This is a genomic window from Paenarthrobacter sp. NPDC089675 (assembly GCF_044749185.1).
In the GTDB taxonomy this organism is placed as follows: Bacteria; Actinomycetota; Actinomycetes; order Actinomycetales; family Micrococcaceae; genus Arthrobacter.
This window is the reverse complement of sequence record NZ_JBIVHM010000003.1, coordinates 399,171-455,898: the sequence shown is the minus strand read 5'-3', so window position 1 is coordinate 455,898 and position 56,728 is coordinate 399,171. Positions and strand designations below refer to the sequence as shown.

50 protein-coding genes and 2 pseudogenes (1 of these 52 running past the window's edge) are annotated in these 56,728 nt (G+C 63.0%); 19 read left to right on the top strand and 33 right to left on the bottom strand.

Translation table 11 applies throughout. The features are described from left to right. Positions 1–272: 272 nt before the first annotated feature. Positions 273–872, top strand: a complete 600-nt coding sequence (locus ACIPY2_RS09735; RefSeq protein ID WP_400266230.1) for a TetR/AcrR family transcriptional regulator — start codon at positions 273–275, stop codon at positions 870–872. 72 nt (positions 873–944) lie between these two features. Further along, entirely contained in the window at positions 945–1,340 is a 396-nt protein-coding gene (locus ACIPY2_RS09730; protein WP_400266159.1) for a VOC family protein, read from the top strand. A gap of 84 nt (positions 1,341–1,424) precedes the next feature. Here ACIPY2_RS09730 and ACIPY2_RS09725 read toward each other — a convergent pair whose 3' ends face one another. The 5 genes from ACIPY2_RS09725 to ACIPY2_RS09705 form a co-directional block, all read right to left on the bottom strand. Further along, entirely contained in the window at positions 1,425–3,254 is a 1,830-nt protein-coding gene (locus ACIPY2_RS09725) for an ABC-F family ATP-binding cassette domain-containing protein (protein ID WP_400266158.1), read from the bottom strand. A 31-nt stretch (positions 3,255–3,285) separates the two neighbouring features. Continuing rightward, a complete protein-coding gene (locus ACIPY2_RS09720; RefSeq protein WP_400266157.1) occupies positions 3,286–4,269 on the bottom strand; it encodes a 4-(cytidine 5'-diphospho)-2-C-methyl-D-erythritol kinase in 984 nt (327 codons plus the stop codon). After that, positions 4,266–5,147: a 16S rRNA (adenine(1518)-N(6)/adenine(1519)-N(6))-dimethyltransferase RsmA gene (rsmA, locus tag ACIPY2_RS09715; RefSeq protein WP_400266156.1), complete on the bottom strand. Its 882-nt coding sequence runs from the start codon at positions 5,145–5,147 to the stop codon at positions 4,266–4,268. Before rsmA ends, ACIPY2_RS09720 begins: the two co-directional genes overlap by 4 nt. Before the next feature lie 26 nt (positions 5,148–5,173). After that, entirely contained in the window at positions 5,174–6,319 is a 1,146-nt protein-coding gene (locus ACIPY2_RS09710; protein ID WP_400266155.1) for a transglycosylase family protein, read from the bottom strand. Between the two features lie 294 nt (positions 6,320–6,613). Continuing rightward, positions 6,614–7,510: a TatD family hydrolase gene (locus tag ACIPY2_RS09705; protein WP_400266154.1), complete on the bottom strand. Its 897-nt coding sequence runs from the start codon at positions 7,508–7,510 to the stop codon at positions 6,614–6,616. A gap of 187 nt (positions 7,511–7,697) precedes the next feature. Between ACIPY2_RS09705 and ACIPY2_RS09700 the strand changes: the two genes are divergently transcribed. The 3 genes from ACIPY2_RS09700 to ACIPY2_RS09690 are packed head-to-tail and all read left to right on the top strand — an operon-like array spanning position 7,698 to position 12,756. After that, positions 7,698–8,783 carry an AAA family ATPase gene (locus ACIPY2_RS09700; RefSeq protein ID WP_400266153.1) on the top strand — a complete coding sequence of 362 codons (1,086 nt, stop codon included), beginning with the start codon at positions 7,698–7,700 and terminating at the stop codon, positions 8,781–8,783. Between the two features lie 11 nt (positions 8,784–8,794). Continuing rightward, complete coding sequence (locus ACIPY2_RS09695; RefSeq protein WP_400266152.1) at positions 8,795–10,273, top strand: DUF58 domain-containing protein; 1,479 nt, start codon at positions 8,795–8,797, stop codon at positions 10,271–10,273. After that, positions 10,270–12,756, top strand: coding sequence for a DUF3488 and DUF4129 domain-containing transglutaminase family protein (locus ACIPY2_RS09690; protein WP_400266151.1), 2,487 nt, complete (start codon positions 10,270–10,272; stop codon positions 12,754–12,756). Before ACIPY2_RS09695 ends, ACIPY2_RS09690 begins: the two co-directional genes overlap by 4 nt. A 752-nt stretch (positions 12,757–13,508) precedes the next feature. Here ACIPY2_RS09690 and ACIPY2_RS09685 read toward each other — a convergent pair. Then, a complete protein-coding gene (locus ACIPY2_RS09685; RefSeq protein WP_400266150.1) occupies positions 13,509–13,982 on the bottom strand; it encodes a DUF3592 domain-containing protein in 474 nt (157 codons plus the stop codon). 438 nt (positions 13,983–14,420) lie between these two features. Beyond that, positions 14,421–15,176: a hypothetical protein gene (locus ACIPY2_RS09680; protein WP_400266149.1), complete on the bottom strand. Its 756-nt coding sequence runs from the start codon at positions 15,174–15,176 to the stop codon at positions 14,421–14,423. Between the two features lie 412 nt (positions 15,177–15,588). On the opposite strand from ACIPY2_RS09680, the gene ACIPY2_RS09675 reads away from it, so the two are divergent. Further along, a complete protein-coding gene (locus ACIPY2_RS09675; protein WP_400266148.1) occupies positions 15,589–15,969 on the top strand; it encodes a hypothetical protein in 381 nt (126 codons plus the stop codon). Positions 15,970–16,081: 112 nt separating this feature from the next. After that, positions 16,082–16,459, top strand: a complete 378-nt coding sequence (locus ACIPY2_RS09670; protein ID WP_400266147.1) for a hypothetical protein — start codon at positions 16,082–16,084, stop codon at positions 16,457–16,459. A gap of 89 nt (positions 16,460–16,548) precedes the next feature. Here the strand turns inward: ACIPY2_RS09670 and ACIPY2_RS09665 are convergent, their stop codons facing one another. Together ACIPY2_RS09665 and ACIPY2_RS09660 are read right to left on the bottom strand one after the other, a co-directional pair. Beyond that, positions 16,549–17,706 carry an XdhC family protein gene (locus ACIPY2_RS09665; protein ID WP_400266146.1) on the bottom strand — a complete coding sequence of 386 codons (1,158 nt, stop codon included), beginning with the start codon at positions 17,704–17,706 and terminating at the stop codon, positions 16,549–16,551. Positions 17,707–17,780: 74 nt separating this feature from the next. Continuing rightward, on the bottom strand, positions 17,781–18,236 hold the full coding sequence (locus ACIPY2_RS09660; protein ID WP_400266145.1) for an ester cyclase: 456 nt from the start codon (positions 18,234–18,236) through the stop codon (positions 17,781–17,783). 148 nt (positions 18,237–18,384) lie between these two features. On the opposite strand from ACIPY2_RS09660, the gene ACIPY2_RS09655 reads away from it, so the two are divergent. Beyond that, on the top strand, positions 18,385–19,119 hold the full coding sequence (locus tag ACIPY2_RS09655; RefSeq protein WP_400266229.1) for a 4'-phosphopantetheinyl transferase family protein: 735 nt from the start codon (positions 18,385–18,387) through the stop codon (positions 19,117–19,119). Here ACIPY2_RS09655 and ACIPY2_RS09650 read toward each other — a convergent pair. From ACIPY2_RS09650 to ACIPY2_RS09635, 4 genes are read right to left on the bottom strand one after another with little or no spacing between them, the layout of a single operon-like run. Continuing rightward, positions 19,052–21,412 carry a xanthine dehydrogenase family protein molybdopterin-binding subunit gene (locus ACIPY2_RS09650; protein ID WP_400266144.1) on the bottom strand — a complete coding sequence of 787 codons (2,361 nt, stop codon included), beginning with the start codon at positions 21,410–21,412 and terminating at the stop codon, positions 19,052–19,054. The genes ACIPY2_RS09655 and ACIPY2_RS09650 overlap by 68 nt on opposite strands. Next, positions 21,409–21,888, bottom strand: coding sequence for a (2Fe-2S)-binding protein (locus ACIPY2_RS09645; protein WP_400266143.1), 480 nt, complete (start codon positions 21,886–21,888; stop codon positions 21,409–21,411). The genes ACIPY2_RS09650 and ACIPY2_RS09645 overlap by 4 nt, the downstream gene beginning before the upstream one ends. Next, positions 21,848–22,732 carry an FAD binding domain-containing protein gene (locus ACIPY2_RS09640; protein WP_400266142.1) on the bottom strand — a complete coding sequence of 295 codons (885 nt, stop codon included), beginning with the start codon at positions 22,730–22,732 and terminating at the stop codon, positions 21,848–21,850. Before ACIPY2_RS09640 ends, ACIPY2_RS09645 begins: the two co-directional genes overlap by 41 nt. A 52-nt stretch (positions 22,733–22,784) precedes the next feature. After that, entirely contained in the window at positions 22,785–24,248 is a 1,464-nt protein-coding gene (locus tag ACIPY2_RS09635; protein WP_400266141.1) for an MFS transporter, read from the bottom strand. Between the two features lie 18 nt (positions 24,249–24,266). On the opposite strand from ACIPY2_RS09635, the gene ACIPY2_RS09630 reads away from it, so the two are divergent. Next, on the top strand, positions 24,267–24,680 hold the full coding sequence (locus ACIPY2_RS09630; protein ID WP_400266140.1) for an ArsR/SmtB family transcription factor: 414 nt from the start codon (positions 24,267–24,269) through the stop codon (positions 24,678–24,680). Here ACIPY2_RS09630 and ACIPY2_RS09625 read toward each other — a convergent pair. The 6 genes from ACIPY2_RS09625 to ACIPY2_RS09600 are packed head-to-tail and all read right to left on the bottom strand — an operon-like array spanning position 24,669 to position 29,257. After that, positions 24,669–25,415, bottom strand: a complete 747-nt coding sequence (locus ACIPY2_RS09625) for a thioesterase II family protein (protein ID WP_400266139.1) — start codon at positions 25,413–25,415, stop codon at positions 24,669–24,671. The genes ACIPY2_RS09630 and ACIPY2_RS09625 overlap by 12 nt on opposite strands. Further along, on the bottom strand, positions 25,416–26,126 hold the full coding sequence (locus ACIPY2_RS09620; RefSeq protein ID WP_400266138.1) for an AAA family ATPase: 711 nt from the start codon (positions 26,124–26,126) through the stop codon (positions 25,416–25,418). It lies immediately after the preceding gene. 35 nt (positions 26,127–26,161) lie between these two features. Continuing rightward, complete coding sequence (locus ACIPY2_RS09615) at positions 26,162–27,145, bottom strand: AvrD family protein (RefSeq protein ID WP_400266137.1); 984 nt, start codon at positions 27,143–27,145, stop codon at positions 26,162–26,164. Between the two features lie 2 nt (positions 27,146–27,147). Next, entirely contained in the window at positions 27,148–27,420 is a 273-nt protein-coding gene (locus ACIPY2_RS09610) for an acyl carrier protein (RefSeq protein ID WP_400266136.1), read from the bottom strand. Then, positions 27,414–28,136 carry an SDR family NAD(P)-dependent oxidoreductase gene (locus tag ACIPY2_RS09605; protein WP_400266135.1) on the bottom strand — a complete coding sequence of 241 codons (723 nt, stop codon included), beginning with the start codon at positions 28,134–28,136 and terminating at the stop codon, positions 27,414–27,416. The genes ACIPY2_RS09610 and ACIPY2_RS09605 overlap by 7 nt, the downstream gene beginning before the upstream one ends. Further along, positions 28,133–29,257 carry a fatty acid--CoA ligase family protein gene (locus ACIPY2_RS09600; RefSeq protein ID WP_400266134.1) on the bottom strand — a complete coding sequence of 375 codons (1,125 nt, stop codon included), beginning with the start codon at positions 29,255–29,257 and terminating at the stop codon, positions 28,133–28,135. The genes ACIPY2_RS09605 and ACIPY2_RS09600 overlap by 4 nt, the downstream gene beginning before the upstream one ends. 1,651 nt (positions 29,258–30,908) lie before the next feature. Here ACIPY2_RS09600 and ACIPY2_RS09595 point away from each other — a divergent pair. From ACIPY2_RS09595 to ACIPY2_RS09585, 3 genes and pseudogenes are all read left to right on the top strand, one after another. Then, positions 30,909–31,193 carry a hypothetical protein gene (locus ACIPY2_RS09595; RefSeq protein WP_400266133.1) on the top strand — a complete coding sequence of 95 codons (285 nt, stop codon included), beginning with the start codon at positions 30,909–30,911 and terminating at the stop codon, positions 31,191–31,193. Continuing rightward, a complete protein-coding gene (locus tag ACIPY2_RS09590) occupies positions 31,180–31,959 on the top strand; it encodes an RNA-guided endonuclease InsQ/TnpB family protein (protein WP_400266132.1) in 780 nt (259 codons plus the stop codon). Before ACIPY2_RS09595 ends, ACIPY2_RS09590 begins: the two co-directional genes overlap by 14 nt. 154 nt (positions 31,960–32,113) lie before the next feature. Continuing rightward, a pseudogene (locus tag ACIPY2_RS09585) lies at positions 32,114–32,253 on the top strand (leucine zipper domain-containing protein); the annotation flags it as partial. Between the two features lie 387 nt (positions 32,254–32,640). Here ACIPY2_RS09585 and ACIPY2_RS09580 read toward each other — a convergent pair. Continuing rightward, positions 32,641–33,027, bottom strand: a complete 387-nt coding sequence (locus ACIPY2_RS09580) for a hypothetical protein (RefSeq protein WP_400266131.1) — start codon at positions 33,025–33,027, stop codon at positions 32,641–32,643. Between the two features lie 292 nt (positions 33,028–33,319). Between ACIPY2_RS09580 and ACIPY2_RS09575 the strand changes: the two are divergent. Continuing rightward, positions 33,320–33,443: pseudogene (locus tag ACIPY2_RS09575) on the top strand (leucine zipper domain-containing protein); the annotation flags it as partial. Positions 33,444–34,020: 577 nt separating this feature from the next. Here the strand turns inward: ACIPY2_RS09575 and ACIPY2_RS09570 are convergent. Together ACIPY2_RS09570 and rsmI are read right to left on the bottom strand one after the other, a co-directional pair. Next, complete coding sequence (locus tag ACIPY2_RS09570; protein WP_400266130.1) at positions 34,021–35,502, bottom strand: NAD-dependent succinate-semialdehyde dehydrogenase; 1,482 nt, start codon at positions 35,500–35,502, stop codon at positions 34,021–34,023. Positions 35,503–35,663: 161 nt separating this feature from the next. Next, the gene (rsmI, locus tag ACIPY2_RS09565) at positions 35,664–36,494 is read right to left on the bottom strand and encodes a 16S rRNA (cytidine(1402)-2'-O)-methyltransferase (RefSeq protein ID WP_400266228.1); all 831 of its coding nucleotides are present in this window, start codon (positions 36,492–36,494) and stop codon (positions 35,664–35,666) included. Positions 36,495–36,781: 287 nt separating this feature from the next. On the opposite strand from rsmI, the gene ACIPY2_RS09560 reads away from it, so the two are divergent. Together ACIPY2_RS09560 and ACIPY2_RS09555 are read left to right on the top strand one after the other, a co-directional pair. Then, positions 36,782–38,473, top strand: coding sequence for a dolichyl-phosphate-mannose--protein mannosyltransferase (locus tag ACIPY2_RS09560; protein WP_400266227.1), 1,692 nt, complete (start codon positions 36,782–36,784; stop codon positions 38,471–38,473). Positions 38,474–38,539: 66 nt separating this feature from the next. After that, positions 38,540–40,372: an AMP-dependent synthetase/ligase gene (locus tag ACIPY2_RS09555; RefSeq protein WP_400266129.1), complete on the top strand. Its 1,833-nt coding sequence runs from the start codon at positions 38,540–38,542 to the stop codon at positions 40,370–40,372. Between the two features lie 95 nt (positions 40,373–40,467). On the opposite strand, the gene ACIPY2_RS09550 is transcribed toward ACIPY2_RS09555, so the two are convergent. Together ACIPY2_RS09550 and ACIPY2_RS09545 are read right to left on the bottom strand one after the other, a co-directional pair. Beyond that, positions 40,468–41,664, bottom strand: coding sequence for a TIGR01906 family membrane protein (locus ACIPY2_RS09550; RefSeq protein ID WP_400266128.1), 1,197 nt, complete (start codon positions 41,662–41,664; stop codon positions 40,468–40,470). Between the two features lie 100 nt (positions 41,665–41,764). Continuing rightward, on the bottom strand, positions 41,765–42,760 hold the full coding sequence (locus tag ACIPY2_RS09545) for a stage II sporulation protein M (RefSeq protein WP_400266127.1): 996 nt from the start codon (positions 42,758–42,760) through the stop codon (positions 41,765–41,767). 102 nt (positions 42,761–42,862) lie between these two features. On the opposite strand from ACIPY2_RS09545, the gene ACIPY2_RS09540 reads away from it, so the two are divergent. After that, the gene (locus tag ACIPY2_RS09540) at positions 42,863–43,666 is read left to right on the top strand and encodes an RDD family protein (RefSeq protein ID WP_400266126.1); all 804 of its coding nucleotides are present in this window, start codon (positions 42,863–42,865) and stop codon (positions 43,664–43,666) included. Between the two features lie 3 nt (positions 43,667–43,669). Here ACIPY2_RS09540 and ACIPY2_RS09535 read toward each other — a convergent pair whose 3' ends face one another. From ACIPY2_RS09535 to ACIPY2_RS09515, 5 genes are all read right to left on the bottom strand, one after another. Further along, a complete protein-coding gene (locus ACIPY2_RS09535) occupies positions 43,670–44,491 on the bottom strand; it encodes a pentapeptide repeat-containing protein (protein ID WP_400266125.1) in 822 nt (273 codons plus the stop codon). A gap of 187 nt (positions 44,492–44,678) precedes the next feature. Further along, on the bottom strand, positions 44,679–45,899 hold the full coding sequence (locus ACIPY2_RS09530; protein WP_400266124.1) for an Ig-like domain-containing protein: 1,221 nt from the start codon (positions 45,897–45,899) through the stop codon (positions 44,679–44,681). Positions 45,900–46,010: 111 nt separating this feature from the next. After that, complete coding sequence (gene ahcY, locus ACIPY2_RS09525; RefSeq protein ID WP_400266123.1) at positions 46,011–47,489, bottom strand: adenosylhomocysteinase; 1,479 nt, start codon at positions 47,487–47,489, stop codon at positions 46,011–46,013. A 43-nt stretch (positions 47,490–47,532) separates the two neighbouring features. Next, complete coding sequence (locus ACIPY2_RS09520) at positions 47,533–47,748, bottom strand: Trm112 family protein (protein ID WP_400266122.1); 216 nt, start codon at positions 47,746–47,748, stop codon at positions 47,533–47,535. 131 nt (positions 47,749–47,879) lie between these two features. Next, positions 47,880–48,260, bottom strand: a complete 381-nt coding sequence (locus ACIPY2_RS09515; RefSeq protein ID WP_400266121.1) for a DUF3499 domain-containing protein — start codon at positions 48,258–48,260, stop codon at positions 47,880–47,882. Positions 48,261–48,402: 142 nt separating this feature from the next. On the opposite strand from ACIPY2_RS09515, the gene ACIPY2_RS09510 reads away from it, so the two are divergent. After that, on the top strand, positions 48,403–48,921 hold the full coding sequence (locus ACIPY2_RS09510; protein ID WP_400266120.1) for a metallopeptidase family protein: 519 nt from the start codon (positions 48,403–48,405) through the stop codon (positions 48,919–48,921). Between the two features lie 15 nt (positions 48,922–48,936). Here ACIPY2_RS09510 and ACIPY2_RS09505 read toward each other — a convergent pair whose 3' ends face one another. The 3 genes from ACIPY2_RS09505 to ACIPY2_RS09495 are packed head-to-tail and all read right to left on the bottom strand — an operon-like array spanning position 48,937 to position 54,534. Further along, the gene (locus tag ACIPY2_RS09505; RefSeq protein ID WP_400266119.1) at positions 48,937–50,619 is read right to left on the bottom strand and encodes a DUF5719 family protein; all 1,683 of its coding nucleotides are present in this window, start codon (positions 50,617–50,619) and stop codon (positions 48,937–48,939) included. Further along, the gene (locus ACIPY2_RS09500; RefSeq protein ID WP_400266226.1) at positions 50,612–53,959 is read right to left on the bottom strand and encodes a glycosyltransferase family 2 protein; all 3,348 of its coding nucleotides are present in this window, start codon (positions 53,957–53,959) and stop codon (positions 50,612–50,614) included. Before ACIPY2_RS09500 ends, ACIPY2_RS09505 begins: the two co-directional genes overlap by 8 nt. Before the next feature lie 29 nt (positions 53,960–53,988). Then, entirely contained in the window at positions 53,989–54,534 is a 546-nt protein-coding gene (locus ACIPY2_RS09495) for a WhiB family transcriptional regulator (protein WP_400266118.1), read from the bottom strand. Positions 54,535–54,920: 386 nt separating this feature from the next. Here ACIPY2_RS09495 and ACIPY2_RS09490 point away from each other — a divergent pair, with 386 nt between their 5' ends. Then, positions 54,921–55,616, top strand: a complete 696-nt coding sequence (locus ACIPY2_RS09490) for a TIGR03089 family protein (protein WP_400266117.1) — start codon at positions 54,921–54,923, stop codon at positions 55,614–55,616. On the opposite strand, the gene ACIPY2_RS09485 is transcribed toward ACIPY2_RS09490, so the two are convergent. Then, positions 55,603–56,175 carry a GtrA family protein gene (locus ACIPY2_RS09485; RefSeq protein WP_400266116.1) on the bottom strand — a complete coding sequence of 191 codons (573 nt, stop codon included), beginning with the start codon at positions 56,173–56,175 and terminating at the stop codon, positions 55,603–55,605. The two genes, ACIPY2_RS09490 and ACIPY2_RS09485, sit on opposite strands and share 14 nt — an antisense overlap. A gap of 191 nt (positions 56,176–56,366) precedes the next feature. Between ACIPY2_RS09485 and ACIPY2_RS09480 the strand changes: the two genes are divergently transcribed. After that, a protein-coding gene (locus tag ACIPY2_RS09480; RefSeq protein ID WP_400266115.1) for a 5-(carboxyamino)imidazole ribonucleotide synthase crosses the window boundary here: on the top strand, positions 56,367–56,728 show its 5' end (the start). Its footprint extends 826 nt past the window's final position; only the first 362 of its 1,188 coding nucleotides appear in the window; the start codon lies at positions 56,367–56,369; the stop codon falls past the right edge of the window.

The window sequence follows — 56,728 nt, the reverse complement described above, 5'->3', positions numbered from 1 at the left end:
GCAGGTCCGGAGGCCTTCCCGGATCACCGGGATGCACACACAAGAAACTAGTTTGCCATGACCATTGCGTGCTTCGCGACTTGACCGATGTTTACCGGCCGGCCGAAGCGCCGCAGACGCCTGTCGGGGAGCTTGTCCGGGGCGGACATGGCTGCTTGGTGCATGATGGACACGTGAGCAAGCGCACTGAACTTCCCCGGCCGTTGGCTGTTCCCGGGCCTCCCGGACATGGACAGGAGCCGCGTCCCAACGGTCCTGCAGTCCGGGCCAGGATGACCGGGCCGCAGCGGCGCGCACAACTCATCGGGATCGGCAGGGCCCTGTTCGCTTCCCGGGGCCTCGACGGCACCACCATCGAGGAAGTCGCTGCCACTGCAGGCGTTTCCAAACCGGTGATCTACGAGCACTTCGGCTCCAAGGAGGGCCTTTACCGGCAAGTGGTCGAGACTGAATTCCGGATCCTCCTGGACTCCATCACGGAGGCCCTCAGTACAGATGCCAAACCCCGCGTCCTTGTGGAGCGGGCAGCACTGGCCCTCCTTGGCTACATCGAGGAACGCACCGACGGTTTCCGCATCCTCATGCGGGACGCCCCGCCCTCACAGCCCGAGGGCGCGTTCTCCACCCTCCTCTCGCACGTTACTGCCCGCGTTGAGCATCTACTTTCCGACGAATTCGCCCGCCGCGGCTTCAGCGCTGCCGACGGTGGCATGTACGCCCAGATGCTCGTCGGCATGGTGGCCATGACCGGGCAGTGGTGGCTGGACAGCCGGGAGCCGGACAAGCGGGCGGTGGCAGCACACCTGGTGAATTTGGCCTGGAACGGACTGACCGGCCTGCAAAAGGAACCCGAACTCCGTTCCGAAGGCTGACCCTCTCTCACAACCCACCCCCCATTCACCGCTTGCTCTCTCACAACCCACCCCGCCCGCTAGGATCGGGGCATGGCCGCATTGCAGATTTACGCCCTCTTCCCCGGAACTGCCCGCGAAGCCTTGGGGTTTTATGCGGAAGTTTTTGGCGGAGAACTATCCCTCCACACATACAAGGACTTCGGCCGGACGGACGGCCCGGCAGACGCCGTCGCTCATGGCGTCCTCCACGGTCCAGTGTCATTGGCGGGAGCAGACGCAGCAGGGGGCGAGACGAGCGTCAGGACGGAAGGGCTCATGCTTTCGCTGCTGGGGGCAGCCGAGCCGGACGTTCTGCACGAATGGTTCGGCAAGCTTGCCGACGGCGGCAAAGTCGTTGACCCGCTGACTTCTAAGCCCTGGGGCGCCAGCGACGGACAAGTCGTGGACCGTCACGGTCTCCATTGGCTCGTGGGCTACGAGCATTGAGAGAGGAAACCCCGGAACCTCGCGGGATCTGAGCGAGCATCCCGAAAAAGGCAGCGGGACGTGAGAGAGGAAGCGAGGCGGCGGTTACTCGCCCAGGATCTCGGCGGCTTCCAACCACTCGAGCTCCAGGCCTTCCTTCTCCTCCAGCAGCTCCTGCAGCTTCGCGTTGAGCTCACCCAGGGCATCAAAGTCACCTGATTCGGACTTTGCGGCCATCTGGGTGTGCAGCTTCTCCTCCTGCTGGGCGAGTTTGCCGAGCTGGCGATCGATCCGGTTCAGGTCCTTCCGGGCTTCGCGCTTCTCGGCCTCAGTCGGCCCCGATGCATCAGTGGACGCCGGGGAACCCGAGTCGGCGGCGGTGGGTGCAGTTGAACCGCCGAGGGTGCCGGCTGCCAGGGCTGCCTCACGCAGTTCGAGGTATTGGTCCACACCTCCGGGAAGTCCACGGAGTTTGCCGTCGCCCAACAATGCCATCTGGTGATCGGTGACGCGTTCCAGGAGGTATCGGTCGTGGCTGACCACAACGAGCGTTCCCGGCCAGCCATCCAAAACGTCTTCCACGGCAGCAAGGGTGTCGGTATCGAGGTCGTTGGTGGGCTCATCGAGCATCAGGACGTTGGGCTCCCCCACCAACAAGCGAAGCAGCTGGAGCCGGCGTCGTTCACCGCCGGAAAGGTCCGGAACCGGCGTCCACTGCTTTTCCTTTGTAAACCCGAGTTGCTCCACGAGCTGCCCGGCAGTGAATTCCCGGCCGCCAACGTTGAAGGAGCGCTTCTCACGTTCGATGACTTCGATCACGCGCAGGTCCGAGACTTCGTCCAGTTCCTTGACGTCCTGGGTCAGCACCGCGGTCACCACGGTCTTGCCGCGCTTGAGCTTGCCCGCGGTTGGCTGAATGTCCCCGTTGAGCAGCTTTAGCAGTGTGGATTTGCCGGCACCGTTGACACCCACCAGTCCAAGCCGTTCGCCCGGCGCCAGGCGCAGGGTGATGTTGTTGAAAAGTTTCTGTCCGGCCTCGCCGCCTTCAAAGTCGAGCGAGACGTTTTCCAGGTCCAGGACGTCCTTGCCGAGACGCGCCGTGGCCATCTTGTTGAGGGCAACGGAGTCACGCGGTTCAGGAACATCGGAGATCAGTTCGTTGGCCGCTTCGATCCGGAACTTCGGCTTGGAGGTGCGGGCAGGGGCGCCACGCCGCAGCCACGCGAGTTCCTTCTTGACGAGTTGCTGGCGCTTGTTTTCGACGACGGCGGCCATGCGGTCACGCTCCGCGCGCGCCAGGACGTAGGCGGCGTAACCGCCGTCGAACATGTCCACCATGGCGTCGTGGACTTCCCAGGTGTAGTTACAGACTTCGTCGAGGAACCAACGGTCGTGGGTAACCACCAGGAACGCACCCTGGTTGGCGCGCCAGCGGGACTTCAGGTGCCGGGCAAGCCATGCCACGCCCTCCACGTCGAGGTGGTTGGTGGGCTCGTCCAGCATGATGACGTCGTGGTCCTCGATAAGGAGCTTGGCCAGGGCCACGCGCCGCTTCTGGCCGCCTGACAGCGAGTGGACGTTGGCGTTCCAGTCGACGTCGCTCACCAGGCCGCCCATGATTTCGCGGATCTTGGGGTTGGCCGCCCATTCGTAATCCGCGCGGTCGCCTACGATCGCAGCACCGACTGTCAGGTCGCCGTCGAGCACGTCGCCCTGGTCCAGGTATCCCACGTTGACGTCGCCGCGCTTGGTGACGCGGCCCGAATCCGGCGTTGAGCGCAGGGCGAGCAACCGCATGAGCGTGGACTTGCCGTCACCGTTGCGGCCCACCATGCCGATGCGGTCGCCGTCCTCCAGTCCGAGGGTGACGCCGTCCAGGACAGTGCGGGTCGCGTAGGAAACGGTCAGGTTTTCGCCGCCGAGCAGGTGGGCCAATTGGTACTACTTTCTACAGCTGGTGTGCGTACTAAAGGAGCGTATCGGAGATGATCCGCGCGCCCGGAACCGGGCCGTGCACCGCAAGTGCCGTGTGGCCGCGATGGGTCAGCTCTTCGGCGAGGACGCCGGCGGAGATGTTGTCCCGGGCAAGGAGGGCGATGGTGGGGCCCGAACCGGAAACCATCCCCGCGAGGGCACCCCGGGCCTCCCCCAAGCCGATGGTGTCCCGCAGTTGCGGTGCCAGGGCGATCGAGGCCCGTTGGAGGTCGTTGATCAGCACCCTGCTGAGCGTTTCCGGATCGCCGTTCCGGAGGGCCTGCAGGATGGTCGGGTCCACGTCCACGGGCTCGGCGATCTCGGCACCTTCGGAGTCGCGAAGACCGTCCAGGGTCCGGAAGACCTCCGGCGTGGAAAGTCCGTAGTCCGCGAAAACCAAGACCCAGTCCATCTGCGCCTTGGCCAGGGCGGGCGAAAGCTTGTCCCCCACACCGAGCCCCACCGCCGTGCCGCCCAGGAGCGAGAAGGGCACGTCGGCACCGAGTTCAGCCGCGACGTGCGCCAGCTCCTCCCGCGATAGCCCGCTGTCCCAGAGCGCATCGCAGGCCAGCAGTGTTGCCGCCGCATCCGCAGATCCGCCGCCCATTCCCCCGGCCACCGGGACGCGCTTGGTGATCTCCAGGTGGACGCCGGTGGGCTTTTCGGACATCTCCGCCATGATCGCCGCAGCTTTATAGGCAAGGTTCCGCTCGTCCAGCGGGATCTCGACGCCGTCCAGGTCCAGGGTGCTGTCCGGGCCGATGCTGACGGTGATTCCCGGGGCCTCGGTGCTGGTAGCGGCGACTTCCTCGTACAGTGACACCGCCAGGTAGACACTGGCCACCGAGTGATAACCATCCGGCCGTAAGGGTCCGACGTTCAGCGAAACGTTCACCTTGCCCGGCGCCTTGACCCGGACGGTCCGTGCGTGGAAGCGACCTCCCCCGAGGGGCAAGCCGCGGGTACCGGCACTCATGCGCCTGCCGGGTGGCGGGCTTCGGCAATCCGGACGTAAGCCGTGATGTCCAGGACTTCGCCCCGGGCGGTGGGGTCGACACCGGCGGCAACCAGGCAGCGCTCGGCCTCGGCCGCACCGCCGGCCCAACCGGCCAGGGCCGCCCTGAGCGTTTTGCGACGCTGCGCGAAGGCGGCGTCAATGACAGCGAAGACTTGGTCCCTTGTCACATGGGTGGCAGGCGGCTCGTGGCGGGTGAACTCCACCAGGCCCGAATGGATCTTGGGGGCAGGCCAGAATACGTTCATGCCGATCACGCCGGCCTTTCGCATCTGCCCGTACCAAGCGGCCTTGACCGAGGGCACGCCGTAGATTTTGGACCCTGGCGCGGCCGCGAGGCGGTCGGCAACTTCGTCCTGGACCATCACCAAGCCGTGGCGCAGGCTCGGGAAGTGCTGGAGGAGATGCAGGACCACAGGTACGGCCACGTTGTACGGCAGGTTCGCTACAAGCGCGGTGGGTTCCGCCGGAAGTTCAGTAACCTTCATGGCGTCGGATAGAACCAGATGGAAGTTCCCTTCGCGCTGCGGCCGCCAGGAGTGGACGGTTTCCGGAAGCTTTTTGGCCAGCACCGGATCGATCTCGACGGCGACAACCTCCCGCGCCGCGTCCAGAAGCCCCAACGTGAGCGATCCCAGTCCGGGACCCACCTCAAGCACGGTTTCCGTGGGGTCGATATTTGCCGCGGAAACAATCCGGCGGATGGTGTTGCCATCGATCACGAAGTTCTGCCCCAAGGTCTTGGTGGGGCGGACACCGATTTCCTCGGCTAACCGTCGGATGTCTGTTGCACCCAGCAAGGGCGCGACGGCGGCGGGTTCGGAATTCGGTTCAGTCACCTAGGTATCGTATCGCCTGCGCAGGATCAGGCAGCGCCGGCGCAGCCCCAGTCACGGAGGCCGTTCTTGGCGTAGAGCCGGTTGGCGATCTCGATCTGCTGGGCCTTGGAGGCCAGGTTGGCGGTCGGTGCATATGCGCCGCCACCGTTGGCGAGCCAGGTAGGTGCGGAGAACTGCAGGCCGCCGTAGTACCCGTTGCCGCTGTTGATGGCCCAGTTTCCGCCGGACTCGCACTGCGCGATCCGGTCCCACATGGCTTCGTTCGGTGCGCCGGTAGGTCCGCTGGAGATAGCCTTGGCCGGGGTGGCTGCGGGACGGGCTTTGGTGCCAACGGCAATCTTTTCAGTGACCGGCTGGGTTGTGACATTGCTGGAGACCAGGGTCCGGGAGGCTTCGCGGCCGTCCACCAGGACCAACTTGAAAGTCTTGACCACGGAACCAGCCACGCCCTTCTGGGTTACCTTCTCTTCGCCCTTGTAGAGGTCGTCGCTGTCGGTGCGCACGCTCTCGAAGGGGACATCCTCAGTGGCGTCGGCAGTCTTGCTGGTGTCCACGCGGGAGACCTTGATCACCATGTCCTGGATGATCGGGGCGTTGCTGGGCTGGGAAACACGGTCGCTGGCGCCCACAGTAATTCCGGCGTCCTTGAGGACTTCGGCCACATCGGATGCGGTGGTGGTGGTGCTCGTGTCCTTGCCGTCGGCCACCAGGCTGATGGTCTTCGGCGTCGAGATGGAGACGAAGGAACCCTGGACCTCGAGGGAGGCATCCTTCGGCTGGGAAATTTCGGAGGAGCTGGCAACGCCGAGCTCACTGACGAGGCCTGCGACGTCGGGCGCGTTGGTGTTGACCGTCCTGCGTGCGCCATCCAGTTCGATGGACACCGCTTTGGCCAGGTTGATGTTGACCACCGAACCGTTTTCCACGCGCGAGTCCAGCGCCGGCGTTACGCGGTCATCGTTCTTCAACTCCACCTTGGCCGCCTTGACCACTTGATCAACGGTACCGCCGAAGGTCTGGATGGAGCTCACTTTGCCGTCCACATTGAGCGTGACTGTCTTGTTGTTGCCCACGAAAGCAACCACGCCGGCCACCAGGGCCACAAGAACCAGCACCTGCGCGCCAACTTTAACGAAGCTGAACTTGCCATCCGTTGTGAAGAACTTGATCACGTTTGCCCATAACTCTCAGACCATCCGGGCACGGGGATAAGCACAGAACAAAACAGGCCCGGCCGCAAAGGGAAGGGCCAGGGAGAGATCCTGGTCCCATCGTCTGCAGCAGGGCATCTGCGCCGCCAAAACATTCAACTGGGTGGTCCGGAGCATGCCGAACCAGTTGTCCGGAGGCCTTCCCCGACCCCGGCTATTTCTTGTACACAGTAACCGATCTGTTATAAACGGGCCAAGAAATGTGCATACCGGGTATTCAGCGCCACAACGCCGAGGGCCTTGGCCCGGAGCCGATCAGCCCCATGATCCGTAGGCCGAGAGGGTGTTTTCCGCCAGCCGCGAACAAAGCTCTGACAGGTCATCTCCTGTCACATCGGCCATGGAACGGACCGTGTACGGGACCATGTAGCTTGCGTTGGGGCGCCCCCTGTAAGGGTGCGGTGTCAGGAACGGCGAATCGGTCTCCACCAGGATCCTGTCAGGCTCGGCGATGGCCAGCGCGTCCCGCAGATTTTCTGCGTTCTTGAAAGTCATGGTCCCGGCGAAGGACATATACCAGCCGTTCCGGTTGCAGATCCGGGCCAGTTCTTCACCGCCGGAGAAGCAGTGGAAAACCACGGTTTCCGGTGCGCCTTCCTCCTGTAGCACCTGCACCACGTCGTCGTGCGCATCGCGGTCATGGATCTGCAGGGTCAGTCCCAATCGCTTGGCGATGTCGATGTGCCGGCGGAACGAGTAGCGCTGGTGCGCCAGTCCCTCACCGTGTGTCCTGAAAAAGTCCAGGCCGGTCTCACCAATGGCGCGCACGCGGGGATGCCGTGCCAGTTCCTCGATCTCCGTAAGTGCGGCCTCCAACTCACCCCGCCCGGCGTAGACGGGTGCGTCGTTGGGGTGGATGGCCACGGCGCCCAGCAGACGGGAGTCGGCTTCCACGGCCTGTACTGTGAAGCGCGAGGACTCCAGGTCGCAACCAACCTGCACGGCGCCCTGGACGCCCACCGCCGCAGCCGAGTCCATCGCATCCGCTACGCCAACCTCAATCAGGCCCTGCCGGAAGTCCAGGTGCGTGTGGTTGTCCATGACCGGTACCGGCAGGGGTTCGGGCGCCGGTGGATACTCCTTGCGGGAAGCCGTGGCGTCGGCAGGTTCCGTTGAAGAGCGGTAGGGGGCAGGGGCAAGGGAATTGCACATGCTTCCACCCTAATCCGGACCGCGGTCCTCCCCGCGCCCCGGGGGCGGGCACATAAATTCCAGATGGTACATAAATTCGCCCGGGCACTATGTCAGGGACACCCAATGTCTGGGTAGGCTTGAACGGACAAGGCGGCCAACGCCGGCACTTTGCGCCGGTGCGGAGGCCACGGCTGAAGGGCAATCCATGGAGTCCAAGCGACACGTCACCGTTGAACCTGCTGCTTTCCAAGGGGAGGCTTACAGCGCCGCGCCCCGGGACGCCGTACTCAACGGGCACAAGCCGCACGTCATGGACCAGGAGCACTTCCACGACGCCAGCGAGCGCATCCTGGACACCATCAGCAAGGTCATCGACGGAAAGGCCGATGCGGCGAAGTTGGCCCTGACGGTCCTCCTCGCCCAAGGACACCTGCTGCTTGAGGACGTTCCGGGCGTGGGCAAAACCATGCTCGCCAAGACCCTGGCCCGCACCGTGGACTGCACGGTCTCGCGCATCCAGTTCACCCCGGACCTCCTGCCCTCGGACGTCACAGGTGTTTCGATCTACAACCAGTCGTCCAGGCAGTTCGAATTCCGGCCCGGCGCAGTGTTCGCAAACATCGTCATTGGCGACGAAATCAACAGGGCCTCCGCCAAGACCCAGTCGGCGCTCCTCGAGTGCATGGAAGAGCACCAGGTCACCGTTGACGGCAACTCCTACCAGCTGTCCCTCCCCTTCATGGTGGTGGCAACCCAGAACCCCATCGAGATGGAAGGCACCTATCCCCTGCCGGAGGCCCAGCGGGACCGCTTCATGGCACGAATTTCCATGGGATACCCGGACAGGGACGCGGAGATCCAGATGTTGGAGACGCACCAGGCTGTGTCCCCGCTGGACAAGGTCACTCCCGTGGTCACGGCCAACGACGTCGCCGCAATGATCGCAACGGTCCAGCAGGTGTACGTCTCCAAGGCCATCAAGGAGTACACGGTGGCGATCGGCCGTGCCACACGCGAAAGCGCCAAGCTGCGGCTTGGCGCCAGCCCACGGTCCCTCTTGCAGCTGCTGCGCGCGGCCAAGGCGACCTCAGCCCTCGATGGCCGGGATTTCGTGCTGCCCGATGATGTAGTGGACGTGGCCGAGTCCGTCCTGGCCCACCGGATCATCCTCGACCGGAAGGCTGCGAGCGCGGGCGATACCGCCCAAACAGTGCTTCGCGGAATCCTCTCCTCGCTTCCGGTTGCCCAGGAACCGCCGGGCGCGTGGCGCGGAGACAAGCAAAGCGCATAGGAGCAGGGCGCATGGCACTCAGGGATCGGCTTCCCAAGCATTTGTTCACCAACCGTGGTTGGGGTCTACTCGCCGCCGGAGTGGTTTCACTCGCGTGTGCCCAGGTGATGGGCCGGCGCGACCTGCTGACGTTGGCGGTCTTCCTGATCCTTCTTCCGCTGGTTGCCCTCGCCGGCGTGCGGATCCTTAAACCCAAGTTCCAGGTCTACCGAGAGTTCAATCCCTCCACTGTGGAGACTTCCACCGCCACAACCGTGCGGCTGGCCGTTGCACGGACGTCGTACGCAACGGGGAACGTGATCATGGAGGAGCAGTTGCCGCCGCGATTCGGTGAACCTCCGGCTTTCCGCTTCCCGGCGCGTTCGGCTTCCGGGGGCACCAGCCGCTACGAGTACCACTTGCGTTCGGGCAAGCGCGGTCAGTTCAGGATCGGCCCGGTCACCGCGGAGTTCAGCGACCCGTTCGGCCTGTCCTTGCGCCGCCACTCAATCGACGACGGCGACCTCCTCACCGTGACGCCTGCCGCCGTCGAACTTCCCGCTACGGGCCTTGCCGGGGCGAGGGGCAACGACGGCGTGACCGCCACCCGGATCCGAGCCAACCCCAGCGATGACGACATCATGACCCGCGAGTACCGGCACGGAGATCCGATGCGCCGGGTCCATTGGCCCGCAACGGCGCGGCATGGGCAGCTCATGGTGCGGCAGGAGGAGTCCGTGACCACGCCGGAGGCAACCATCGTCATGGACCAGCGGTTCACGGCGTTCGCCACGGGAACCGGCACGGTTTTCGGCAGCCATGACGAGGACTCGGACCTGGTCACCACGCCCAACTTTGAGTGGGTGGTGAGCGCGGCTATGTCCATCAGTGCGCATCTATCGGAGCGGAACTATTCCCTCCGCGTCCTTGATGCCTTTGGCCACCCTGCGTTCGGCCATTCGCGCTCCGCGCCGGATCCGTCGGCTGAAGAATTTGACGGGGCGGGCGGTCTTCACTCAATCGCCGAGGGTCTCGCTGCGATTGAGTTGAGCGGTCCGCGGCACCACCGCACCGAGCATGCACGCGGCGATGACAGGTCGCTTCAGGCGCTTGAGCCCCATCCCGGCAGCGGCAAGCGCACCATCCCGGTGGCCGACGGCACCGCAGCGGAAGGCGATGCACCCTTTGACGACCGGCTCATGGACAAGCTTGCTGCGCACCGCCTGCGCGGCCCCCTCCTCGCGCTGCTTGGTTCTTTGTCGGTTGCCGAGGCCCGGGCCCTCGCTCCGGCGGCAGCATACGGGGCCAACGCGTTCGCGCTTTTGGTCACCGATCCTGCCCGCAACAATGACGAGGTCGTGGAGATCCTGGGCCAGGGTGGGTGGCGTGCCTTCGCTGTGACGTCACGGACGCAGCTTCCCGCCGCTTGGTCGGCGTTCGATGAGGGCGGCATCGTCGCAGCCGCCGGGGCGGCCATGGATGTCCGCCGGGGAGCGGCGGTCCCGCGATGACCGTCACCTCCCGGCCAAGCGCGGAACCGCGCGGCAACAGGGCCGGCGCACCGGCCAAGGGCCGTCCTTCAAACTCGAGGAAACCCGGACCTGGCCTCTACCCGTGGGCCATGGCAGGTGCCATCTCCATAGGGGTCCTTGGCGCGGCCCTATCCTTGAACGGGGTCTTCCGGGGCTGGGCCTGGCTGCTGCCGCTGATCACCACCGTGGTTGCGGTGGCTTTGGCCCTGGCTGTCCTACGGTCCCTTCGGGTGCCGGCCGGCTTTGCATCCCTTGGCTCCTTGGCGGCCCTGGCTGGAATCCTCAGCTTCACTTTCTGCCGCCCCGACAGTTTCCTGGGATTCATCCCGACGCCGGGAACATTCGGTGCGGTGGGACGGCTTATCAAACGGGCCGGCGAAACCGTTGTTTCAGAGAGCGCCCCTGTAGCTCCCAACGCCGGAATCGTCTTCGTCACCTGCGCCTGCCTGGGCTTGTTGGTGGTCCTCATTGATGCGTTGGCCGTTCCACTTTCCATGCCCGCCGCCAGTGGTATCGGGCTGTTGGCCATCATGGTTGTTCCTGCCACCATCAAGCCGCAGAGCGTGGGCGTTGCCGGCTTCATCGGCGCAACCGTCGGGTTCCTGCTGATCCTGGGCTGCAGCCAATGGTTCGCGCCGGATTCGAGGCTTCAATCCGGTGCTCCCCGGAGTGCGGGGCAGTTCAGGCGCTCCCTCGTCACAGGCGCCCTGGCCCTGGGCCTGGCGCTCGTTGTTCCGCTGGCCATTCCGGGCTTCGAGTCGGGGACATTCCCGCAGGGCTCGCGCCTGAGCCCTTGGGGAAGCTCCAACGGACTGAATCCCATGATCACCTTGGGGAACAGCCTCCGCAGTCCCACGGGGTCCGGCCGCATCACCTACGCCACCAGTTCCAGCGCACCTCTCTACCTGCGCTCGGTCACCATTGACCACTTCGACGGCGAAACCTGGGCGCCGGACGACCGCCCCGCTACCCGGCGGGCCGGGGCGGACAAGATTGAGACCGGATACTCAGTCCAGGGCGAGATCGTCAACGCGGTAACGTCCATCAACGCCGGCCTGTTCACCAGCCCCTACCTTCCGGCACCTTTTGCGCCCGTCTCCGTGAACGGCCTCAACGGACGCTGGACGTGGGACCCCAACACCCTGAGCATCATGAGTACGGAGACCAGCACCCTGGCCCAACGGTACGTGGTATTTTCAGCAGCACCGAAGATCACGGCGCAGGCGCTCTCCCAGGCGAACGCGGCTCCCCGTTCGATCTCGGACGACTTCCTCCGGATCCCCGGCAATCTGCCGGGCATTGTTCGGGAAACAGCGGACAAGGTGACTGCGTCGGCCGGCAACAACTACGCCAAGGCACTGGCAATCCAGAAGTACCTGCGTTCGGGCGAATTCACGTACTCGCTGCAGGCTCCCGTACAGAACGGCTATGACGGAAACGGCCTGTCCGTGCTGGCCGACTTCCTTTCGGTCAAAGCCGGGTACTGCGTCCATTTCTCCTCCGCCATGGCTGTCATGGCCCGGGCAGAGGGAATTCCCAGCCGCATTGCAGTGGGGTACGCCCCCGGGCGGCTCACGGGCGAGTCGGTGGCGTTGGTCGGCCAAGGTTCCTTCCCCGAGTTCGAAGTGGATGCCCGCGACGCGCATGCCTGGCCCGAACTGTACTTCGAAGGCCTCGGCTGGGTTCCCTTCGAACCCACACCGTCACGCGGCGTGGTCCCGGATTATGCCTCTGAGTCCTCGGTGCCAGGCAACCTCAGTACGAACGCTGACGAGAAGGACGTCCCCACCGCAGCTCCCACTCCGGTACCAACAGCAGTGCCGTCGCCCGACGCTGCCATCCCCGCAGCCGGTCCGGTGCAATCCGATCCCATGCCTGTCATCCTCGGCGCAACGGGCGCGGCGCTCCTCGCGGCTGTTTTCCTTGCGTCACCGCGGATCAGCCGCACCGTCCTCCGGCGCCGCCGTTTGAACCGCAGGCGTGTACCCGAGGACGAACGGCCGCCCGGTTACCAGGACCCGTCTGCGTCCCACGCGTGGGCGGAATTGCTGGACCTCGCCGCCGATTACGGGCTACCGTCCAAACCGAGCGAAACACCCAGGCACTTCTCGGCGCGGCTTCGTTCCAGCCCCCTGCTTGGCGAGGCGGGGGGACTCGACGACGCCGCCCACGCGGCGGTCGTGTCCCTCACCTCGGATTTCGAAAGGCAACGCTACGGACGTCCCTCGGAGGCGGGCAAAGCCGCCGGAGCAAGGATCGCCGTCGTGCAGGAATCGTTGCGGAACCATTCAGGCTGGTGGGTCCGTTTCCGCGCAATCTGGCTGCCGCCGTCGTTGATGCGCCGGTGGCTCCACGCGCTGGGGATGCCTTTCCGGGCTCTGGCTGCGGGTCTTCGGCATGCAGGGTATGGCATCGCGAGGTGGTGGCGGGCGGTCAGGGGCCTCCTCCCCCAACGACGCTAGCTCCCGCATGACGTTGGTGACATGGGTCTTGAAGTGAGGAGGACCCCAGGGGCTTAGACAGGTTTCCGGCGGCTGCGCACAATCCGAACGACAGCAACCAAAAAAGACGTCGTAGACACAACAGGTGATGACGGGCAGGAGCTCCGGCAGCACCCAACAGCCGGCCACGGAGCTTGCGGAGTGGACGCCCCTATTGCTCGCCCAGCGAGCAGCTCTAAACCCAGCCACGCACCCAGGAACCGCCGGGGAACCAACGAACCACGCGCTCTGGCCAGCCGGTCAGGTGGGTCCCGTCGTGCCCATGTGTGCGGGAAAAGCAGCTGAGCGGATAGGGCTTTTGCCGTGCCTATGGGTGCGAGGGGAAAGAACGCAACAGACGCCGGGCACTCTGTTAAACCACGAAGGAGCCGGCGTGTGCCGGCTCCTTCGTGGTTTCTCTGCAAAGAAATCTGTGACCAGCCTATCGAATCTCGGGTGGGACTTGGTTGTGGCGGAGGTGTGCGTGGCGGCACGGCAGGCCAGGGGTTCTGGCAGGGGTGTCGCGTGTAGGCGGTCCGTCGCTGGTGACCAACCGCTTAGGTTCGCCGGGGCGGCGGACCGCCCGCGCATGTAGTGGTTCCTGGTCCGTTAGGCGGCCAGTTGGTTGGCGCTGCCAGCCGTAGCGGGGCTTGTGCGCCCTGAAACCGCATGTGAAACCCACCTGCCCGGCTAACCCCGGACCCAAGTCCGGGGCTTGCACCAAGCACTAACGGTCAGCCAGGAAAATTCAGGAGTACTTTCAGTACGAACCAGAACAGCAGGCAAACTACTGCCATGCCGGCGAGGCCAATGCTCAGCGCCCAGCCAAAGCACCCCAGGGCCCCGGGAGATGCCATGCCGCCCTGTGCCAGGAGAACAGCGCGTGGGTTGTCCGGATCGTAGTGAACCCTCACCTGTTGCCCCACCTTCGCAGGAGCTGGCTTTGCTCCGACCAACACCTCTGCTTCGACAACGCCCTCTTGGGTGTTGAATCGCACCACGGGGAAAAAGGCTTCCATCCGGCTGCTGGAATTAGCAGCCATGGTGCCGGATAGGTGGCTATTCATGGCAACGACTCTTGCTTCTGCTGACATACCGCGGCGCTGGAGTTTTCTCAGTGAGGCGGATCGCCTCTGGAAAAACCAGCCGAAGAAGGTCGCAAGAAGCACCACGACGAATGTGGCAGTGAACATGACAAAGGTAAACAATCCGATCTCCTCGAAAGCAATGGTGATCCGGACAGGGGCGGGTTAGGAATGCTGAAATGCGCGCCGGCTGAAGCATCCGAGGTCATAGAAATACACCTTTGGCCTGGCCGTTCACTTGATGATTTGGTTTCCTCGGCTACATGCGGGGTTCTCCACTCGTTAGCGATTCAACATCTAAGTGAAAGCTAACGAACCGGACAGAATGTTCGTCGCAGAGAGGCGGTCCATCCGGCGGCGTTTCTACCCTCATAGAGGCCTTCTGCAGCCGGGAATGTACTAACAGAAAGTAGCGTGCCGCTGGGTCCCTGCACTCACGGTCAGCACAGCTAGGCCGCGCTCGGCGACCAGGACGTGGGTTGAACGTACCTGCAGGGTCGATTGAATTTGCACCATGGAACATAAGTGGTGTTCGCTTCTGCCAGGGCAGACGGAACCGCTTCACGATTGCGGTTGCGGCGGATGCATCCGGCTTTGTGCGAAGTTGCGCTCCGTGAACACTGAGGGCCCCGAATAGAAATCAAGGTTGAATACATCTATTCCGAGCTTCCTGCAGTACGACTCAAGAATCTCGGGGGTGAAACGGTCGCGCTTCACACGATTGGTGTAGTGCTCGGTGTTCTCCCATGGCTGCTCCGGTCCTTTTGTCCTGAAGGCGTACCGCGAAGACGCCGTGTACCACTCATCCAGAATGATGACTCGAGGAAGTGGCTGCCCGGGACGTGTGTATTCCAGCACCGTACGTCCCGGCCCGCGCGTTCCGCGGCCTGGCGTCAGGAACCCCGGCTCATCCCGTGGGTCAATTTTTTCGTCGGTGAACGGTTTCACCCAGATCATGAGCGCATCTGTCTCGAGCGGGACTTGGAGCACGCTTGCGCCGTGCGGCGGATTCTCACCAATAGGGACGCTCTCGAAGAAGGCAGTCCATTCGTCGCCGCTCGTACCGACGAGCAGATCTCTGCGCGCAGGGTACGGCTCCAGCGGGAGCAACTTTGTCGCGTGTTCGGTCAACCCACCGGGCAGGTCAGTTCGGGTCGGATTAAAATTCCGGTCCTGCTGCCAGTCGATGAATGCCTTTGCGGTGACTTCGCGGGGAGCTTTGATGAATGAAAGAAGAGTGCCGAACCCCGTTGGCATCCCTGGAACTACGAGAGACGGTGGGGTGGCCATGTTCGCTTTTCCATCTTCGATAGTCACGCGTCACAGCCTAACTGTGTTGACCACGGACGTAAGTGAGGGTTATAGGACAAAACGTGTGTACGGGAGGGGCTTACATCCCAGTGATGGCGGGGGAAATCCGAGTTAGCTAAGCTTTTGAAGCTTAGGGTGGCTGGGTGCTTGCATATCTCCGGAGTGTTTGATTTGTGGTCACGGGCTGGTTCGGGACGGCAAAACAGGGCGTCACATGAAGGGGTTTTTGGGTTGCATTTGAGTGGATCATGATTATCATGAAGTCGTGAAAAGCAAGCAGGGGACTCTTCCAGCCAAGCGAAATTGATCCGTCGTTACCAGCGATGGACTCTGCGACTGCAAACCAACCACCTAGGAGAACAAAGCGACTTCGTGCACCCTTAAAGGCCCGCAGTGCGCCCGTGAGGACTGATATCGCATGGCATCCATAACAAGCAGCGTTGATACACACGCCGAAACAACCCGCGTGGATATCCATGAAACCGTCCGGCAGTTGACAAGCCACCTGGGCCCGACCCTGGTCGCCCTCCTCGCTAACGTCAGCGACCGTAAGCTGCCCCACAAATGGTCAGCGGCCGACGGACCCGAGCCTCGGGACGAGTCCAAACAGCGGCTGATGGTTGCTCACCGGATTTGGAAGGACCTTAGCCAGTCGGAAAACGACTACACAGCCCGGAACTGGTTCATCGGCGCAAATCCTCGCCTGGACGAGATCTCTCCGGCCGAAGCGCTCAGGGAGGGCAAACTGCGTGAGGTCGCGGCAGCTGCCAAGGCGTTCATTGAAGGAACAGACGACTAAGTCTTGAGGGAGGCCGGACATTCACCGGCTTCCCTCACTTGTTGCTACCCATCGCCGGCCCGCCGCCCTAAACTGGCCTTCACAACGGAGCGATCCTGAAAGGGGGGCCAGCATGACGGTGGATGCAGACCTTGAGGTTGCCGATGAAGCCGCCGGTGTGAGGGTCTGCAAGACCACTGGGATTGCCCTTGTCGCAACCACGAGCCAACCCGGCACCCGCATTCAAAAAGTGTCCTATGGCGCCACGGCCCCGCTAAAAAGACCACTTGCGGAGGACCCGGGCCACTGGGGACGTTATGACGTCCCCAGGCACAGCACCATCTACATGGCCTCCTCGGCCAAAGGCGCCTACGCCGAAAGCTTGGCCAGCCAACGGATCCCCAATACGCTCAGGACCATACACCTGAGCGATTTGTTCGATGACTCAGAATCCAGCGACTCTCCTGACACGGTTCTCGAAGCGATCAGGAAAGTATGGAACCACCGCTAATTCAGGTGTCCAGCAATAGAGGCTAACCCCACACTGGGAGTGGTCGGGCTTTTGGAGGTGATCCTCTTAACGGTGGCTCCGGAGCCTGGTCAATGAATCGGTCCTGTGAGTTCTCTAAGGGATGACCCTGTGGCCAGTGGTCTGGTCGAGGTCATGATTTCCGCAAGTATGGATATCGCGATCTCGGCGGGGGTGGACGCGCTCAGGTCAAGCCCGATTGGGGAGTGAAGTCGCTCGAGCTCTAATGGACTATCAGTAGTTCCGACGAGTGCAGCGACACGCTGCTGGTGGCTTCGACGAGATCCCATGGCCCCCACGTATGCCAAGTCGAGCTTAAGTGCTGTGCGTAGGAGCGGAACGTCAAACTTTGGGTCGTGGCTCAGTACGCAAAGCACGGTACTGCTGTCGAGTCTTTTCGCCGCTGCCTCAGCTTGCAAATATTCGTGCGGCCATGCGCAGGCAATCTTGTCTGCGGTGGCGAATCGGTCTTGAACTGCGAAGGCTCGGCGGGCCTCTACGAGCGTCACGTGGTAGCCGAGCAGTTGTGCAGCAGGGATTAGCGCAGCACCGAAGTCGTTCGCCCCGACCACTATGAGCCGCGGCACTGGAAGTCTGCTCTCGACGAGCAGCTGAACCGAGTCGGCTCCATTCTTCTTTCCGCCGGGCCGTTCCGCCAGTGGGACTGTAACCATGGCTGTCCCGCCGCGCTTAAGGATTGGCTGGATTATTGTGGCCGCGCGTGTTGCCAAGCTGACGTCCGCGGGGAATAGCGGTCGTAGCCCGTCTTCTAGTTCATCAAATGCAAGGGAAGACTCGATGACGACAGGCTTTGCTCTCCTTTTCGCCGCCGGTTCGAGGCGTCGGACTATGGCGAGGTGAACCTCACGCGCCGGCAATATCTGAGCAATCTCAGAGTGAGTTAGAGGTTGAATGTATATGTCGAGTTCGCCTCCGCAGGTGAGCCCGACTGCGAACGCGTCGTCGGAGTCATATCCGAAGGATTCCGTGCGGGGCGAATCGTTTGCGATGACTTCCAGTGCGCTGGCAACCACTGCCCCTTCAACACAACCGCCAGAGATACTGCCCAAGATTGAGTGGGGCTGATTGTCGCCTTGTCCGCTCACGAACATCGACGTGCCAACTGGGCGGGGAACCGAGCCGCGGGCGGCGATGACTGTGGCGGCGGCAATAGGCCGGCCTTTGTTCGCTGCAACCCAACGCGACAGAGTGGGGATTAATTCGAGCACTGTGGAGTCTCCCTTCGTGGGCGGACCGCTGCGGAACGTATGGCAAGGGATGTCATACGTTCCGTGCGCTATGGCTATGGCCGATCCAGGACCGGGACCTCGAGTACTTTGTGGCCGAGCTGGCGCATTAGGTCAGCGATGTCGAACCAGGCAGAGCGTTCCACGATCATGTTGCCCTCGAAGCGGTCTATTCCGATCGCCGTGAAATCGGCTGTGCGGCCGCTGGGTGGCAGGCCCCGGAAAGGGCCGAGCTGAGTTCCAACGCACCGGAGCCTGCTTACGACCGTATCGCCTTCCTCCACCTGCTCGACGACGTGATCCTGCATGTCCGGGAAAGCCGTCCGAAACGCGCGGACCCACGTGCGGACTCCTTCGGGACCGTGGAGGTCGAATTGGGGCCAATAGAACTCGCTGGCGAAGATCTCGTCCGCGAGTTCGAGTCGGTTGTTGGTGATGATCTCCTCGAACAGAAGCGCCGCCCGTTCCTTCCTGCTGACGGGAATGTCTTTACTTGTGTGGGTCTGAATCATGGAATTTCCTTCCGGTGGTAGATGATTTGAGTATGTTTGATGTTCTTCGAATCATTGATGCTTTGCCGAGTGGCCAGTGAATGCTCTCCCAGAGGGCCGCGTGGTGGTGTTCTGGGCGCGGACAGAGGAATCGGATGTCCTGCAACTGATGCTGCCCGGGGCCGAAGCGGAACGGGCAACCCGCTACCGTTCCAAAGATGCACGAGCGGAATTCGTAACTGGAGCGTTCTTGGTCAGGGCCATCTGCGCCACGATCACAGGAACGGCTTTCGCTGATGCCGAGGTGCTGCGACCTTGCCGGGGCTGCGACGAGAATCATGGGCCTCCGAAGATGGTTGCGGCACCGAGTTGGAGCCTCTCTGTGACCCATTCCCATGGGCGCGTCGGAGTCGCAGTGGCGCGGCACGCGCAGGTGGGACTGGATCTCGAACGTATAGCCGGTGATGTGGACGCGGCCCTTGAACGAGCAGTTAGCTCACAGTCGGAATTCGAGCTCCTGCGGTCGGCGAGTGGCTTCGTCCGACACGCGCTGTTTGTCCGGGCGTGGTGTCGGAAGGAGGCCTTGGTGAAGGCATACGGAGTGGGTCTTGGTGTTCCGCTTTCTGCTGTCGACGTATCCGGAGAGAGCCCTGCAATTGACAGCCAGCGCGCAGTTGGACTTGATGTCGCACCTGGTGCGTGCTGGCTGCCTCTGGGGTGCCCCTGGGAAGGATTTGCTTCTGCGCTGTTCTCCGACGTCGCCGCGGTGCTTGTTGACGAGGTATGCCTGGCTGATATGGCTGCCCTGGCAGACCAGCCCGATCGACTGGCCCAGCTCATTCCGCTGCTCCCATGGACACAATCCCTGCCCGCTCAAGCAAACCGAGCACCACGTCCTGGGTAAGGGGAAGACGGGGCACTGGTCCTTTGAGGGGAAGGGCGTCCTTGACGGCGTTTGCGATGGCAGCTCCAACTCCGGCGATGCCGGCTTCCCCCACTCCGCGGAGGCCGAGAGGATTGCCTGGGGCTGGGGCGTCCTCGAAGAGGTATGACTCGATGGGCGGTACATCGGACGATGTTGGAAGCCTGTACTGGTCGAGATTATCGGCTTGGATTCTCCCGGCTGAGTCGTACCGAATGTCCTCAAAGAGCGCCCCACCTATGCCTTGCACGACGCCTCCGGTGATCTGGCCGTGTGCCATGGCCGGGTGGAGGGCATGCCCGATCTCGTATGTGACGGCGTATCTGAGGACGTCTACCTGCGCCGTGCAGGGATCGACTTCGACCAGGGCGAAATGGGCTCCGTATGGGTAGGTCATTGTTGGGGCTGAGAATGTTGCCCGGCCGATGAGTCCTGATTCCTCTCCGGACCGGACGAACGGGGCGGATGCGGCGGCTGAGGCAACAGCGGCGAGCGGCAGTTCGTGAGACGGAGAGCCGGGGGCTCGGATGAAACCATCGGCGAAGACGACAGACTCCGGATCGACGTGCAGGATCTGCGAGGCGATGCGGATGGCCTTCATTTTCACAGCGCGGGCGGCTTCGAAGACGGCGGTTCCCCCAACGACACTGGAACGGCTTGCAAAGGTCCCACCGCCGTCGTGCATCGAATCGGTGTCCGAGAGCACTACGCGCACGTTCGCATAGTCGACTCCGAGAACATCTGAAGTAATTTGGGCCATGACGGTTTCGACGCCTTGACCAACGGAGGTGGCGCCTACGGCCACTTCGATGGTTCCGCTGGAGTCGATTGTGACCACGGCGTTCTCATAGCCCAGTCCTGCCTTCTCCAGAATGGTTGCCGTCCCGACACCGACGAACCGCCCCGCCCTCTTGGCTTGGTCAGCTGCTTGGTACCACTCGTCAAGGGCTACTGTGTCAAGGGCCTTCTTGTAGTGCCCTAGGTGGTCCGCGCCGTCCAGGAGCATCGGGGCGCCGAAGATGCGCATAGGGCGTTCTCCGGGCAGTTCAGAGGGCCCGAGCAGGTTCCGCATGCGGATCTCTACAGGTTGGAGCCCAAGTTGTTCGGCGGCAAGGTCCATTAGATGCTCTCGGACGTAGTTGTTCTGAAACCTTCCCGGTGCCCGGTAGGTCCCAACCCCTGTTTTGTTGGTAGCGACGATGTGGACGCGGCTTCGCATGGCAGGCAACCGGTATGGGCCGCCGAACATCCCCGCTGTAAGCGCGGCTACCACAGCTCCGTGGGTGCGGATGTAGGCTCCAGTGTCCAGCCAGGCCTCGTCGTCCAACGCCAACAGGCGACCCTCATTGTCGAAAGCGGCACGGGCGATGTGGACCTGTTCTCTGGCGTGATTGGCGGATTGAAGGTGTTCACGCCGATCCTCCGTCCACCGCAGGGGGACACCCAGTTCGCGGGCCAACCACGGTACAACGAGGTCCTCGGGGTACAGTTCGCCGCGGATCCCGAAGCTTCCCCCGACGTCGCTTGGCGGGCAGTGAACTTGGGTGTCGCGAAGAGCAAGAAACTGGGCAATGACGCTCCGGTTCCAGAAGGGGACCTTGGTCATGCCCCAGATTGTCATGCGCGAGTCGGATTCATTCCAACGTACGGTGAGGCCTCGGTTCTCCAAAGGCATGCCGGTGTGCCGCCCTGTTGCGAGTTCGCACTGGACGATGTGGTCAGCCGAGGTGAAGATCGCTTCGACGTCTCCATATTCGCTGTTGAGAGTCCCGACGTTTGCTGATGCGCCTCCCAGAGAGACAACAGGTTTGGCTTTGGAGGTTCGTGCGTCGAGAAGAGGTTCCAGAGGCTCGAATTCGACCCTGACGGCGTTTACGGCGTCCTCTGCGACGTAAGGGTCCGAAGCGACCACAGCGGCAATCGGCTCTCCGACGTGACGCACCCACCCCGTCGCGAGAGGGGGCTGGAGATATCGGGTGAAGTCCAGGCCTGGGGTAGGTTGTCGGGCGGGGATGGTCATGGAAGGCAAGTCATCTGAGGTGATGACAGCAAATGCGCTTGCACGTTCGATTGCGGCTGTAGCGTCAATCTCTAGGATTCGCCCATGGGCTATGGGCGAGCGGACGAAGGCGACGTACATCAGCCCGTCGATTCGTATATTCTCGTGGAACCTGCCGTTACCGGCGAGCAGTCTCTCGTCCTCAAGTCTCCGAACGGATCGGACGTCAGCGCTTGGTGTTTGTCCCCGCCGGCCAGACAGCTGCAAAGGCGTCATTGCGCCCCTCCGTCCCCGACGGTGATAAGCCCCGCCGATGTGGCAATGATCGTGAATGCCTCGAGGATTGGCTCATAGCCGGTGCAACGGCAGAGGTTGCCCGATACAAGCTCTGCCAGCGAGGAGCGAGATTGAGCTTCTGCTGATTCGAGCATGTCGGCGGCCAACATCATGAAACCTGGGGTGCAGTATCCACACTGCAGTGCGTGGCACTTGGCAAATGAGTCGGCGATAAGCCGGCCAGCGTCAGTTTCGCGGACGTCTTCGAGGGTGCGAATCTGTTCGGCGTCGACATCTCTGGCTAAGACGAGGCAGGATCGGATTGGCCCATCTGGGGCGAGGACCGTGCATGTGCCGCAGATGCCGATCGAACAGCCGGAATTGATGCCTGTCCGCCTCGGGGAAGCACGCAGCACGTCGGACAGCAGTTCCCGGTCACCGGGATGCTGGTTTGTCTTGTTCGTGGCTTTCAGCATTGACGACTACCGTTCGATCGATGGTAAGGACTTGGGGTGCGAGGACCGTCGCAACAGCTCGGCGGTACAGACCTGTCAGAAGTAGGTCTGAGTCCCGCCGATTGTCTTTTTTTCCGCTGGGCGAGAGGACGTGGTCTTTCGTCCAGCTGGGAAGGGACGTCTGTTGCAGGCTCTCAGCTTCAAAGGATTCGACACCGCCTGGACCGGAGATTGCCACGCGGACGCATCCGTCGCGCACCGCGATCGCGCAGACACCTGCCGACGGGTACGCCTCAGTTGGCAGCGGCGCACGAGCAACCACGAGCCGGACCGGTCCTTCCGGGATCTCGGCGGACACTGCAATCGCGGGGCCTTCCTGGAAGCGAACCATCCTGACCGCATCAGGGACATGCAAGGTCATGAGCTCTCCGGTCGCTGCGGCGATCTGTACTCTGGCTCCTAGAGCGCTCAGCGCTGGCGCCCAGACGGTGCCTGGGCGGCTTGACGCAATATTTCCCCCTATCGTGCCGAGCGTACGCACTGCCCGCGGGCCGGCAGCGGCTGCCACCTTCCCAAGCACAGAAACGACCGATCCGGTCGCTTCCGACGTCTGAGCTCGTTGGATCTCGTGCTGACGGACTGCAGAGCCGATGGAGATCTGCTGGTGATAGAAGCGAATTCTGCGAAGTGCCGGAATGTTCCTTATATCTACGAGAATGGAAGGGGCCAGCCTTCGGCGGTTGAGGTCTCCGAGCAGGTCTTGGCCGCCAGCCAGTACCTTGGTCCGTTCAGGCTCTGAACAAAGGGCGCTGAGCGCATCGGTAACAGTTCTCGAATCGATGACGGAGAACGGGGCGGGCCTCATAGGGTACCGCCGTTCGGGTTTAGGAAGTGCCGGTTAGGCTGATGCTGTCTGGTCATCCCTTCGGAGCCTTTGTCGTGCCGGCCAGAAGCAGGCTCAGCGCCAAGCCAACGGCCACGAGGCCGGTATCCCACCACGCCGCAACGCCCAGGGCTGAGGCGTGGGCGGCGAGCGTGAACCGCGTGCTGAGCTCCAGGAGGAATACACCGCCGATAATGGCAATGCCGAGAGCGCTAGAGAACTGCTGGGCCGTGGTGAGAATCCCAGAGGCCGCCCCCGCGCGTACTGGTTTGATCCGGGCCAAGACTTGGCCGATCACTGCTGGCACTGCGGTGCCGTTGCCGAAGCCGACTACAGCCATTGGGATAGCCAACTCCCATGCCGTCGGTGCATCGTTGGAATAGGCCAGCAAAAGCTCTAGTGCGAGCAACCCTGCTGCCACGATCAGTGCTCCCACGACGATGACTTTGGCTCCGTGGCGCGCGATATAGGGGCGCGCCGCCATGGAGGCCACTGCGAAGGCCACTCCGAGCGGGCCGAAAGTGAGCCCTGCCATCAGTGGGGTCAGTCCGAGGCCGTTTTGCAATACCAGGGTGAGGCAGAAGACGAAACTGAAGAATGCCGAGAAGAGCACGACGGAGATACCCAGCCCAAGATTGAAAGCCTTCTCCCGGAAGAGTTCCAGAGGCAGGATGGGGGCTTGTCCTGTCCGTTCCACGCGCCGCTCCCACCACAGCGTCGCGGCGATTGTTGGTAGCGCGAGGATGAGAAGGGCGCTCGCCCACCATGGCCATCCTGCTGCGCGCCCGACAACCAATGGGAAGAGGATCAGTGCGAGGCTCAGTGTCAGGAGTCCGACACCGGTCAGGTCGAAACGGGAGACGGCCTTTCTGGCGGCCGTGGGAAGATTCTTTCGCCCAATAAGGATCGTAACTATCGCGATGGGGACATTGATCAGGAAAATGGTCCGCCATCCGTTTGTGCCTGCGCTTATCTGGAGGAGTACCCCGCCCAAGACCTGCCCTGCGACGGCCCCGACTCCCATGGTGACGCCGAACCAGGACAGTGCTTTAGGTCGCTCGGCTGGCGGGAATGCCGAGGTGATCAGCGCGAGCACCTGCGGCACCATCAGAGCAGCGGTAAGCCCCTGGATCAGTCGGAATGCGACGAGCCAGCCAGATCCGGGAGCCAACCCACAAGCGAGCGAGGCCACGCCGAACAGGCTCATGCCCACTGTGAACATTCGACCGTGACCGTAGTGGTCACCCAGACGCCCCCCCGTGACAAGGCCGGCAGCGTAGGTAAACGCGTATCCGCCAACGACGAGTTGAAGTTCCGCGTCGGAGGCGCTCAGCTCGTGCTGCAGGACGGGGAGGGCAACATTTACGACGTACAGATCGAACTGGGCCATGAACATCGCCACCAAGACAACCGGAAGCATCACACGGCGGTGTGCAAAGCCTTCACTCGCGACCGGGGAGGCCACCTTTGGAGATTCTGTGGGCAGTGCGTTACTCATACCGCCTCCTTCACTTCGATGATTATCGAACAATTGACTTTGACCATGAGACCATACGATGCTTATCGAAGCAACAGATTGGTGAAACAGCTTATGGGTAACGACGGACGCTCCCTGGAACAACCCGATATCGAAAACGTTCAGATCCTGGATGTGCTCAAGGCGCTGGGTGACCGCACCCGACTCGTATTGGTTGCCCATCTGGCCAACAGTGCGGAGAAAGCGTGCGGGACGTTCCCGGTCGACGTCACGCCCTCAACACTCAGCCATCATTTCAAGATCCTTCGCGAGGCCGGCATCATCCATCAACGTGAAGTCGGTCGGCAACGTATGACGTCCTTACGGCGCGATGAGCTGGACACCCGCTTCCCTGGCTTGCTCGGCTCTGTCTTGCAAGACACATTCAGCGGGTCCGCCACCTCAGATCGGTAGTGCCTCCGGAACTACGCGTGATCCGCTGAGTCCGCACTCGTTTCGAAGTGCTTCCAGCACTACACCCAGGACCCGCTGGAGGCCCGGCCGAATGAAGAAGTGATCGCCCTCGAATAGATGAATTCCGGTGTGCTCAAGGGTCGTCTCCGACCACCGGGAAAGTTGGAAGACGTCCACGAGGGGGTCGCTGGTGCCACTGAGTACGCGGACAGGGCATTTCAGGGGCGGTAGGTCGAGTCCTGGATGCGTTCCCAGTGCCAGGTCGATCCGCAATTTCTCTGTGATGAGCGGCTGCAAATGCGGTTTCATGATGAATTCTGGCGGGATTCCGCCCCAACTTGCGGCCGCCTTGATCAGAGCGTTCTCGTCAATCGGAAGGGGACCGGAAAGTGGGCTATCTCCAGGTGGTCTCCTTCCCGAGACGAATACGACTGCCGGGTCCGGGACCGACGGGTCGCGGCTAAGCAGCCGTGCGACCTCGTAGGCCACCATCGCTCCCATGCTGTGTCCGAAGACAGCCCAATGAGTGTTCGGGTCCAGCATGCGCCGCACAGTGTCTGCCATTTCCCGGACGAGATCCAGAGAGCAAGTGGCGTGGGCGTCGAGGTGTCGCTGACCGCGTCCAGGGTAGTCCAGGGGGACGATGGTGACCTCCGGACCAAGAAGTTCCTGCCATTTCGAGAAGGCCTCACTCGCGACGCCTCCGGCGTAGGCGAAGCAGAAGAGGGTGACCACTCAGGCCCTTGCTTTCTGGCGCTCGTTCTCGAGCCGCTGGTCGATTGCTGCGTAGTCGGCTTCCATCAAGGCAACGGCTTCAGCCAGCGGCATGACAGTGGGGAGATTGAAGCGGCTGGTTATCGTCTCGAGCCGTTCCTCCATGGTGCCCTTGATATGCCAGCACGGGATGTCGAGTCTCTCGACTGTTTGCATGAGCATCTCGTCGCAGAAGGTTCGGAAGCGCTCATTCATGGGCCGGTGCCCGTCGTTGGTTAGCGGTCGTTCGTTCTCTAGGTGGACGAACGCCGTGTACGTGTCTTTGACGTGCTGTCGGAACGCATGGCCGAACTGGTCGATCACTGCCTCGAAGAAGAGCATCTCCTGTGTAAGATCCTCTCGGCTGATTTCTTCGATGTCGGCCGTAGAGCTTGGGTTCATTCCGAATCGGACCCGGGCAGCGCCATAAATCCATTCCTGTAGGGATGAGCCGTCGGAAATGAATTGATCACCGAGGACTGCTTCGGCAACGGCGCGTCCGGTGTGCCGGCGCATGGCAATTTGGAGGTACTCGGCTGGGGTCACCTCGGCGAGCTTCTTGCCGGGAAGCGCGTGGGGCATGATCTCCCGGATTGTTTTCGCCAAGGTGCGAGGCATTCCCGTGTAGTGGGCGAGGGCGATCACTGTTGAGGTCTTGCCTGCCGAGTATGTGCCGGAGATGGAGAGTTTCATTAGAAGTTCCTTTCAGGAGCGGGTCGAGGGATCGCTTAGGCGGCAGGGGCCGTCACAGATTCCGGTAGCCTGTGGGCGAACAGGCTCCTCTGACGGATGGCACCCAGTGAGCCCTCAAATTCCACGTTCCGCCACTTGCCGTCCGGCATGTCTATAAGACGAGAATCGGTGATCGCCGCGGTGAGTTGCCGGCCGGGAGCTGTGTCAGGTGACACTTCGATGACTGTCTGCTGCATCCAGAGAGTGTTGGACTCTGTTCTGGGGACGCCATCCATCTCGTAGAGGAGGACTTGGACGAGTTGAAGAATGCCGACAAAGGCGTCGACCGGAGTCGGTCCTTTGGGTCTGCCGCCAATGCCGGAAACGACGTGGGCCGGGACCTCGTCGACTCCAATGAGCGCATCGGCGGTGCACAAGCCGATGTCGGCGAACACCGAACGGATGCTCTGTTGGCCGTTCCTGAATCCTTCCCCCCAATACCGGTGCTTTCTGGGGCCTAGCACGGTGGCCAGGTCGAATGAAACTTCGAAAGCATTCTGCGAGACAACGTGGCCCGGGTGAGCGATAGTGCATCGGGCCCGCATCTGACCGACCGTGATCATGCATGTGGTTTCGGCGAATCCTCCGTCCAACGCCTTCGTTCGGAGAACGCGTGCTTCGACCGGCACTGCTCCGAGATCCTCCTCAGGTCTGGTACCGGCCTGAATGACGATCTTGCAGATTCGGGAGGCCGCGCGCTGCTCGGGGGTGAGATGGAGCGCCATGACCAAAAGTGCATCCGTTAGGTCGACGGCGAGGACCATCGTGTCCACGGTTGAAAGGTGCGGACGCAGGTCTATTCCCGCCTTCTTCTTCGACCAGTCAGCTGGGTAGCGCACGGTCAGGGTGCCGCAAATTGCTTCCTTCTCGTAGGTCAACCGGCTCAACGAGTGTTCGGCCTTTCGGTATCCTGACCCGAAGAATCGTGACTCTGCGGGGCCGAGGTATTCGTCGATATCGTCCACAGCTAGCGTGTCCACTTTCAGCGCTTTCCCTCCTGGGCGAGGGCCTCGTCGTAGGCGGTCCAAAGATCTTCGAGATTGTGCACGTCGACGATGGACTTACCCTGGGTGAAGGGGTCGACGCCCAACTCGGTCTCGAGACTGATGACTAGTCGTGCAAGCATGAGCGAGTTCAGGCCGATACGCTGGAAGGTATCGGCGCCTTTCAGGATGTCGTCTTCATCCAAAGCGTCCCCGAGAAGCCCCCGGATTTCAGTGTTGATTGCCTCAACGACAGTAGTTTTTGTCAGCATGTCAGTCCTCCGTCGACGGTAAGTGTTTGGCCTGTGATGAATGAGGCACGATCGGAAAGTAGAAAACAGGCCGCGCTTACTGCGTCGGCGATCGTCCCCAGACGTCCGAGCGGCGTGCGCCGCGCGATGCGATCGCGGTTCTGGGCCGTAACCCCAGAACTGAGCTCGCTTTCGAAGAACCCCGGGACGATCGAGTTGACGCGGATTCCCTGACTTCCGAGTTCTCTTGCGAGACTTCTGGTCAGTCCGTCAAGACCAGCCTTCGCCGCGGAGTACGCTGCGACTCCCGAATGACCTCTGATGGCGTTGATAGACGAGACGTTCAGGATTGTGCCGGCACCCTGCTGCGCCATGACGCGTGCGCACGCTTGGGCGGCAAAGATCGGTGAAAGCAGGTTCGTTCGGACTTGACTTTCGACCATCTCCGGCGCAATGGTCAGAAACAATTCCTGCCGCAGAACCCCCATGTTGTTCACCAGCGCGTCGATGCGCCCAAACCGTGTCACTGCGGCGCGCGCTGTCGCTTTTGCGGCCCCTGGCAGGTTTAGGTCGGCCTGTTCCCAGTGAAATCTCTCGGGCCAGGCGGCGGTGGCCTCAATAACAAAGTCAGTTTTCGAGCGGCTGGTAGATTCCACGGCCCAACCATCTTCTAGCAGTTGCTGGCAGATCGCAGCGCCGAGTCCTCGGCTTCCCCCTGTAACCAAGGCGACCTTCATCGGACCCGAACCTTTTTGAAACGGTCACTGTGGTGGTCGCCTGTGCTGATGGAGATCGCGGCGGGAACCTTGAACGGCTCGAGACGTGTGCGGCAGTGAGCGTCGACGCGCAGACGCAGGGACTGGAGGTCTTCAGGTTCGATGAGTCTGATGACAGCGTCCACGACATTGCCCATGACAGGGTTGCTTCGACCCGAGACGGTGACGTCGGCAACGTTGGCCATCTCCAGGAGTACGGACTCCACCTCGTTGGGGTATACCTTCTCTCCTCCGACGTTGATGATCTCCGATGTCCTGCCGAGGATGCGAAGATACTCACCGTCGACTTCGACGGAGTCTTGCGTGTTGAAATAGCCTTCGTCGTCGAACGGGGCGTCGGCGTTCAGATAGCCCAGCATCGCAAGCTCGGACTTGATCCATAGCACCCCGTCGACCACCTTGTAGACAAAGTCATCGCCTCCGAGCTTGACCCAGAGGGAGTCATTGGACTTCGATTTCGTTGCCATGATCCCTAGTTCAGACAGGCCGTAGGTCTGCTTCAAACGGACGCCCGGCATGTCCGTCGAAAGGCGGTCAAGGGTCTGCTGGGGCATCGGTTCGGTGCCATAGGTGATCATCTCCAGACTGGTGGTGTCGTGGGAGAGATGAGCGCCAGAGATGAGCGTCATGGTCAGAAATGTTGGCGTGGTTGGAAGCACGGAGACCTTATGCCGTTCAATCGACTCGAAGACCTCTTTAGGGGAACGATGCGGAATCGTGACGACCGTCCCGCCCTGGCTGAGCGTATGAAGGAGAGTGTTGATACCCCCAATGTGATCCAAATTCAGAAAGGACAGGGTGCATTGAGCCCGTCGGCGTTCGGCGTACCGCCCGAGTATCCGGTCCATGTTCAGCACCGAAGCCTTGCTACGGCCCGTAGTGCCAGAACTGAAGAGCACTAGACCCGGAGTTGAACACGCCCGGAGTCCGGAATAGAGCGGGTGGTCAGCGGTGCGGCCGGTTCGGGAAATCTGAGTGTCCGCGCCTGCGATTTCCACGGCCCACTCGATCTGGCCGACGTCGTGGAACTCCTGCTTCTTCCCCTCAGGGGCATTAGTAATCGGCACAGCAATAGCGCCCATTTCTGCCAGGGCAAGTAGCACCTCTGACGCTCTGGCAGAATGCGCGGCCTCCAAGAGACCACACTTCCGGCACCTACCCCCGCACACTCCAGTTTATGTCGCACGGCTTGGACGCCATCGAGCAGTTCCCGGTAGCTCGTTGTCTCATCTTCGGACACGATCGCGTCTGAATCCGCGAAATCTTCCAGTTTTTCCAATAACAGGGTTGCTCTGGACATAGCTCTCCCTTCAAAGAGACAGATCATGGATGCCTTCAGATCGTTCCGGGGGTTTTAGAAAGTCGCCCCGCCCCTTAGCCTGGTAGGCCGAACGCTACGGGCGTTACGATCTAAGGCTTTCGGGTCTAGCGGGCCCCGACAGAAAAACACTTTGACGTTTATCAAACTATAAGTCAAGCGCTTCGGGCGGTCTAACATCCTTTTAATTCCCTTTTCTCAGCTGATTCCCATGCAGTTCATGGCGGCTACGTCTGAAAGGTGGTATGCCCAACCCGGGGTAGCCATCTACGGAGCTCTGGTCATCGAAGACGGCCACTCCCTTGCCCCTATGTGACGAATAGCCTCGAATCGTGACGGCCAATCACTGAGCTGCGTTGTGGTCTTTGGGGTGGGTGCTTGTTCTTGATGCCTTTGCCGTATATGAGTCGCTGTTTGGTAGCTGTGACGATCAAGCGGTTGAAGAACCCACTGCGCTCTTAGCGAAAGGGAATGTGCTCATCGTTGGCTGGTTTGAGGGAAACTGTCCGCCCACGTCTCGGGCGCGATTGGGCGCAGTCCTTGGCACGGGTCAAGTGTGGATCTCAGCCGGCGCCCGCGGCTATACGGCCGTCATCATCAGGCTGCCGCTTTTGATGACGTTTGAGAACCCAGACTCGGACGGGGACTTCCTTGCCGAGCTCCACGAGGCAGGTGGGCCTAGACGTAACCATGACACGTCCGCGCTCTGGACGGGGGGTTGAACGTACCTGCAGGGTGGATTGAATTTGCACCATGGAACATAAGTGGTGTTCGATTCTGCCAGGGCAGACGGAACCGCTTCACGATTGCGGTTGCGGCGGATGCATCCGGCTGCGTGCGAAGTTGCGCTCCGTGAACACTGAGGGCCCCGAATAGAAAGCAAGGTTGAATACATCTATTCCGAGCTTCCTGCAGTACGACTCAAGAATCTCGGGGGTGAAACGGTCGCGCTTCACACGATTGGTGTAGTGCTCGGTGTTCTCCCACGGCTGCTCCGGTCCTTTTGTCCTGAAGGCGTACCGCGAAGACGCCGTGTACCAAGCGGAGCGTTTTGCGTGCTGAACCTGCAGCCATGAAGGGCTTCCGTCGGGGATCAGATCAACCCCGGAACGGTTTATGCCTGGCGAGGGGCCCGGGAATCGGTTCGGGTTGCTATGAAGGCCTCAAGGGCTTGGCTTACGATGTCGGATTCGCTTAGATGGTTTTGGGCCGCGAGGGCGGTGACAGCCTTCTTCAGAGCTTCCGGTACGCGTGCGCGTACTGTGGGCGACTCACCGCCTGGGCTGCTGAGACTTGGCCGCCCCAGGGCGATCCGTGTCACGTCTTCGACGCTTGTAGCATCCGTAGCTTCCTTCAGGAGGCGCTGGGCTTCGCCCGAGGCGGCAGCGCCACGGCGAACGGTGCCCGGCTTGATCTTGAGCTCCCCCGCTCAGCGCGTCCGGCCCCGGTTCAAGAAGAAGAACCCGAACCACGGCTCGTTCCGGCTCCGGAACAAGACCAGCCGTGCCAAGGACGGCACGATCCGCTCGGCCATGAGGATCGGGGACGCCGATCCGCGCTCGGTGACCCTGCCCGGGATCGGGGCCCTGCGGGTCCGCGAGGACACCCGTCCGCTGCGGCAGCTCCTGGCCACCGGCCGGGGCCGGGTCCTGTTCGCGCCACCGTCTCCCGCCACGCGGGGCGCTGGTGGGTGTCCCTGAACGTCAAGGCCGCAGACCTGAACCCCGCCCGCCGCCACGACACCGAGAACGATGCGCCGTGGGTTGGGGTGGACCGGGGCCTGTCCGCCGCGGTCGTCGCCGCCACGGCAGACGGGGAGGAAACCTTCCGCATCGATTCCGCCCCGCGAGCGGCCAGAAGCGCCCAGCCCAAGACCAGCCGCCTGTCCAAAGCGGTGTCCCGGAAGAAGAAGGGATCCAAGAACAGGGCCAAAGCCATGACCCGGCTCGCCGCCACCACGAGAAGACCCGCAACCGCGGGCAACACTTCCTCCACCAGGCATCGAACGAGCTGGCCAAGACCCACGCCCGGCTCGCCATCGAAGACCTGAACGTGGCAGGGATGCTTGCCCACCACGCCCTCGCCGCCCCGATCGCCGACGCGGCCTGGGCCGAGCTCGCCCGCCAACTGGCCTTCAAACAGGCCTGGAGGAACGGGGAACTCATCCTGGTCGACCGGTGGTTCCCCTCGTCCAAGACCTGCTCCCGGTGCGGCCACCCCCGCGCCAGCCTGGCCCTGGGCGAGAGGACCTACCGCTGCGGGGACTGCGGGCTCATCATCGACCGCGATTTGAATGCCGCGGTCAACCTCGCCGCCTGGGTCCAGAAGCACCATGCCCAGGCCCCGGACCCCGAAGCACGGGGCCGGGAGAACAACGCCTGCCGACAGGAACGCTCTGGCCGCCAGACCCGTGACGGCGAAAAGATCCCGGATGACGCAGGAACCCGCGACCAGACGGCAGCCTGATCAAAGGACGCCCGAGAAGGGCGCTGCCGAACGAATTGTTCGACAGGCTTTAGTGGAGAGGTATCTGACATCTTCACGGCCACGGAGGTCCTCATGTCCCACGCTAAATGCCCGCTTGACCATTCACGGGAGATTTCTTCTCGTTGAGAGTGCGATGGTGATCAGAGGCCGGTTGCCTACGTGGCCAAGGAATTGGGTATTTGCCGGCAATGCACCCACCGCTGGGTAAAACGGTTCCGGGCCGAGGCTGAGTCCGGCCTTCTGGACAGATCCAGCCGCCCTCACAGGAGTCCGTCCCAAGACCTGTTCCGAGCGGCGGTGGTGTTGGACCACGGGGAACTTTCCCGTTGGTGGCTGCCCGAAGGTGAGGCTGTGCATGGCCACCGCTGGCTGTAGGTGACGTGTCCGCGGTGGTTGTGTGCAGGCGTCGGGTGGGTCCCGTCGTTCACGTGTGCGGGAAAAGCAGCGGAGCGGTTGGGCTTTTGCCGTGCCCCTGATGTACGGAAGCCAACAGCGTCGCCATAGCTTCGGTTGGATTCGAGGGCACCAGTGGGCAGCGCTGCGTCGCCCGACCTTTCCGCTGGCTCGCTGGCGCAGCTCCAGGGTCCGTAACGGTGAGGTGCTGATGGTGCGTTTTGAAGCTTCACTGCAGCAGGACTGCAGCGCCGTCCTACCGATACATCATGACCCGGGATGGCCTGCTGGCAAACCAAGCTCTTGGCGGCGCCGAAACCGCAGTGTAAGTGACGAGCCAGCAGCAGTTATCAGTGCGCCAACAACGCCTGCGATGGCACCGATCCATGCTCCGACGAAAAAGCCCACTCCTCGTAGGTCCAGCCCCCGGCCTTCGGACAGGCCGGGGACGTACGGCGGCGGGAACAGTTGTGCGGCCAAACGTCCAGCAACCATGGCGTAGAGGGAGCAGCTAAGGATGCCCACGATCAGGTACCCGGGAATCCATCCTTTGGCCGACCTGTGGTGTGCGATGATTCCGGCTGTAATCAGGAAAAGGACCGGGGCGCTCGACAGAATGCAGAACGCGACAAACTCGAAGTCGTTGTAATCCATGGTTCCAGTCCCCCAATATGCGCGTTTTGCTCCCGGTCAGTAAATCACGGCGAGCACGTTATTTTGCTGCCTGCTCACATGCTTGGGGAGTTGCTGGTGGGTGAGCCATTGTCGATACGTTTGGGATAAGTGGTCGTCTCTGGCGATCCCTCGTTCTATGCGGGAGAGGTTGGAGGGCCACCGGCTGAGTTGTTCGGCAGCGTGATGCCAGGTGCTGCAAAAGGGTTAGAATCTGGCGATAGATTTCCCATGCGACGCATCGTCTTCTCGTTAAGAGGGCGATGGTGATCAGCGGCCGGTTGCCCACGTGGACAAGGAATTGGGTATTTCCCGGCAATGCGCCCACCGCTGGGTATAACGGTTCCGGGCCGAGGCTGAGTCCGGCCTTCTCGACAGATCCAGCCGTCCTCACAGGAGTCCGTCCAAGACCTGTTCCGAGTGGGGAACGCTGCGGTCGCGGCCCGGACAGAACTCAGATGTGGGCCGGCGCGGTTGAGCCGAGCCACCAGGGTCTCCGAACGAACGATCTCGCGGATCCTTGTCCGACGCAGCCTACCGCCCCCCGATGCCTGCGCCCCCGTTATACCGGGGCGTTCATCCGGGCAACCCGGGATAACGGGGGTCCGCCACGAACGCCAACACCCAGGCGAGCTGATCCATGTGGACCTGAAGAAACCCGGGAGAATCCCTGACGGTGGAGGGGCATCGGAAAAGTCGAACGCATCACCACCGATAACGCCTTCTCCTACAGAAACTCCGCCGCATTCAAAGTCCGCCGCAACACAGATCTGCGCGCAACAACGATTCATCAAACCCCAGCGCCATCAAGGACACCCCGATCACCCGAATGTCACCAACCTGCCGGGACAACACATCTAGCTCCCGCATGACAACAGCGAAGGACCCGGGGTTGGAACTTGTGGTTCCAACCCCGGGTCCTTGCTTGTGCCTGCCGTCCTTGTTGCGAGAGCGGCGGGCCGGATCCTTTGAAGCCTAGTCGGCGTACGGGTCCGCGATACCTACGTACTGGGTGTAGAGGTACTCTTCAATGCCTTCGGAACCACCTTCGCGGCCCAGGCCCGACTGCTTGACGCCACCGAACGGTGCGGCGGCGTTGGAGATGACGCCGGCGTTCAGGCCGAGCATGCCGGTTTCCAGCTTCTCGCTGATGCGCAGGCCCCGGTTGAGGTCCTTGGTGAAGACGTAGGCCACCAAGCCGTATTCGGTGTTGTTGGCCAGGCGGACGGCGTCGTCTTCGGAGGAGAACGTGATGATCGGAGCTACCGGCCCGAAGATCTCTTCCTTGAGGATGCGGGAGCCTTCGGCAACGTTCTTCAGCACGGTGGGCTGGTAGAAGTAACCGGGGCCGTCGACGGCGGCACCACCGGTAACTGCCTCGGCGCCACCTGCGACTGCCTCGCTGACCAGGGCGTGGACGCCGTCGCGGGCCTTGCCGTCAATCAGCGGGCCCACCTTGGACTCCGGCTCGGTACCGCGGGCCGTGGTGAGGGAACCGATCTTCGCTGCGAACTTCTCAGCGAACTCATCAGCGATGGACTCGTGCACAATGAAGCGGTTCGCTGCCGTGCAGGCCTCGCCCATGTTGCGCATCTTGGCCGCGAGGGCGCCTTCGACGGCCTTGTCCAGGTCGGCGTCCTCGAACACGACGAACGGTGCGTTGCCGCCCAGTTCCATGGACGTCCGCAGGACCTTGTCCGCGGCTTCACGGATGAGGGCCTGGCCCACCGGGGTGGAGCCGGTGAAGGAGATCTTGCGGAGGCGGTCGTCCTTGATCAGCGGTCCGGTCACGGCCCCGGCGGTGGAGGTCTGGATGACGTTCAGGACACCGGCGGGGAGGCCGGCTTCCTGCATGACCTGGGCGAACAGGAGGCTGGTCAGCGGGGTCAGGTTGGCCGGCTTCAGGACCATGGTGCAGCCGGCCGCAACGGCCGGGGCAACCTTGCGCGTGGCCATGGCCAGCGGGAAGTTCCAAGGGGTGATCAGCAAGCAGGGACCCACGGGCTTCTTCTGGACCAGGAGGCGGTTCTTGCCGTCCGGGGCTGCGGAGTAGCGGCCCGAAACACGGACGGCTTCCTCGGAGAACCAGCGCAGGAACTCTGCGCCGTAGGTTACTTCGCCGCGGGCTTCAGCCAGGGGCTTGCCCATTTCGAGGGTCATCAGCAGGGCGAAGTCTTCAGCCCGCTCCGTGACCAGTTCAAAGGCGCGGCGCAGGATTTCTCCGCGTTCGCGCGGGGCCGTGCGGGCCCAGTCGGCCTGGGCAGCAGCTGCTGCGTCGAGTGCGGCAGCACCGTCCTCAGCGCCGGCGTCGGAAATGCTGAGCAGGACCTTGCCAGTGGCCGGGTCCTCAACATCAAAGGTCTTTCCGGATCCCGCCGGACGCCACTGACCGTTGATCAGCAGGCCAGTGGGGACGGAAGCCAGCAGATCGCTTTCGCGTTCAACCGTGACAGTCATGGCGACTCCTTCGTCTTGGGTGCTTTTGGAGTGTTGCACCACTAGGGTTCCTTGCCAGAAGTGGCTTGAATTACTGCCACGGTACTGCCCGCCCGGAAGCAGTGTCTACGCCTTCGCGCACTGCCCTGCAACCCGCAAATTGTGCAGCTGCACAGAGCCTGTCAGCGCGCTGCCAGGACCGCCGCATAGAGTTCGCGCTTGCTGATGCGCAGGTCGTCGGCCACTGCCGCAACGGCTTCCTTCAGGCGGATGCCTTGGGAAACCAGCTCATTCACGGCAGCAACGTGGTCCTCGGGCTTGGCCGCGGCCTGTTCAGGCGCACCGCCAACCACCACGGCGATCTCGCCCCGGACCTCGTTGTTTTCCGCCCATTCCAGGAGTTCGCGAAGGCTTCCCCGAATGACTTCCTCGTAAGTCTTGGTCAGTTCCCGGCAGACCGCAGCACGCCGGTCCGCACCGAAGCGCTCATGAAGGGCCCGAAGCATGACTTCCAAACGGTGCGGGGCCTCGAAGAAGACCATGGTGCGTCGTTCGCCCACCAACTCCCCCAGCCGGGAGTTGCGCTCCCCTGATTTCCGGGGCAGGAAGCCCTCAAAGCAGAAGCGGTCCGTCGGCAGCCCTGACAAGGCCAGGGCGGTGAGGACGGCCGACGGTCCGGGAACTGCAGTCACTGTCAGGCCGGCCTCGACAGCACCTTCAACCAATCGGAAGCCGGGGTCGGAAACGGCGGGCATGCCGGCGTCGCTCACCATCAGGATGTTTTTTCCGGAGCGAACCTGGTCCAGCAGTTCCGCGGTCTTGGTGGCCTCGTTGTGTTCGTGGTAGCTGATGACCCGTCCGGAAACTTCCACGCCCAGGGACTGGACCAGCCGGTGCAGTCGGCGAGTATCTTCGGCCGCAATGATGTCCGAGGTTCCCAGAAGCTCGACCAGCCGGGAGGATGCGTCTCCCACATTGCCTATGGGAGTTGCAGCGAGGACGATCCTGCCCACACCAGGGGTTGCGCCCGTTGGGACCACGGGCTTCCCGGCATCAGGAAATTCTTCGTCCGAGGGGGCCTCGAGGGGGGTGCTTCGTTCTTCGTCCACCTGCCAAGCCTACTTGCCCACGCCGGGCAGGGCAGCAGTTCAGCTTGCCGCCAAGAATCGACAGGTAGCATGGGCGGGTGAACCAGTCACACGTTTCTGAAACCGCGTCCGGAAGTCCCGTGACGCCGGGCCTGCCCGACGATGCGGGCCAAAGCCCTGCCGGGAAAACAACCCGCGAGCCGGTAAGGAAACTGATTGCTTGGCAGCCTCCCGGAAGGCTACACGATGGCACCAACAAGCCCCTGGCTGGTCGCGGGCTCGAAGGGCACCGCTGGATCGAACGCCCCGCCGAAGCCTTTACTTCGGAGGTCCTGAGGCAGCGCCTCATTGGCAGCATCCAAAGCTGGCGGGACTACCCGCCGTCGCTGCGTTTGTGGTTCTGGCTGATCCCCACCCTTACTGCGCTGCTCGGCGGGGTCCTGCGCTTCTACCGCCTCGATACCCCGCACAGCTTGGTTTTCGACGAGACCTACTACGTCAAGGACGCCTACTCATACCTCATCAGCGGGTATGAAAGGAGCTGGCCGGCCAAAGCCAACGACTCCTTCAACATCGGCAATCCGGATGTCCTGCTGAACACCCCCGAGTACGTTGTCCACCCGCCCGTGGGCAAATGGATGATCGCCTTCGGCATGTGGCTGTTCGGTTCGGACAATCCCTTCGGCTGGCGTTTCAGCGCTGCACTCACAGGGACGCTGACGGTCTTCCTGGTCTCGCTCATCGCACTCAAGCTCTTCCGCTCCCACACCCTGGGAGCAGTTGCAGGCCTCCTGCTCGCCGTTGACGGCCACCACCTCGTGATGTCCCGGACGTCCCTCCTGGACATTTTCCTCGCGTTCTGGCTCTTTGCCGCTTTCGGTGCGCTGCTGATGGACCGCGACGACGGCCGCCGTCGCTTGGCCGCAAGGCTCGCCGCACAGGCGGCTGCTTCGCGCGATGGCCGACCGTCCGCCGTCGAGCTCATGTCCGGTCCGTGGCTCGGCATGCGCTGGTGGCGCCTGGTTGCAGGCGTATGCCTCGGACTGGCTGTCGGAACCAAATGGTCCGCTTTGTTCTTCGTTGCCGCCTTCGGATTGCTGACGGTTTTCTGGGACATGAGCGCTCGGCGGATCGCGGGAATCCGGAGTTGGGCGAGCGCTGCCATCATCAAGGACGGCCTGGCGGCCTTCGTCACCATCATCCCCGTCTTGTGCGTGACTTATGTGGCCACGTGGACCGGCTGGTTCCTTTCCAAGGACGCCTATTACCGCCAGTGGGCCGCCACCAACCCGTCCCCCGGCTGGGACTGGCTGCCCAACTCCGTCAGGTCCCTGGCGCACTACCATCTGGAGGCCTACAAGTTCCATCAGGGACTGTCCTCGGACCACCCTTACGAGTCCAGCCCATGGACGTGGCTGATCATGGGCCGGCCAACCTCGTTCTACTACCAGTCCCCCAAACAGGGCACTGCCGGCTGCGTGGTGGAGACCTGCTCGTCAGCGATCCTGCCGGTGGGAAACCCCGTGGTGTGGTGGGGGGGAACCATTGCGCTGGTCATCCTGCTCTTCTGGTGGGCAGGCCGGAGGGACTGGCGTGCGGGTGCCATCCTGGCTGGCGTCGCAGCAGGCTACCTGCCGTGGTTCATGTATCCGGAACGCACCATGTTCATCTTCTACGCGGTCTCGTTCGAGCCATTCCTGGTGCTGGCACTGACCTACGTCCTGGGACTGGCGCTGGGACGCAGCAGCGACCCACCCTGGCGCCGCCGGTGGGGACTGTACGTTGTGGGGCTGATCGTGGTGCTCGCGGTGATTGCCACGGCCTTCTTCTATCCGGTGCTGACCGCCGAAGTCATCAGCTACCAGGACTGGCGGATGAGGATGTGGATGCCTTCATGGATCTAGGCTGATCCATGGGAAGACGGAGATTGCTGCGGGACAGACCGCAGAACCAAGGAATCGAGGAGGGTCGTGAGGGAAGCAAGCACTGAGCTTCTGGTCGAGGCCGATGCGAACACCAACGTGACGGACCTTCTTCTGGAACGGTGCGCCAAGGATCCGTACGGGACACTGTATGCCCACAAGACCACCAACGGGTGGTTAAACGTCAACGCTTCCCGTTTCCTTGCGGACGTCAGCGCCCTGGCCAAGGGGCTGATCGCCGGAGGCCTTAATCCCGGCGACCCTGTGGCTGTTCTCTCCCATTCGAGCTTTGAATGGACGCTGGTGGACTTCGCCATCTGGATGGCGGGCGGCGTGACCGTGCCGATCTACGAAACATCCTCCCCGGGCCAGATCGAATGGATCCTGGTGGATTCCGGAGCCCGTCGGGTATTCGTCGAAGATGCGGGGAAAGCGACGCTGGTCCATGGAGTCGTGGAAAAGTCGGCCGCGCTGGCCAACGATCTGGTGACGATCATCCGGATGGAACACGAGGGTGACGCCCCGCACTTGGCCAGCCTTGCCGCCGTCGGGAGCGGTATCACCGATGGCGAGCTCGAGCGGCAACGAAGCGCGGCCAGTCTCTCCGATGTTGCCTCGATCGTCTACACGTCCGGCACCACCGGCAAGCCCAAAGGCTGCGAAATCACGCACGGCAACTTTGTGCTGGTGGCACGCAACGTCATCCCCTTCCTCCCGGAACTGCTCATGCAGCAGAACGCCAGGACCCTGATGTTCCTGCCGCTGGCCCACGTTCTTGCCAGGGCAGTCCAGGTTGTTTGCCTGACAGCAGGGATCACCTTGGGGCACAGCGCGGGTGCGAGCGGACTCATGGAGGATTTGGGCGCGTTCAAACCGACGTTCCTCTTGGCGGTCCCCCGCATCTTCGAGAAGGTCTATGCAGGAGCCGGCCATAAGGCCGCGATGAGCGGAAAGGCGGGCCTCTTTGCCGCGGCTTCAGCCACAGCCGTTGAATATTCGACGGCGGTCGACCTCGCCGCCCGTGGGCGCGGGACCGGACCGGGTTTGTTGCTGCGGCTCAAACATGCTGCCTTCAACAAGCTGCTGTATCCCAAGGTCCGCGAAGTTTTTGGCGGGAAGGTGGGCTACACCGTTTCCGGTGCCAGCCCGTTGAGCCTGCGCGAGAACCACTTCTTTCACGGCGCCGGCGTGCCGGTCCTGGAGGGTTACGGTCTTACGGAGACAACTGCTCCCTGCACGGTGAACACTCCGTCCATGACCCGCATTGGCTCAGTCGGGATTCCGCTCCCGGGCACCACCGTCCGTGTTGCGCCCGACGGCGAAGTGCTGGTCAAGGGTATTGGCGTGTTCAAGGGCTACCATGCCAATCCTGCCGCGACAGATGAGGCCTTTGTTGACGGATTCTTCCGTACCGGCGACCTCGGCGAACTCGACGCCGACGGATTCCTGACCATCACGGGCAGGAAGAAAGACCTGCTGGTGACGGCCGGGGGCAAGAATGTGGCCCCGGCACCTTTGGAGGAAAAACTCCGCGAGCACCAATTGGTAGGCCAAGCCGTTGTGGTGGGCGAGGCGCGCCCCTTTGTTGCAGCACTTATTGGCTTGGATCCGGAGGGCCTGGCGGACTGGTGCGCCGAAAACAAGACCGGTGAGTTGACACTGCAGGAGGCGTCCTCGGACGCGCGGGTGCGCGCCGCCGTCCAAGCTGCCGTGGACGAGGCCAACAAGTTGGTCTCCGCTGCCGAATCGATCCGGAAGTACAGTTTCATCAACGCCGAGCTCAGCATCGAATCAGGCCATCTGACGCCGTCGCTGAAACTGAAGAGGGCCGCTGTGATGGACGATTTCGCACCGCTGGTGGAGAAGCTGTACGCGAAGTAAACGGCACCAGTTGTTGCGCGGGAACGCATAGCGGCTCCACGCCGGCGAGTGCGGGAGCTGCTCCAGCAACTCTGAGCCGTTGTGGCGCCAGCCGCTCAGCGGCGGGCAGCCTCTTCTTCAGCCACGGCGTCTTCGCCCTCTTCCTCTGCAGCATCGTCATCAGCCGACTTGGACACCAGTCCCCGCCTGCGCCGCGTAGGCCAGGTGAAGATGAACGTCAGGGTCGCAGCCAGGAACACCAGGGCACCGATCACGATCCCGGCGTCAACCCAGAACTGGCCCGGGAAGAGCCGGATGAGGGTGTCCTCCAGCGAGAACGTCCAAGTGCCGTTGGCGAAGAAGATGCGGTGGAACTCGGTGAAGAACTGCTGCCAGCTCAGGACCGCCAGGACGGCCAGGCCGATGATAATCACCAAGGTCACGATCGAGCCGGCGAAGAGGCCCCGCCGCACACCGCCTTGGCTGCGCTTCCTCAAATAGATGATGGCGATAATGCTCAGAATGATGAGCAACAGCCCTGCACCGAAGGAGGACAGCATGACCAACTTGACGTCGGCCATGTGGGAAACTTCGGAATCCTTGAACAGCTTGGCGCCGTCCTGGTTTACCAGTCCACCAAGATAACGGGGACCGGCCCAGTTACTCAGGTAGTCCACGGCGTAGGAGCCGTAAGTCAAACGATCGTCGGTGCTGAATCCATAACCGTCGCCTGGGAACCCCGGGCGGTTGTACTCCACCCACAGGAACAGTGGGCTGGTCACGGCACGCACGGCCAGCACCAGGAGAATGATGGGGTAGAAAACCGCCAACAGCACCTGGAACACACGCGGTCCTACCGGCTTGACCTTCAGTGCCTGCTCACGCTCTGCGTTGCGTCGGGCGACTTCCTCCTCCGGCGGACGGACTTGGAGGGCCGACGTCGGCAGAGGTTCCGAATGGTGCGACGGCTGCCCGGCCGTGGGCTGGTCGGCCAGTGTGTCGGCGAAGAGCGGGGGCTCCGGCTCGACTTCGGCGGCTTCGGCGGCCTTGCGGTCGGCACGGCTCCCGGGCTGCCCGCCTGCGGGAGTCACGGGCTGGCCACCAGTAGACGCACCGGCTGCGGCCTCCCGTGGCGGGGCTGCGTTGGCACTTGGCCCGGTGGCCGCGGAGGATCCACCGGACGCCTTGGGCTTCATCCAGTCGAAGGCCGGTTCATCGGCGTCGTCATGGACGTCCGTGTCCGGTTCTTGTGGTTTCGGGCTCTTGTCGCTCACAGCGGTTTCACTTCCGTAGGCATCAACCGGCCACTGCATGCTGCCGGCATTCTTGTCTGCATTCGAGCCTACCGTCCGCACTTGCACCGAGACAGGAGCCACCCCGCCTGCAACTGGATTGAAACGTAACTGTAAGGTGCTACGCCGCTATGCCGCGGTAACCGGCGTCGTTGGCGTCCAGGTCACCGGTGTGGCCGGCGCGGTGGGCGCGGCCGCCCAGCGCCAGGGTGTAAGCCCAGTAGCCGGCCAAAACCAGGGCGCCGATGGTGATCTTGGCCCAAACGGGAAGCGGGCTCGGTGTCACGAATGCTTCCACCATGCCGGAGACGAGGAGGACCAGAACAAGGCCCAGAGCCACAGTGACCAAGGATCGGCCCTCGTCCGCCACGGCTTGGAGACGTGTCCTGGGACCGGGCTGCACCATGGCCCAAAAGATCTTCAGTCCCGCAGCACACGCGATGAACACGGCCGTGAGCTCCATGAGTCCGTGCGGCAGGATGTAGCTGAAGAAGACATCGAGCTTTCCCGATGCCGCGAAGACTCCGGCTGCCACGCCCACCCCCTGGGCGTTCAGGAACAGAATCATGGGCACCCAGAACCCGGTGACACCGAAGGCCACGGCTTGCGCCGCGATCCAAGCATTGTTGGTCCACACCGCTCCGGCAAAGGACGCTGCGGGGTTTTCCGAGTAATAGTCGATGAAGTCGTCCTCGACGTACTGCCTGATGCTCTCGTCACTTCCATAGACGGCGCGCAGTGCCTCGGGCGAAGTTCCGATCCACAGCGCATAGGCACCTCCCACCAGGAGAAAGAAGACCGCGCACCACATGGTCAGCCAGCGGATCCGGTAGAAGGCAGTGGGCAGTGCAATGACAAAAAAGCGTGCAAGGTCCTCCATGAAGTTGGACCTGGCTCCGGTAAACCGGGTGCGGGCCTGGGCCAGCGCTGCTGACAGGGATGATGAAAACGCAGTTTCCGGAGCCACCGACCGGATCAGCGACAGATGGGCGGAAACAGTCTGGTACAGGCGCAGCAACTCGTCCGCCTCGGCTCCGGAGAGCCGGCGTTTATGCGCCAGATACGTAAGCCGCGACCACTTGCTCCCGTTCACCGCCGAGAAGGCATCAATGTCCACGGCACCACCCTAGCCCCTGGCTGAGTCCATGCCGGCAGGTGCGCCGCTAGACTCGGGGTGTGCGGGCATTGCGGGCCTGCGGGGTCGAAGCAGGGGGCTGGCTTGAGTTCAATCGTCACGGGCGAGGCAGTGGTCCTTGAACTGCGCCCGGCATCGTTCGCCGCCCGCGCCTTGGGCCTGATTCTCGACGTCCTCGCACACGTTGTGCTCCTGGTCCTCCTGATCATCCTGGTGGCCTCGGCAGCAAGGGACTTGGATGAAGCCGCCATGCGTGCCACAGTCCTGAGCTGCGTGGTGTTCTGCTTCGTCATTGTGCCGGTAACGGTGGAAACGCTCACCCGCGGCCGCTCGCTCGGCAAGCTGGCCGCGGGGTTGCGGATAGTCCGCGACGACGGAGGCTCCATCCGCTTCCGGCACGCACTGATTCGGGGACTGCTTGGCTTCCTCGAGATCTACATGACATTCGGCGGCCTGGCGATCGGGGTGGCGCTCTTCAGCGAAAAGTCCAAGCGCCTTGGCGACATTGTCGCGGGTACCTATTCGCTGCGGCAACGGGTTCCGGTGGAACCGCGCATCCTGGCCTCCGCACCGCCCTACCTGCAGTCATGGGTGTCCATGGCGGATATCGGCCGGATACCCGATGCCACCGCGCGCCGCGCAGGAACCTTCGTTCAGCAGGCCCACCGCATGGCTCCGGCTTCGCGCGCCAACATGGCCCGTGCCCTGGCAACGGAACTGGCCGGCTACGTCGCTCCCCCGCCGCCGCCCGGGACACTGCCGGAAGATTATCTCGGGGCTGTCCTGGGCGAGCGGCGGAACCGGGAATTCACCCGGTTGAAGCAGGCCGAACTACGCAACCTTGCTGTCGGCGAACGACTGCAAAAGCTGCCCTTCACCGACTCCTGACAGCTACTGCCAGTGCGGAGGCCTTTCCAGGCGTTCCGGTAGCCGTGTTGAGTGGCTGCCGGTGGCGGAGTTGGCCTGGGCTTGCGTCAGGTACAGGCAACCGGAGAGGTCGGCGCCGGCAAGCCGAGCACCCCGCAGGTCGGCTCCCAGGAGATTCACGGCCGTCAGGTCGCTGCCTTCCAAGTCCGCACCGATGAGCAACGCCCCGCGCAGGTCGGCCCCGCATAGCTGCTGCCCGGCCAGGTTTGTTCCGGCGAGGTCGGCACCAGGGCGCAAACCGCCGTCGGACGCCAACCCCTCAGCCCCGTAGGAAAGGCGCACTTCGTCGCTGACCTCCAGCAGCAGCTCGCGAACCTCACCGTGGAGGCGTTCGACGTCGGCATCCACGACGTCGGCAGGCCCGCCACCGGTGATGGCGAGGATGGCCCGTGACAGTTCCCGGGCAGCACTTGCCAGTTCGGGGTCATAGGAACGTTCTTCTGCTTCCCTGAGGTACCACAGCATCTCGTGGAGCCTGCGGACAATTTTGAAGACGGAGAACATCGAACGCCGGCACGAGGGATCCTCGAGCCAACTGGTTCCACCGAAGATCTGCTGTGACACCACTTGGCCCGCGCCGAAGCAGTCGAAAACGGAACAGCCGGCAAAGCCCCTGGGCCGGAGCCGGTGATGGATGGTGCAGGAAAAGTCGTCAGCCATGTTGGGGCAGGCCGCAGCGGCAGGTTTGTCGATGGCGAAGTCAGCCGAGCGGCTGAACCCCAAGGCTGTGCAGCAGAGCGCGAAACAGTTCCCGCAGTCGGGACGAAGGTTGGGTGTAGTAGTCATGTGTGCTCCAAGAGGGTGAAAAGGATCCGATGGCATGAGCCGGGGAACCCGTCAACGGGTTCCCCTCAGGGACGCCCGGAATCACCGCAGAGGGCAGCACGGAATGAGCGGCCAGTGGATGGCCGGCACAGGAAAGACTGATCAAAGAGCGCAGAGAATAATCACTGCTTCGATCTTAACAGCAGGTTTACCGCTGGGCGTAGCTCGCCCAGGGAATGTTCCAGTCCCCGAAGCCTTCCAGCGGCTCCACCGGAGGTGCGCCGGTATTGAGGATCTGCACAACGTCGCCGGTCTTCATATTGTTGAAGAACCAGGCGGCGTCCTCAGGGAGCAAGCCGACGCAACCGTGCGAAACGTTGACCCGGCCGATCGCCCCCCATGCCGCTTCCAAGGCCTGGTGCACGTAGACGCCGGACCACGTCAAACGGTTGGCGTACTCGACCACCAGGGGCGGGTAGTAACCCTTGTCCCCGGGCTTCAGTCCGATGGTCCCGGCGTTGAAATTGGAGTGCCGCTCCTGCTCCATGATCACCGCGTAGCCTGTGGGAGAGAGCCAGTCCTCCCCGCCGAGGGAGACCGGTGCCGTATGGGCCAGCTGGCCGTTGATATAGACGTTCATGGTCTTGGTGGTGTCGTCGACCACCGCGATGCGCTGCGGTCCGGTGGTGAAGGTGGAGGTGACGTCTCCGTTGCCGATCATGCCGTTGCCGAAGTCGACGCCCAGCAGCTTCATGTCCACTGTGACCGTGGTTCCGGATGCCCAGAACGCTTCGGGGCGGATGCGGACCTTTTTATCCGAATACCAGTGCCAGGCCCCGGGTTGCCCCGAAGAGACAGTAATTGCGACACGCTTCTCCATGGCAGCCTTGTCCACCACGGGCTCGCTGAAGTTGATCTCAATGGGCTGCCCCGATCCGGCCACGGTTCCGTTGCGCGGATAGATCGAAGCATCGGCTTCGTACGCCGCCGAAACAGTGGTGAAGGTCTGGTTCTTCTTGGTTTCCTTGCCTGCCGTGTCCACCACCGTGAAGGAATAGTTGTACTGGGTCTTGAACTTCAGGACCTCCAGCGTTGTCCACGTGGTGCCATCAGCGCTGGTCTTGCCCTGCACGGGTGTTCCGCCTCCGACGGGGGTCAACACCACGTCCTTGATCTTGCCGTTGACGGCTTTGACCTGGGGACCCACTACCGGGTTCCACTCCACGGCGCCGTCCAGGGGCGTAACCCCCAGTTCCACCGGCTTGGCTGCGGGAGGAGGGGTTGAGGGAGCGCTTCCGGCATCGCCCTGCGTGGAACCTGACAAAAGTCCCGGGACGGTTGCAACTCCGATTCCGCCCACGGCCACGGCCGCGCAGATTCCAACGATGGCAAGGATCTTGCCTGTTTTTCGTTTGGCGACTTCCGTCATGGCCCCGTCTTCCTGTCCCCCGGCAAGCAATACTGAACACCCAATTTTAGCCGAAAGGCCGGCCACGCAGGTTCGCGTGTCCGGCCTCCGGGATGTGCCTTGGCTTGCTGCTCAGTAGCGGTAGTGCTCCGGCTTGTAGGGACCGGCGACGTCCAGGTCCAGGTATTCCGCCTGTTCCTTGCTCAGTTCCGTGAGTTCAACGCCCAGCGCATCCAGGTGGAGGCGTGCAACCTTCTCGTCCAGGATCTTCGGAAGGACATACACCTGCTTTTGGTACTCGCGTTCACCCTCCGGCTGGTCCTTCTTCGTCCACAGCTCGATCTGCGCGATCGTCTGGTTCGCAAAAGAGTTGCTCATCACGAACGACGGGTGGCCGGTGGCGTTGCCGAGGTTCAGCAGGCGGCCCTCGGAGAGGACGATAATGGAGCGCTCGTTGTCCGTTCCGGAGTCGAAGACCCACTCGTGGACCTGCGGCTTGATCTCTACCTTCTTGACGCCCTCCACCTTGGCCAGGCCTGCGATGTCGATCTCGTTGTCGAAGTGGCCAATGTTGCCAACGATCGCCTTGTTCTTCATGCCAAGCATGTGTTCGGCAAGGATGACGTCCTTGTTGCCCGTGGTGGTGATGAAGATGTCACCTTGTGCCAGAACGGATTCCAGCTTGGCCACCTGGTAGCCGTCCATGGCTGCCTGCAGGGCGCAGATGGGGTCGATCTCGGTGACAACCACACGGGAGCCCTGACCGCGCAGCGCTTCCGCCGCGCCCTTGCCGACGTCGCCATAACCGCAGACGACGGCGACCTTGCCGCCCATGAGGACGTCCGTGGCCCGGTTGATACCGTCCGGCAGCGAATGGCGGATGCCGTACTTGTTGTCGAACTTGCTCTTGGTGACGGAGTCGTTGACGTTGATGGCCGGGAAGAGGAGCTTGCCCTGCTCAGCCAACTGGTACAAGCGGTGGACGCCGGTGGTGGTCTCTTCGGTGACACCCTGGATGCGGCCAGCGATGCGGGTCCATTTCTGCGGGTCCTCTGCCAACGTGCGGCGAAGCAGATCGAGGATGATGGCGTATTCCTCGGGATCGTCTTCCGTGGCGGCCGGAACAGCACCGGCAGCTTCGAATTCAACGCCCTTGTGCAGCAGCAGCGTGGCGTCGCCGCCGTCGTCGAGAATCATGTTGGGTCCCAGCTCAGGGTTGCCTTCAGCGCCGGGCCAGGTGAGGATCTGCTCGGCAGTCCACCAGTACTCTTCCAGGGTTTCACCCTTCCAGGCGAAGACCGGAACACCCTGCGGATCTTCCGGCGTTCCCTTGCCAACGACGATCGCGGCAGCGGCTTCGTCCTGGGTGGAGAAGATGTTGCACGAAGCCCAGCGGACCTCGGCACCAAGCGCGGTGAGCGTTTCGATCAGCACGGCAGTCTGCACCGTCATGTGCAGCGAACCGGCAATGCGCGCGCCCTTGAGCGGCTGCGATGCGCCGAATTCCGCGCGGAGTGACATCAGGCCCGGCATCTCGTGCTCGGCCAGGCGGATTTGGTGGCGTCCTGCCTCGGCAAGGGAAATGTCAGCCACTTTGTAGTCGAAAGTCATGGATGTCCTTTGGATGTACCGTGCGTGTGGGTCTGTGCGCTTGTCAGGCGTTGGTGCCGTTGGCGGACGCATCAGCGTTCGCAGCGGCGAGGAGTTCCGGGGGCAGCAGCAGCGGGATGCCGTCTTCGATCCCGTAGCGAAGCTTTTCACCATCCGCGGCGGCTTCCGTGGACACAAGCTCCTCGCCTTCCTGGACCAGCGGTGAGCCTGTCACGGGACAGCGCAATATGGACAACAGCTCAGGACTGACCTTAGGCATGGATGATGCTCCCTGGGTGGCGCGGGCATGGCGCCGATGGCGGATTGATCTGCAGGTTCCAGACTACCGCGCAGGAGGTGGGCACATGCAGCGGGCAACTTTTTGCGACCGGAAGAGCACTCCGCGCAGGATCAGGAGGGTTCCCGGAGGACCCTGAGGTGACCGCGCCGGGCACCTTCCAGCGGCGCGGGCGCCTCGACGGGCTTGCGGTGGGAACGGCTTTGCGGCTCCTCAACGGCTGCTGACGCAGCTTCCCTGACGGCGTTCGCCAATGCCAGGAGATCGTCCGGGCCCGGTTCGGGCGGAGTTGCGGGCATGGCCAGCCGCAGGACTTCCCAGCCCCGTGGGACTGTCAGGGTTTCGGCGTGTTGCGCGCAGAGGTCGTATGCGTGGGGTTCGGCGTACGTGGCCAGCGGGCCGAGCACGGCGGTGGACTCTGCGTACACGTACGTCAAAGTGGCTACCGCGGATTGGCGGCAGGCGGATCTTGAACACTGGCGAATAGCACCCACAACATCCCAGATTAGCGGTACTTGGCCCTGCCGCCCTGCATTGACGGCCCGAGCCACGGCCGGATAGGGGCCAAAGGGCGATGTACGGCGCGTTCTGGCACGTGATGTCGCGCTGGCGGTACACCGGGACTAAAGTCGATACATGCAGTCACAGCCACATGTTCCCGGTTTCACCATCCGGTTGGCTGACGCCGAAGGCGGTCAGGAGCAAGAAGGCGCCCCCAAGGCGACCCGCGGATTCCGGCGCCGGAGGCGGAACCGCCACGGTCGCGGACTGCGCGGCGAACTTATGCTCCCCAACCTGCCGGGATTCCGCTCACGCTCCGAGCGTTTTGATGACATGGTGCTCGATTCCGCCGAGCGCCTCCAGGACATGTGGGGAAAACAGCTTGATGGAGTGCTGTTCGCCGTGGACGAGATTCCGCCGAACCTCGAGCAGCTTGTAGCCGAGGGAACTGCTGCACCCATGGGTTCCTGCACTCCCGGCGGTCGGGGTGAGGCTCCGATGGTTACCGTGTACCGCCGGGTGGTGGAACAGACTGCGACCGGCCGCGAGGAACTGCAGGACCTCGTCCATGACGTGGTGGTCGAGTACACGGCGGAGATGCTGGGGGTTCCGCCTGAGACCTTGGACCCCGTCTATCGCCGTCGCTACCAATAGCGGCGGCCGCGCCGCCTAATAGCCCACCGTAACCGGTACTTTTTCGAGTCCGGCGGCAGCGTCCTGGACTGCAAGGACCGAGACGTCGGGGCGATCCTGCTTTCCCAGCAGCAGTGCACCGTACACCGGGTCGCCGGATGCGGAAACCACATAGCCCGCCACCGAGGCGTCCCCGGACTTTGCCGGCAACTCGATGAGCGAGGTGGTTCCGCCGGACATGTCCACGTCCACAGCCTTGCCCACTTTTCCGTCGGCCGTAAGGGGTGCGTAGCTTACGGTTGCGCGTCCTTCGGGAACACCAAAGCTGAAGAAGCGCTGGCCGTCGCGGGGTACCGCCACCAGGTGCTGGCTGCCAAGCCGGGCCGACGACGGCGACCAGGCGAAATCTGTTGGCGAGTCCGCCTTGGCTCCGCGGGCAATCCGCGTGGACGCGACAAAGGAAACATCCGAGCTGGCGGTGACGGTATAGCTGCCGGAGGGAACGCCGTCGAGCTTCAACGTCGCTACCGTGCCGCCCTTGACGGTGACCACTCCCCCGTTGGGAATCTGCCGTTCTCCGTTGGCCCCGTACAGCTTCACTTGGACCACCGCGTCAGCGGAGCCGGGCACAGCGATCTGAAGGGCAGGTACGGCGTCGTCAAAGCCGGACTTGCCGCCAAGCGCCTGGACTGCCGCCGCGTCCTGAATATCGACGCCGGCCATCACCTGAAGGTTCGACGGCGCGGCTCCTGCCGAAAGGAATTCGACGCCGCCCGGCACCAAGCCCCGCAGGACGCTTTGCTGAATGGTGCCCGCAACGGGTCCCCCGGTGCTGCGAACGTGGACTGCCAGCTCAGCCTCGTTGGGCGCCAAGCCGGCCAGGTTCACCGATCGCGTGGTGCCGGGGGCGATCAGCAGCCCGCGGGCGCCCGGCGCCTGGATCTGTCCGTGGCTACCGAACAGGTCCAGGTTCACCGTTGCCGGCGTTTCCGAGGCGTTGCTGAGATTCAGCACTGCGGTTCGGCCCAGAGCTGTATTGGCGCCGAGCAGCCACGCGTCGTTCCCGGGTTGCTGGCATTGAGCTGCCGCGAGGCCACGCAGGTCGCCGTCCGTGGCCGAATAGCTGAGGTTGGCTGCCAACGACGCTTTTTCGTTGCCTATGGGATCAGCCCCCACCACGGCGGGCGAGCCGACAGGACTTACGGAAGCAGCCGCCGCCGCGAGTACCGGTGGACCGGGTGTGGGTGAGGGGGTACTGGTGGGGGCCTTCGCGATTTCAGCGATGCTGCCACCGCCAAGGGCTGTGATAGCGCTGCCCGGGACGGTACCTGCCGGGTTGCTGAGGACAACTGCATTCAGCGCGCTCGTGGCTGTCTTGGACACGGGGCTGAACGCGGCGTCGGTACCCACCTCGGTGCCGGCTACCAGGCGCGCAGGTTCAGGGCACACGCCCAGCGAACGGCCGGCCGGCACGTCGGCCTGCCTGGCCTCAAGGCTGGTAGCGCCGGAAGGGCCCGGAAGCATGGTGGATGCCGCTACGGCGCCACCACCGGCGGCAAGGATCACCACGGCCGAGAGAACGCCTGTGACGATCCCTCTGTTGGAGGCGCGCCGACTCCCCCCGCGTGCGCTTGCCGAGGAGGAGCCATCCTTTGCGGGTTTGTGCGCCTTCGCGTTGCCCGCGGTTTCGCCGCCCTTTTCCTTGTGGTCGTCAGACACTGCTGTACTCCTTACGGAGGGACACTTCGTCCCTCGACATGCCGGTGCGCGAGCGTCGTGCTGGTACGGGGACGGCCAGCAGGACCGTCAATCCGAACACCAGGGCCTGGACCACTGCCAGCCATGGCGCCCAGGCGTTGCTGTACCGGATCTCAAGGGTTCCTCCGCCGGCGGGAAGTTCGAAGGCCTGGGCCCAGCCGAACGTGGTGGGCTTCAATTGACGGCCGTCAAGCCAAGCGGTCCAGCCCGCATCTGCACGTTCCGCCAGGACGGCCTTGCGGCCTTCGTCACCTGCCGGCACATTCGTGTCGACCGCGACGTCTTCGGACGGAAGGGTTGCCTTCACGGCACCCTTTGAATCGACGATGCGCAGGCGGTACGCCGTGTCCGCTACAGCCGCGTCACGCGGTGTAACGCGCCACAACCAGCCGGCGTCGGTCTGTCCCACCGCAACCAGCCCGGGAACCGCGTCGATCCTGCTGGCCGTGAGTTGGGCTGAACTGTCCGCGGCTTTAAGGACCACGAAGCCAGCCCCCAACTGCTCGAGATCGGCGCGCGGATCCACCCCAGTGCTTGCGACGATCGTCGCGACAGCCCTGCGCAGGGATGCAGTGGCCGCGTCATCGGTCACGATCTCTTCGCGGCCCGGCGCTCCGGTAATCGACCTCGCCGAGGCGATGGTGGACAGGCTGTCCAGCGTTGTTCCCGCGCCCCGCATCAGGGAGGAGGTAAACACGCCCTGCTCACCGCTGGTGATTACCAGTGTCCGGGTGCGTTCAGGCCCCACGCCACGGTCGACGGCGGTCGCCGGCAAGGTGTCGGACTCGACCGGACGTACCAAGCGGACCGGGCCGAGGGAGCCTGATGACTGTGCCGGCGTCGACGTTTCCGCAGTTTCGGAAGATGGCTGGAGGACATTCTGCGCAACCCAGAGGCCCATACCGGCGAGCGGGCCCGCCAACAGGAGGACGAGAGTGATCCCCGACGCTACGCTTCGCAGCGGGAACTTCCTGCGCGGTTTGTCGGCGGCAAGGCGTGGCGCCGCAAAAAGCCTGTCTGCGCCGACCATCGCAGCACCAAGCAACAACAGCCCCGCAGCCGATACGGCCGGCCCTGTGAAGGGTCCCACCAGGACGTCGTTGTTGGTACCCGTGGCTACATGGCCAACGAGCCAGTTACTGGCCAGGATGGCCAGTGCTACCACCCAGAAAACGCGGGCCAGCGACGTGCGCTTGCCGGGCAGGAACAACGCCACAACGGCAAGCACCAGGACAGGCACGGCAACCACGAGGGCAACGAGCAGCGCCCAGGGAACGGCGCCCGGCCCGAATGGAGGCAGCCCGGTGAGGCCGCCTCCCGCTGTGAACTCCAGGGGCTGGCCCAGCAATTGCTGCCAAAGCGGCGCCGCATCAAATGCCACCGGCACTCCCGGATCGGCAAGAAGGGACCTCGGGCGGTCCATGACCGAGACGGCGTAGGGGATAAAAAGGGCCGCGCTTGGCAGGAGGGACCACCACAGGGTTTTCCCCCGGCGGCCAAGGATCACGGCAGCCAGCACGATCGCCACCGCCATGGGGGCAAGGAGGGAAGGAGCGGACGCAGTGATCGCGGCCAAGGCGAGGGCCGCCGCTGCTGCGGCTGTCCACGACGGGGTGCCGTTGGTGCCAGGCTTTCCGCGCACCGGCGCAGGCCGCCGCGTGAGCGCGGCTCCACCGGCGGTGTTGCCGTTGCCTGGATTGCCTTTATTGCCCTTATTGCCCAGGGCAGATCCCGAAGCCCGGATCAAGGCAAGGAGCAGGAGCGGCATCAGGACATGCGCCACCAACGCGCCGAGCCTGCCTTGGTTCATGGCCACGAGCAGCGCCGGAGCACCGGCCCAGGCAAGGGCTGCCACCATCCGGAATCGCCGACGCTTGGTCAGGGCTCCCGCAGCAAACCACGCACCCGTTGCGGACAACGGCATCGCAAGCACCAGGAGCCAGCCGATGGCCGCGTTGGCGTCACCCCAGCCGAAAAGCGAAATAATCCACAAGACATAGCCGAAAGGGTCGCCATGGCCGGGCAGTCCGGCACCCAGGGCGATCCACCACGTCGAAGCATTATCCCAAATGGCACCCGGCGATCCGGAGACTGGCAGGAGCCCACCGCCCGCTACTGTTCCGGTGCGCAGGATACCCAGCAGGCCCACCAGCGCTGCCCCGAGGGCGATCAAGGCGGCGGCGACGGCTCCGGTACCAACCCATCCGCGCTCGTTGGTAGCAAGCGCGGTGAAATCGTCGGTAGCGTCGCCGCTCGGTTCGGGGGCCAGAAGGTCCGAAACTTCCCCAGGATCGTCTCCCGGACGGATTGCCTCAAGAAGGGAACGCCGGTGCGCCCGGACTTCCCTGGACGACTTCTGTAGGCCCCGAACCACGCTTCTGTGCAGGCGACGCGTTCTGGCCGCCTGCTTCCGTCCACGTGCCACGGCCATGGGGCGGAAGAGCGCGGCAAGGGTGGAGGTGAACTGGGAGAATCCGTAGCCGGGTTCCTTGACCAGGATGCTGAGGACCAGGCGGAAGAGGGAGCCAATGAACGCCCCGACTGCCTGGAGGGGAACTTTCCACCATGGCGTGTGCTTAAGGCGCATGTGGATCTGGGCCTTGCGGGCGGCTGCTGAGGTACCCAGGCCGTGCGGCCGGTGCTCAACATGGAACATCCGTGCACTCGGCACCACCACCACGCGGTTTCCGGCAAGCCAGTTGCGCCAGCCAAAATCGACGTCGTCGCCGCTCCCGGGAAGCGCGGGATCGAAGCCGCCCAGCTGTTCCCAAATGTCACGTCGTACCAGCATGCCTGCCGAGTTCACCGCCAGGGTGTCGGACCGGGCGTCGTACTGCCCTTGGTCAACCTCGTCCGCATCAATCAAGGTGAGCCGCTCGGCCCACCGGCTCGTGGAAAGGCCAACGTCAACCAGATGCCGCTCATCATCCCAGCCCAACTGCTTGCATCCGGCCACGGTGACCGAGGTGGTCCGCTCCACGGCATGGAGCAATTCCGCCAGGGCGTCCGGAGCCGGCGCCGCGTCGTCATGCAGGAGCCAGATCCATTCCACGGAGTCCTGGTCCCTCGCGGCAGTGCCGGGAACCAACTCGCGGAGGCCAGCCTCCACCGCGGCACCAAAACCGGGGCGGGACTGGTGGTACTCAATGACGTTGGATGCACCAAGGGCGTCGCGGAGCAGAGCCGCGGAGTTGTCCTTGGAACCTGTATCAATGCCAATGGCGGCATCTGCCGGACGGGTCTGTTCCGACAATGCCGCCAGGGTCCTGGGGAGATAGTTACCGCCGTCGTGGGCAACCACCACGGCGGTAACGCGTACTTCCTTAAGAATTAGACTGCCCGCTTCCTCAGCCGACGACGTTCACGCTCAGAGAGACCGCCCCAGATGCCGAAGCGCTCGTCATTTGCCAAGGCGTACTCAAGGCACTGGGAGCGCACGTTGCATGCACCGCAGACCTTCTTGGCGTCCCTGGTGGAACCGCCTTTCTCCGGGAAAAAGGCTTCGGGGTCCGTTTGCGCACACAGGGCGTCGGTCTGCCAGCCAAGTTCCCCTTCGTCGTCGAAGTCGGACTGGCCGGGAAGGCCGATCCACACCGGCTGCCCGGGGGTATCCTGCGGACGACGCAGCTCCATGGGAGGATCGTCGAGGTCCTCATCCGGAGCGCCGGGCAGATCGTCGAGCAGGGCTTCATGCGCTGCGAGGAGGGCGGTTGCCTGGTCCTCCAAAGACTGCTGCACGTTCTTGTTGTATCTTTCTGCCGCTTCCGGATCCGCCGGGTCCACATACCAGTCCCCCGGTACGTCCCGCGAACGGTATTTCACCGACGCATGTTCTGCGACGACTGCATCTTCCTGGATACGCAACGCTTGCCCCATGGCGTCCCTCCTGATTTTGCAGCTGCTGCGTGGATGTTTTCCGATGCCGGGGTCATTCCGGTCATCTGTGCAGCGGCGTTTGATTACTAATTACACGTGTGTAACTACCCGCCAGTCAAGCCGCGCCGGGATAATAATCAAGAATCTGTAGAAACGTGTGATGCGCCACGCCCAACGTTTCGGGGCATGCTTCAGGGCGCGACAGGCCGCAGCCATCGTCCATGCGGCACTTTGCATGAACATTGGCTGAATTTCCGCGGATTCCTGCTGGAACGCCGACGGCGACCGACTAATTACACAGTATGCTGTCAAATCCGCTGTGCCGCAATTCACAGACCCGATCGCGAGCCCGGGACAGCTCCCGCCCGGCGTGACAAGATTGGGCCATGAGCATCCCGGCACTGAACCTGATGACATCCCTGCGCTCCGGCCACTCCACCTCACCCCGGCTCACGTGGTACGGACCCGACTCCGAACGGGTGGAACTATCCGGGCGCGTGCTGGACAACTGGGTAGCCAAGACCAGCAACCTTCTGCAGGACGAACTCGATGCGGAGCCGGGGACCACCATCCGGCTGGACCTGCCGGCGCATTGGAAATCGGTGGTCTGGGCCTTGGCGGCTTGGCAGCTGGGCCTTGAGGTCGTCTTGGACGGCTCCAGCGCGGACCTCCTGGTGACGGACAAGCCCGACGACGGCGCCGGCGCCGGTTTCGAGGCCGTTATTGCGGTTCCGCTCGCGGCACTTGCCATGAGGTGGCCGGGAGAGCTGCCCGCGGGCGTGGTTGATTACGCGGCAGAAGTTCGCTCGCACGGCGATGTTTTCATGGCCCACACCGAAGCCGATGAAGGGCTTCCGGCGGTCAGGGGAACGTCGGCCTACCCACACGGGGAACTCGTGTCGGGTTTTGCGCAGCCCCAGGAACCCGGAGTCCGCCTGCTGGTCCGGGCGTCCGAGGGGCTCGAACCCGGCCTCGCGGCTGCACTGGGCGCGTGGGACCAGGACGGTTCAGTAGTGCTGGTTCACGGCGATGTGGAAGTGAATGAGCACCTGCTGGAAAACGAGCGCGTCAGCCGTTCTTGACGGAGGGCAGTTCGCCGGTTGGCGGTCCGGCGTGGCCAGCCTCGGCCACACCCGCCTTGGGACGGTGGTGAACCTCGATGAGTTCGTGGTCCTTGGAGTACGCCGGCTCGGCATCGAGTTCTTCGTTGAAGACCCAGAAGCGGTAGGCGAAGAACCGGAAGACAGTTCCCAGGATCAGGCCCACCACACTGCCCGCAATGAAAAGGGACGGCTTGTCATTGAGGTTGAGGATGTATTTGGCCACCCAGACACAGCCGGAAGCAATAAGGAGGCCCACCAGGTTCATGACGGCGAACAGGACCGCCTCGCGCACCACATTGGCCTGCTTACGGTGCCGGAACGTCCAGAACCTGTTCGCGACCCAGGAGAAGATACTGGCCACAATGGTGGCGATTGCCTTTGCCCACACTTCGCTGCCGTGCATCGGGCCCGAGAACAACCAGATGTAGACGGCCGAGTCGATGACGAACGCAACTCCGCCGACGGCGCCGAACTTGGCTACTTCGCGCCAGAAGAGCGACGCAAGTCCGCGGATGCGATCTGCAAGTGTGGTGATCATGACCCTCCAAGGCCGTTGAAAAGTGGGCCGATGGGCCTTGTCCATTTTAGCGCCGATTTCCAAGGGTTGGTGGGGAGCGGCCTGTGAGAACGCCGATACCCACATGGCCCAGGACACGCATGAGGCGGAAAAGACAGCATGAAGAGCCGCAGAATCAGTGATCCTGCCGCGTGTTCGGTAGGCTGAACCTTGTGACTTTTCCTGTTATTGGCGTTGTTGGCGGCGGCCAGCTCGCGCGCATGATGGCCCCGCCCGCTACTGCTTTGGGCTTTGAACTCCGTGTTTTGGCTGAAGGTGAGGACGTTTCGGCGGTGGCCGCCGTGGCCACCGCGCCCATTGGAGACTACAAAGACCTGGACACGCTCCTGGAGTTCTCCAAGGGTGTCGACGTCCTGACCTTCGACCACGAGCATGTTCCCACGGAGCACCTCCGCGCGCTCATCGATGCTGGTGTCAACGTGCAGCCGGGCCCCGATGCATTGGTCAACGCCCAGGACAAGCTCGTCATGCGAGCCGCCATCGACCGCTTGGGCCTGCCCAACCCCGAATGGTC

What these genes read in the sequence shown, in the direction of transcription:
- ACIPY2_RS09600 (WP_400266134.1), bottom strand. Translation starts at nt 29,257, where the DNA reads ATGGGCGCTATTGCTGTGCCGATTACTAATGCCCCTGAGGGGAAGAAG.
- ACIPY2_RS09670 (WP_400266147.1), top strand. Translation starts at nt 16,082, where the DNA reads ATGACGGTGGATGCAGACCTTGAGGTTGCCGATGAAGCCGCCGGTGTG.
- ahcY (WP_400266123.1), bottom strand. Translation starts at nt 47,489, where the DNA reads ATGACTTTCGACTACAAAGTGGCTGACATTTCCCTTGCCGAGGCAGGA.
- ACIPY2_RS09660 (WP_400266145.1), bottom strand. Translation starts at nt 18,236, where the DNA reads ATGATTCAGACCCACACAAGTAAAGACATTCCCGTCAGCAGGAAGGAA.
- ACIPY2_RS09720 (WP_400266157.1), bottom strand. Translation starts at nt 4,269, where the DNA reads ATGAGTGCCGGTACCCGCGGCTTGCCCCTCGGGGGAGGTCGCTTCCAC.
- ACIPY2_RS09570 (WP_400266130.1), bottom strand. Translation starts at nt 35,502, where the DNA reads ATGACTGTCACGGTTGAACGCGAAAGCGATCTGCTGGCTTCCGTCCCC.
- ACIPY2_RS09490 (WP_400266117.1), top strand. Translation starts at nt 54,921, where the DNA reads ATGAGCATCCCGGCACTGAACCTGATGACATCCCTGCGCTCCGGCCAC.
- ACIPY2_RS09620 (WP_400266138.1), bottom strand. Translation starts at nt 26,126, where the DNA reads ATGAAACTCTCCATCTCCGGCACATACTCGGCAGGCAAGACCTCAACA.
- ACIPY2_RS09635 (WP_400266141.1), bottom strand. Translation starts at nt 24,248, where the DNA reads ATGAGTAACGCACTGCCCACAGAATCTCCAAAGGTGGCCTCCCCGGTC.
- ACIPY2_RS09695 (WP_400266152.1), top strand. Translation starts at nt 8,795, where the DNA reads ATGGCACTCAGGGATCGGCTTCCCAAGCATTTGTTCACCAACCGTGGT.
- ACIPY2_RS09735 (WP_400266230.1), top strand. Translation starts at nt 273, where the DNA reads ATGACCGGGCCGCAGCGGCGCGCACAACTCATCGGGATCGGCAGGGCC.
- ACIPY2_RS09580 (WP_400266131.1), bottom strand. Translation starts at nt 33,027, where the DNA reads ATGGATTACAACGACTTCGAGTTTGTCGCGTTCTGCATTCTGTCGAGC.
- ACIPY2_RS09530 (WP_400266124.1), bottom strand. Translation starts at nt 45,899, where the DNA reads ATGACGGAAGTCGCCAAACGAAAAACAGGCAAGATCCTTGCCATCGTT.
- ACIPY2_RS09605 (WP_400266135.1), bottom strand. Translation starts at nt 28,136, where the DNA reads ATGAAGGTCGCCTTGGTTACAGGGGGAAGCCGAGGACTCGGCGCTGCG.
- ACIPY2_RS09630 (WP_400266140.1), top strand. Translation starts at nt 24,267, where the DNA reads ATGATTATCGAACAATTGACTTTGACCATGAGACCATACGATGCTTAT.
- ACIPY2_RS09510 (WP_400266120.1), top strand. Translation starts at nt 48,403, where the DNA reads ATGCAGTCACAGCCACATGTTCCCGGTTTCACCATCCGGTTGGCTGAC.
- ACIPY2_RS09495 (WP_400266118.1), bottom strand. Translation starts at nt 54,534, where the DNA reads ATGGGGCAAGCGTTGCGTATCCAGGAAGATGCAGTCGTCGCAGAACAT.
- ACIPY2_RS09550 (WP_400266128.1), bottom strand. Translation starts at nt 41,664, where the DNA reads ATGCAGTGGCCGGTTGATGCCTACGGAAGTGAAACCGCTGTGAGCGAC.
- ACIPY2_RS09655 (WP_400266229.1), top strand. Translation starts at nt 18,385, where the DNA reads ATGCTGCCCGGGGCCGAAGCGGAACGGGCAACCCGCTACCGTTCCAAA.
- ACIPY2_RS09485 (WP_400266116.1), bottom strand. Translation starts at nt 56,175, where the DNA reads ATGATCACCACACTTGCAGATCGCATCCGCGGACTTGCGTCGCTCTTC.
- ACIPY2_RS09520 (WP_400266122.1), bottom strand. Translation starts at nt 47,748, where the DNA reads ATGCCTAAGGTCAGTCCTGAGCTGTTGTCCATATTGCGCTGTCCCGTG.
- ACIPY2_RS09675 (WP_400266148.1), top strand. Translation starts at nt 15,589, where the DNA reads ATGGCATCCATAACAAGCAGCGTTGATACACACGCCGAAACAACCCGC.
- ACIPY2_RS09535 (WP_400266125.1), bottom strand. Translation starts at nt 44,491, where the DNA reads ATGACTACTACACCCAACCTTCGTCCCGACTGCGGGAACTGTTTCGCG.
- ACIPY2_RS09690 (WP_400266151.1), top strand. Translation starts at nt 10,270, where the DNA reads ATGACCGTCACCTCCCGGCCAAGCGCGGAACCGCGCGGCAACAGGGCC.
- ACIPY2_RS09650 (WP_400266144.1), bottom strand. Translation starts at nt 21,412, where the DNA reads ATGACGCCTTTGCAGCTGTCTGGCCGGCGGGGACAAACACCAAGCGCT.
- ACIPY2_RS09700 (WP_400266153.1), top strand. Translation starts at nt 7,698, where the DNA reads ATGGAGTCCAAGCGACACGTCACCGTTGAACCTGCTGCTTTCCAAGGG.
- ACIPY2_RS09610 (WP_400266136.1), bottom strand. Translation starts at nt 27,420, where the DNA reads ATGCTGACAAAAACTACTGTCGTTGAGGCAATCAACACTGAAATCCGG.
- ACIPY2_RS09730 (WP_400266159.1), top strand. Translation starts at nt 945, where the DNA reads ATGGCCGCATTGCAGATTTACGCCCTCTTCCCCGGAACTGCCCGCGAA.
- ACIPY2_RS09640 (WP_400266142.1), bottom strand. Translation starts at nt 22,732, where the DNA reads ATGAGGCCCGCCCCGTTCTCCGTCATCGATTCGAGAACTGTTACCGAT.
- ACIPY2_RS09645 (WP_400266143.1), bottom strand. Translation starts at nt 21,888, where the DNA reads ATGCTGAAAGCCACGAACAAGACAAACCAGCATCCCGGTGACCGGGAA.
- ACIPY2_RS09705 (WP_400266154.1), bottom strand. Translation starts at nt 7,510, where the DNA reads ATGTGCAATTCCCTTGCCCCTGCCCCCTACCGCTCTTCAACGGAACCT.